Source organism: Comamonas sp. Z1 (assembly GCF_008121555.1).
Lineage (GTDB): Bacteria > Pseudomonadota > Gammaproteobacteria > Burkholderiales > Burkholderiaceae_C > Comamonas > Comamonas thiooxydans.
This window is the reverse complement of record NZ_VOQT01000018.1, coordinates 1-57,671: the sequence shown is the minus strand read 5'-3', so window position 1 is coordinate 57,671 and position 57,671 is coordinate 1. Positions and strand designations below refer to the sequence as shown.

47 protein-coding genes (1 of these 47 running past the window's edge) are annotated in these 57,671 nt (G+C 60.9%); 25 read left to right on the top strand and 22 right to left on the bottom strand.

Annotated elements, in window-relative coordinates:
- The 5 genes from FSY45_RS28370 to mnmE form a co-directional block, all read right to left on the bottom strand.
- Positions 1 to 705 carry the 5' portion of a hypothetical protein gene (locus FSY45_RS28370; protein ID WP_205869914.1) on the bottom strand. The gene continues 468 nt to the left of window position 1, outside the view, so the window shows 705 of its 1,173 coding nt (coding positions 1–705); it begins with the start codon at positions 703 to 705; its stop codon lies beyond the left edge, outside the window.
- A 4-nt stretch (positions 706 to 709) separates the two neighbouring features.
- A complete protein-coding gene (locus tag FSY45_RS22835) occupies positions 710 to 1,066 on the bottom strand; it encodes a DUF4150 domain-containing protein (RefSeq protein WP_148748386.1) in 357 nt (118 codons plus the stop codon).
- 1 nt (position 1,067) lies between these two features.
- Entirely contained in the window at positions 1,068 to 2,477 is a 1,410-nt protein-coding gene (locus FSY45_RS22830; RefSeq protein ID WP_222864879.1) for a DUF2169 domain-containing protein, read from the bottom strand.
- Between the two features lie 93 nt (positions 2,478 to 2,570).
- Positions 2,571 to 3,770: a tyrosine-type recombinase/integrase gene (locus FSY45_RS22825; protein ID WP_126868457.1), complete on the bottom strand. Its 1,200-nt coding sequence runs from the start codon at positions 3,768 to 3,770 to the stop codon at positions 2,571 to 2,573.
- Positions 3,771 to 3,954: 184 nt separating this feature from the next.
- The gene (mnmE, locus tag FSY45_RS22820; protein WP_046460384.1) at positions 3,955 to 5,382 is read right to left on the bottom strand and encodes a tRNA uridine-5-carboxymethylaminomethyl(34) synthesis GTPase MnmE; all 1,428 of its coding nucleotides are present in this window, start codon (positions 5,380 to 5,382) and stop codon (positions 3,955 to 3,957) included.
- Between the two features lie 141 nt (positions 5,383 to 5,523).
- Between mnmE and FSY45_RS22815 the strand changes: the two genes are divergently transcribed.
- Entirely contained in the window at positions 5,524 to 7,038 is a 1,515-nt protein-coding gene (locus tag FSY45_RS22815) for a sulfatase-like hydrolase/transferase (protein WP_223305609.1), read from the top strand.
- A 240-nt stretch (positions 7,039 to 7,278) separates the two neighbouring features.
- The gene (locus tag FSY45_RS22810; RefSeq protein WP_012840379.1) at positions 7,279 to 9,588 is read left to right on the top strand and encodes an NADP-dependent malic enzyme; all 2,310 of its coding nucleotides are present in this window, start codon (positions 7,279 to 7,281) and stop codon (positions 9,586 to 9,588) included.
- 68 nt (positions 9,589 to 9,656) lie between these two features.
- Here the strand turns inward: FSY45_RS22810 and FSY45_RS27910 are convergent, their stop codons facing one another.
- From FSY45_RS27910 to FSY45_RS22790, 5 genes are all read right to left on the bottom strand, one after another.
- The gene (locus FSY45_RS27910; RefSeq protein ID WP_003064780.1) at positions 9,657 to 9,806 is read right to left on the bottom strand and encodes a hypothetical protein; all 150 of its coding nucleotides are present in this window, start codon (positions 9,804 to 9,806) and stop codon (positions 9,657 to 9,659) included.
- Positions 9,807 to 9,943: 137 nt separating this feature from the next.
- Entirely contained in the window at positions 9,944 to 10,711 is a 768-nt protein-coding gene (locus FSY45_RS22805; RefSeq protein WP_003064777.1) for a tyrosine-protein phosphatase, read from the bottom strand.
- A 154-nt stretch (positions 10,712 to 10,865) separates the two neighbouring features.
- The gene (locus tag FSY45_RS22800; protein ID WP_080944376.1) at positions 10,866 to 12,407 is read right to left on the bottom strand and encodes a class I adenylate-forming enzyme family protein; all 1,542 of its coding nucleotides are present in this window, start codon (positions 12,405 to 12,407) and stop codon (positions 10,866 to 10,868) included.
- 14 nt (positions 12,408 to 12,421) lie between these two features.
- Positions 12,422 to 14,071, bottom strand: coding sequence for an acyl-CoA dehydrogenase family protein (locus FSY45_RS22795; RefSeq protein WP_046460386.1), 1,650 nt, complete (start codon positions 14,069 to 14,071; stop codon positions 12,422 to 12,424).
- A gap of 101 nt (positions 14,072 to 14,172) precedes the next feature.
- Positions 14,173 to 15,417, bottom strand: coding sequence for a branched-chain amino acid ABC transporter substrate-binding protein (locus tag FSY45_RS22790; protein ID WP_046460387.1), 1,245 nt, complete (start codon positions 15,415 to 15,417; stop codon positions 14,173 to 14,175).
- 168 nt (positions 15,418 to 15,585) lie between these two features.
- On the opposite strand from FSY45_RS22790, the gene FSY45_RS22785 reads away from it, so the two are divergent.
- A complete protein-coding gene (locus FSY45_RS22785) occupies positions 15,586 to 16,179 on the top strand; it encodes a TetR/AcrR family transcriptional regulator (RefSeq protein ID WP_012840373.1) in 594 nt (197 codons plus the stop codon).
- 65 nt (positions 16,180 to 16,244) lie between these two features.
- Here the strand turns inward: FSY45_RS22785 and FSY45_RS22780 are convergent, their stop codons facing one another.
- Entirely contained in the window at positions 16,245 to 19,181 is a 2,937-nt protein-coding gene (locus FSY45_RS22780; protein ID WP_046460388.1) for a DNA topoisomerase III, read from the bottom strand.
- A gap of 117 nt (positions 19,182 to 19,298) precedes the next feature.
- Here FSY45_RS22780 and FSY45_RS22775 point away from each other — a divergent pair, with 117 nt between their 5' ends.
- From FSY45_RS22775 to FSY45_RS22765, 3 genes are all read left to right on the top strand, one after another.
- Entirely contained in the window at positions 19,299 to 19,805 is a 507-nt protein-coding gene (locus FSY45_RS22775) for an SET domain-containing protein (RefSeq protein ID WP_003064766.1), read from the top strand.
- A 147-nt stretch (positions 19,806 to 19,952) separates the two neighbouring features.
- On the top strand, positions 19,953 to 20,783 hold the full coding sequence (locus tag FSY45_RS22770; protein ID WP_046460389.1) for a biotin--[acetyl-CoA-carboxylase] ligase: 831 nt from the start codon (positions 19,953 to 19,955) through the stop codon (positions 20,781 to 20,783).
- Positions 20,784 to 20,937: 154 nt separating this feature from the next.
- A complete protein-coding gene (locus FSY45_RS22765; protein ID WP_003064762.1) occupies positions 20,938 to 21,741 on the top strand; it encodes a hypothetical protein in 804 nt (267 codons plus the stop codon).
- Between the two features lie 90 nt (positions 21,742 to 21,831).
- Here FSY45_RS22765 and FSY45_RS22760 read toward each other — a convergent pair whose 3' ends face one another.
- The 4 genes from FSY45_RS22760 to FSY45_RS22745 all read right to left on the bottom strand — a co-directional run bounded on the left by FSY45_RS22760 (position 21,832) and on the right by FSY45_RS22745 (position 25,880).
- Positions 21,832 to 22,809: a tripartite tricarboxylate transporter substrate binding protein gene (locus FSY45_RS22760; RefSeq protein ID WP_003064761.1), complete on the bottom strand. Its 978-nt coding sequence runs from the start codon at positions 22,807 to 22,809 to the stop codon at positions 21,832 to 21,834.
- A gap of 220 nt (positions 22,810 to 23,029) precedes the next feature.
- Positions 23,030 to 24,472 (bottom strand): sensor histidine kinase, encoded by a 1,443-nt coding sequence (locus FSY45_RS22755; RefSeq protein WP_003064759.1) that lies wholly within the window; start codon positions 24,470 to 24,472, stop codon positions 23,030 to 23,032.
- Between the two features lie 112 nt (positions 24,473 to 24,584).
- A complete protein-coding gene (locus FSY45_RS22750; RefSeq protein ID WP_003064757.1) occupies positions 24,585 to 25,262 on the bottom strand; it encodes a response regulator transcription factor in 678 nt (225 codons plus the stop codon).
- Between the two features lie 126 nt (positions 25,263 to 25,388).
- Positions 25,389 to 25,880, bottom strand: a complete 492-nt coding sequence (locus tag FSY45_RS22745) for a MarR family winged helix-turn-helix transcriptional regulator (protein WP_046460390.1) — start codon at positions 25,878 to 25,880, stop codon at positions 25,389 to 25,391.
- A 138-nt stretch (positions 25,881 to 26,018) separates the two neighbouring features.
- Here FSY45_RS22745 and recA point away from each other — a divergent pair, with 138 nt between their 5' ends.
- The 3 genes from recA (at position 26,019) to FSY45_RS22730 (ending at position 28,578) form a co-directional block, all read left to right on the top strand.
- The gene (gene recA, locus FSY45_RS22740; RefSeq protein WP_003072158.1) at positions 26,019 to 27,128 is read left to right on the top strand and encodes a recombinase RecA; all 1,110 of its coding nucleotides are present in this window, start codon (positions 26,019 to 26,021) and stop codon (positions 27,126 to 27,128) included.
- 185 nt (positions 27,129 to 27,313) lie between these two features.
- On the top strand, positions 27,314 to 27,784 hold the full coding sequence (gene recX / locus FSY45_RS22735; RefSeq protein WP_046460391.1) for a recombination regulator RecX: 471 nt from the start codon (positions 27,314 to 27,316) through the stop codon (positions 27,782 to 27,784).
- Between the two features lie 59 nt (positions 27,785 to 27,843).
- The gene (locus tag FSY45_RS22730) at positions 27,844 to 28,578 is read left to right on the top strand and encodes a hypothetical protein (protein WP_046460392.1); all 735 of its coding nucleotides are present in this window, start codon (positions 27,844 to 27,846) and stop codon (positions 28,576 to 28,578) included.
- A gap of 24 nt (positions 28,579 to 28,602) precedes the next feature.
- Here FSY45_RS22730 and yddG read toward each other — a convergent pair whose 3' ends face one another.
- Positions 28,603 to 29,523 carry an aromatic amino acid DMT transporter YddG gene (gene yddG, locus FSY45_RS22725; RefSeq protein WP_046460393.1) on the bottom strand — a complete coding sequence of 307 codons (921 nt, stop codon included), beginning with the start codon at positions 29,521 to 29,523 and terminating at the stop codon, positions 28,603 to 28,605.
- 200 nt (positions 29,524 to 29,723) lie between these two features.
- Entirely contained in the window at positions 29,724 to 30,656 is a 933-nt protein-coding gene (argC, locus tag FSY45_RS22720) for an N-acetyl-gamma-glutamyl-phosphate reductase (RefSeq protein WP_046460491.1), read from the bottom strand.
- Between the two features lie 784 nt (positions 30,657 to 31,440).
- Here argC and sucC point away from each other — a divergent pair.
- From sucC to FSY45_RS22690, 6 genes are all read left to right on the top strand, one after another.
- Positions 31,441 to 32,601: an ADP-forming succinate--CoA ligase subunit beta gene (gene sucC / locus FSY45_RS22715; protein ID WP_003064741.1), complete on the top strand. Its 1,161-nt coding sequence runs from the start codon at positions 31,441 to 31,443 to the stop codon at positions 32,599 to 32,601.
- 20 nt (positions 32,602 to 32,621) lie between these two features.
- Positions 32,622 to 33,521 (top strand): succinate--CoA ligase subunit alpha, encoded by a 900-nt coding sequence (gene sucD, locus FSY45_RS22710; RefSeq protein WP_003064739.1) that lies wholly within the window; start codon positions 32,622 to 32,624, stop codon positions 33,519 to 33,521.
- A gap of 145 nt (positions 33,522 to 33,666) precedes the next feature.
- Positions 33,667 to 34,359 carry a TerC family protein gene (locus tag FSY45_RS22705; RefSeq protein ID WP_046460394.1) on the top strand — a complete coding sequence of 231 codons (693 nt, stop codon included), beginning with the start codon at positions 33,667 to 33,669 and terminating at the stop codon, positions 34,357 to 34,359.
- A 141-nt stretch (positions 34,360 to 34,500) separates the two neighbouring features.
- The gene (locus FSY45_RS22700; protein WP_046460395.1) at positions 34,501 to 34,938 is read left to right on the top strand and encodes a MerR family transcriptional regulator; all 438 of its coding nucleotides are present in this window, start codon (positions 34,501 to 34,503) and stop codon (positions 34,936 to 34,938) included.
- Positions 34,935 to 35,369 (top strand): PaaI family thioesterase, encoded by a 435-nt coding sequence (locus FSY45_RS22695; RefSeq protein ID WP_012840360.1) that lies wholly within the window; start codon positions 34,935 to 34,937, stop codon positions 35,367 to 35,369. The genes FSY45_RS22700 and FSY45_RS22695 overlap by 4 nt, the downstream gene beginning before the upstream one ends.
- Positions 35,370 to 35,485: 116 nt before the next feature.
- Positions 35,486 to 36,055 carry a dihydrofolate reductase family protein gene (locus FSY45_RS22690; protein ID WP_003064723.1) on the top strand — a complete coding sequence of 190 codons (570 nt, stop codon included), beginning with the start codon at positions 35,486 to 35,488 and terminating at the stop codon, positions 36,053 to 36,055.
- On the opposite strand, the gene FSY45_RS22685 is transcribed toward FSY45_RS22690, so the two are convergent.
- Positions 36,052 to 36,936 carry a DMT family transporter gene (locus FSY45_RS22685; RefSeq protein ID WP_003064721.1) on the bottom strand — a complete coding sequence of 295 codons (885 nt, stop codon included), beginning with the start codon at positions 36,934 to 36,936 and terminating at the stop codon, positions 36,052 to 36,054. The genes FSY45_RS22690 and FSY45_RS22685 overlap by 4 nt on opposite strands.
- 218 nt (positions 36,937 to 37,154) lie before the next feature.
- Between FSY45_RS22685 and pyrF the strand changes: the two genes are divergently transcribed.
- From pyrF to FSY45_RS22670, 3 genes are all read left to right on the top strand, one after another.
- Entirely contained in the window at positions 37,155 to 37,982 is an 828-nt protein-coding gene (gene pyrF, locus FSY45_RS22680; protein ID WP_003064718.1) for an orotidine-5'-phosphate decarboxylase, read from the top strand.
- Positions 37,983 to 38,001: 19 nt separating this feature from the next.
- Positions 38,002 to 38,910 carry a LysR family transcriptional regulator gene (locus FSY45_RS22675; protein ID WP_003064716.1) on the top strand — a complete coding sequence of 303 codons (909 nt, stop codon included), beginning with the start codon at positions 38,002 to 38,004 and terminating at the stop codon, positions 38,908 to 38,910.
- A gap of 205 nt (positions 38,911 to 39,115) precedes the next feature.
- A complete protein-coding gene (locus FSY45_RS22670) occupies positions 39,116 to 40,099 on the top strand; it encodes a tripartite tricarboxylate transporter substrate binding protein (protein ID WP_003064714.1) in 984 nt (327 codons plus the stop codon).
- Between the two features lie 200 nt (positions 40,100 to 40,299).
- Here the strand turns inward: FSY45_RS22670 and FSY45_RS22665 are convergent, their stop codons facing one another.
- On the bottom strand, positions 40,300 to 41,472 hold the full coding sequence (locus tag FSY45_RS22665) for an FAD-binding oxidoreductase (protein ID WP_046460396.1): 1,173 nt from the start codon (positions 41,470 to 41,472) through the stop codon (positions 40,300 to 40,302).
- A 54-nt stretch (positions 41,473 to 41,526) separates the two neighbouring features.
- Positions 41,527 to 44,595, bottom strand: coding sequence for an excinuclease ABC subunit UvrA (gene uvrA / locus FSY45_RS22660; RefSeq protein WP_046460397.1), 3,069 nt, complete (start codon positions 44,593 to 44,595; stop codon positions 41,527 to 41,529).
- Positions 44,596 to 44,821: 226 nt separating this feature from the next.
- Between uvrA and FSY45_RS22655 the strand changes: the two genes are divergently transcribed.
- From FSY45_RS22655 to FSY45_RS22630, 6 genes are all read left to right on the top strand, one after another.
- On the top strand, positions 44,822 to 45,994 hold the full coding sequence (locus FSY45_RS22655) for an MFS transporter (protein WP_046460492.1): 1,173 nt from the start codon (positions 44,822 to 44,824) through the stop codon (positions 45,992 to 45,994).
- Between the two features lie 272 nt (positions 45,995 to 46,266).
- Positions 46,267 to 46,815, top strand: a complete 549-nt coding sequence (gene ssb / locus FSY45_RS22650; RefSeq protein ID WP_003064700.1) for a single-stranded DNA-binding protein — start codon at positions 46,267 to 46,269, stop codon at positions 46,813 to 46,815.
- 127 nt (positions 46,816 to 46,942) lie between these two features.
- A complete protein-coding gene (locus FSY45_RS22645) occupies positions 46,943 to 48,244 on the top strand; it encodes a tyrosine-type recombinase/integrase (protein WP_003064696.1) in 1,302 nt (433 codons plus the stop codon).
- Positions 48,244 to 49,818, top strand: coding sequence for a site-specific integrase (locus FSY45_RS22640; RefSeq protein ID WP_003064693.1), 1,575 nt, complete (start codon positions 48,244 to 48,246; stop codon positions 49,816 to 49,818). Before FSY45_RS22645 ends, FSY45_RS22640 begins: the two co-directional genes overlap by 1 nt.
- On the top strand, positions 49,811 to 51,865 hold the full coding sequence (locus FSY45_RS22635) for an integrase (RefSeq protein WP_148748385.1): 2,055 nt from the start codon (positions 49,811 to 49,813) through the stop codon (positions 51,863 to 51,865). The genes FSY45_RS22640 and FSY45_RS22635 overlap by 8 nt, the downstream gene beginning before the upstream one ends.
- Positions 51,862 to 52,272, top strand: a complete 411-nt coding sequence (locus FSY45_RS22630) for a hypothetical protein (RefSeq protein ID WP_003064687.1) — start codon at positions 51,862 to 51,864, stop codon at positions 52,270 to 52,272. The genes FSY45_RS22635 and FSY45_RS22630 overlap by 4 nt, the downstream gene beginning before the upstream one ends.
- 59 nt (positions 52,273 to 52,331) lie before the next feature.
- Here FSY45_RS22630 and FSY45_RS22625 read toward each other — a convergent pair whose 3' ends face one another.
- Both FSY45_RS22625 and FSY45_RS22620 read right to left on the bottom strand, forming a co-directional pair.
- A complete protein-coding gene (locus FSY45_RS22625; protein WP_003064684.1) occupies positions 52,332 to 55,457 on the bottom strand; it encodes a DEAD/DEAH box helicase in 3,126 nt (1,041 codons plus the stop codon).
- 12 nt (positions 55,458 to 55,469) lie between these two features.
- Positions 55,470 to 56,252, bottom strand: a complete 783-nt coding sequence (locus tag FSY45_RS22620) for a hypothetical protein (protein WP_003064681.1) — start codon at positions 56,250 to 56,252, stop codon at positions 55,470 to 55,472.
- 519 nt (positions 56,253 to 56,771) lie between these two features.
- On the opposite strand from FSY45_RS22620, the gene FSY45_RS22615 reads away from it, so the two are divergent.
- Positions 56,772 to 57,554, top strand: coding sequence for a hypothetical protein (locus FSY45_RS22615; protein WP_187427594.1), 783 nt, complete (start codon positions 56,772 to 56,774; stop codon positions 57,552 to 57,554).
- Positions 57,555 to 57,671 lie beyond the last annotated feature (117 nt).

The following is a 57,671-nucleotide window of genomic DNA, read 5'->3' as shown; positions in this document are numbered from 1 at the left end:
TGCCTTTTCCCTTGCAGCCTTTTCAGCAGCTTCCTTCGCTGCCCGATCCGCGGCCTCTTTGGCGGCCTTTTCCGAAGCCTCGGTGGCAGCTTTTGCGCCTCGGCGGGCGGCCTTGCCCGCAGTACCCAGCCAGCCCGCGAATGGAACGGCCGAGACCACGGACAAGGCAGCGCCCGCATAGTCCCCGCGGGCCAAGCTGATGCCCGCATTGGCGAGGTCGGCGATTTCGCCCACCACAGGTATCAGACCCACGACATCCAGGCCCAACTGGAGGCCGTCCAGTAACTTATCGCCTGTGTCTTCTTCTGCGGGCGTTTCGCTCTCTACCTCGGCATTGGAACCGTCGGCAGATTTACCGGTGGCGGGTGCCTCGCCATTCACGCGGCCCTGCGTGTTGCCGTTCGGTGTGGTGCTGCCTCCGCCTCTGCCCTTTCCCGGTGGCGGATAGAGTTCGGCATAGGTGGGAATGTCCTCCAGGTCCGCCAGTTCCTTGCGGAACGCTTCCTGGCGCAGAGCCTCGTACTGCGCTTCGTTCAAGTCCAGGGCCTTGCCCCACTCGTCCTTGCCGACGGCGAAGTCGACCATGACGTTGCCGGTGCCGTCGGCCTGCACGAACATCCTGTCCGGGCCACCGGGCACCTTGCGTAGCTGCACTTCGCGGGATTGGACGACAATCGTGTCGAGTTGAATGGGTTCATCGCTCATGGCATCAACTCCCATTCATCCAGAACAGGTCGCCATGGCGGACCAGGTGACGCCCCTCGGCGCGCACGGTGTTGCTGTGTTCCAGCGGGTGGCACTTGCCTTCCACGGTGCCGCTCTTGATGCCCTTGGCCCTGCCGGCGGCGTCACCGATGGTCGTGGGCGTATAGCTGCGCTTGTAGACGACCACCGGGTGGCCGTTGACGCGCACGCTGGGAACCACGCCTGTACTGGTCTTGAGCTCGGCCGTGACCGGATAGGGCACGGGCGGGATGCTGCTGCCCATGGGGGTCTTGCAGACGTCGGGCGCGATGCTGATGACGGTCCACTTGCCCTGCTTGCGGGCCATTACGTTGTCGGCCATGTCAGGCGTGCTCCCCGTTGTGGCGCGGAGCGCGCTGGATGATGGGTGCGTCTGGGTCGGTCTCGAAGCGCGCTTCGAGCACGCGGATGTCGAGGGAGCCCGGCAAGCTGATGCGGTGAGTCATCGACAGGGTCATGGCGTCGGTGTCGATGAGCAGGGTGTCGGTGAGCATGGGCAGCGGTAGCATCACGCCGTTGGTCATGCGCATGAGCACGAAGGGACGATGGCCGGGCAGTTGGATGTCGCAGCGGCCGTCAGCACTGAGCAGCGGGTCGACCAGGTTGAACAGGGTGATGTGGGCGTCCGGCGTGGGGTATGCGACCTGCTGGTCGGGCGGAGCGCCGTTCCAGTAGGTGAAGTCGAAGTCCTCGGGCAGTCCTGGCCAGTGGTTGTCCTCCCAGTCCCGGTCGTAAGTGCCGGCCAGGGCCAGGCGCGGTGCCCAGGCGCGGCCGACGATGCCAAAACCGGCGGGCGTGTAGCCGTATTCGGCGGCGACTTCAGCCATGGCCGGGGCATCGAGCGGGCCTGCAGGATGACGCGGGCGCAGCAGGCGCTCGATGGGCTCGTCCAGCGCTTCTATCTGCGGCGCCGGCAGGCGTACGAGCATGTCGCCGGTCTGCTGGTAGTGCAGTTTCTCGTGGCGATGCTCCAGCCAGCCGCAGCCCAGCGGGTTGCTGAAGCAGACCTCATTGAGCAGGTACTCGGGCGCTTCGGGGTCGCCCTCGTGCCGCGGATTGGCAATCTGGCTGGCGCCGCCGAAGGCCTGCTCCCAGCGCAGGGGCACCCGCGTGGCGGGTTCGGGGTCGGTCAGGTGCCAGCCGACCAGTCCGTGGCGGAATTCGCGTGGGCCGGTGAAGCGCAGGGTCTTGTCCAGCAGCAAGAGAGGCATGCGTTGTTCGCCGGTGCGTCGGCGCGCTTCCTGGACCGCGGCCTGGTACTCGCGTAGTTCATCGGAGGTGAGGCGCACGCCGGGCGGCCGTTGGGGCGGCGGTGGGTCAGGAAATTCCTGCCTGGGTCGGGTGGAGGTGATGCGCAAGCCGGCTTCCCAGCTGCGCGCGGGCCGTCCCGCAGGCGCGTGCGCGTGGCCGACGACGATGACGTCGCAGTACGGTTTGAAGGGTGCCAAATCGCTTTCTTCGAGCACGGCGCTGATGCCGGGCTCGCCGTAGTAGGTATCGGCCATGCACAGTGGCAGCGGGTTGTCGTCGATGACGACGGCGCGGCACTGGCCAGGCTGGTCTTCCATCGGCTCGAGGCGATAGCCGACCTTCATGGCGATGACGGGATGCTCCTGACCGTCCGGAGCCAGCGCGCTGAAGCACAACGCGCCGAAGGGCGTGAGGTTGCGAAATTGCATGGCGGGCGCTCCCTGCGCAATCTTCGTCGGATGTCCACCGCCGTACGTAGCCAAGTTCCAACTGGCTATGAACCGCAGTGGACTAACATGGACTTCCGACGAAATCCTGCCTGCCTATTTGCGAGAGCTATATAAGAAAGTTCTGAATTACGGTCTCAAAACAACCATATTTGCCGAGGGCACGAGCAAATCAATGGTGTCGGCCCACACTTGCAACATGGCTTTACGCTGTTCTGAGTATTCCGCTCGGTTGTAGACGCCACGCACCCCGCCGATAGTGTGGTTGAGCGCCTTCTCCACCACATCCGATGCCCAACCCTTTTCATGAAGCAAGGTAGAGGCTGTTCGGCGCAAGTCATGGATGGTGAATGCCGGAATGCCCTGTCCCTGGAGCGAAACTTTCAGCGCTGTGTTGAGGGCGTTATGGGCGAATGGCTTGGTCAGTGAACCGCGTCCCGGCAAAACCCATTCACTAGTGCCGGCGAGTACAAAGAGTTCGCGGAACAGCATCACCGCTTGTTTCGACAAATAGACGATATGCGGCTTGCCTGTCTTCGAGTTCTCTTGGGGGATATGCCACTCGGCTTCTTCAAGGTGTACGTCCTTCTTCTTGGCCAGCAACAATTCCGACTTGCGGACCAGTGTCATCAAGATGAGATACATGCTGATTTTGAACTGGCGGCGGATGTTCGACTGCTGCACGGCTTGGAGGAACTGCTTGATTTCGTCGGCCGTCAAAGCCCGTTCCCGAGCGACAGCCTTATAGACATGACGCATTGGCAGTGCATTGACCGGATTGGATGAGATCAAGCCGCATGTCACGGCGTAATCGAGCATCCGCTTGAGCAGGCCGCGCACCTGGCCGGCGGCCGCGTCAAAGCCTTGCTCCTTCTTCTTCCAGATGACTGACCGCACATCCTCGGCGGTGAGGTCACGCACCGCCTTGCTGCCTAAGTGCGGGAGGATGTCCTTGTCCAGGTAGCGGCGCGGCATGGTGGTGTCCTTGCGGTCGCGCTGCTGAATTTCTTTGAAAAAGCGCTCGGCAAATTGCTTGAGAGTCGTGTCTTCTGGTCCTGCCACCTTGGCGCGTTGCTTTTTCTGGGCGGGAGACTCGCCGACAGCCGCCATCTGCGACGCGCCATCACGCATGAGCCTGGCGTTTTTGAGAGTGAGCGCCGGGTACTTACCCAGGGTCAGCTTTTCGTACTTGCCGTTCAGCCGGTAGCGGTAGCGCCAGACCATCCCTCCCGTTGGAAACACTTCCAGGTACAGGCCGCGGTCGTCGCTGACGGTGTAGGTCTTGTCCCTGGGCTTGAGTGCCTTCAGGGCGGTGTCGGTGAGTGCCATCTGTTTCCTCCGTATGTCCAAGTAGAGGATGGCTCCCGCCAAAATCTCTACTTGGACATAAACTTGGACATAAAATCAGATGGCTTTCAGTGTGCTTCAGCAGAGTTCAATGGGCAAGAAACCTAGTATTCATGCGGGTTTCAAGGGATTCAGTGGACCTTGATGGAGCCCGGTGGAAGTCAGGTTATTTGCCGATGCAGAAGCTGGAGAAGATCACCCCCAGAAGGTCGTCGGAGCTGAATTCACCGGTAATAGAGTTCAGCGACAGCTGGGCCAGGCGCAACTCCTCGGCCAGCAGGTCCAGATGGGCGGATTGAGCAGCCAGTTGCTCGTCGGCCATCTCCAGATGGGCATCCACGGCCTGCAGGGCTTCCACATGGCGGGCGCGGGCCAGGTACAGGCCTTCGGGGGCGGATTGCCAGCCCGCCACTTCCAGCAGGCGCTTGCGCAGCGCATCCAGGCCATCGCCGGTACGGGCAGACAAGGCGATCTGCTCGGCATTGAGCTGGGCGGTGTGGCGGGACTGCACGTCGGCAGTCGCCATATCGGTCTTGTTCCAGACATGGATGACCGGTACCTGCGCGGGCAGCTTGTCCTGCAGGGTGCGGGCGATATCGGCATCGGCTGCCGCATAGTCAGCCTGTTCCACGCGGGTCAGGTCGTGCAGGAAGAGCACGGCATCGGCCGCTGCAATCTCGTCCCAGGCACGCGCAATGCCGATGCGCTCCACTTCGTCATCGCTGTCACGCAGGCCTGCGGTGTCGATCACATGCAGGGGCACGCCCTCGATCTGAATCGTCTGCTGTACTTTGTCGCGCGTGGTTCCGGCAATGGGGGTGACAATGGCCAGCTCGGCCCCTGCCAGCGCGTTGAGCAGCGAGCTTTTGCCCGCATTGGGCTGGCCGGCAATCACCACCTTGATGCCTTCGCGCAGCAGCGCGCCCTGGTGGGCGCGTGCCAGCACGGCAGTGACTTGGTGGCGCAGGCGCTCCAGCTGGCCAAAGGCATCGGCCTTCTGCAGAAAGTCGATTTCCTCCTCGGGGAAGTCCAGTGTGGCCTCCACCAGCATGCGCAGATGCACCAGGGCATCGCGCAGCACATGGATTTCCTGCGAGAACGCGCCGGACAGCGAACGGCTGGCACTGCGCGCGGCGGCTTCGGTGCTGGCATCGATGAGGTCGGCAATCGCCTCGGCCTGGGCCAGGTCGATCTTGTCGTTGAGAAAAGCACGCTCGGTGAACTCGCCGGGCTGGGCCAGGCGCAGCCCAGTCAGCACCGGCTTGCCGTCTTCATTGGCGCTCTGTGCTGCTTCCAGACAGCGTGCCAGCAATAGCTGCAGCACCACGGGGCCGCCATGGGCCTGCAGCTCCAGCACATCTTCGCCCGTGTAGCTGTGCGGGCCGGGAAAGTAGATGGCCAGGCCATGGTCTATGGGCGAGCCGCCCGCGTCCCTGAAGGGCAGATAAGTCGCTTCGCGCGGTTTCAGCTCCTTGCCGCAAAGCGTCCGTACCAGCGCAGCAATGCCTTTGCCGGAGACCCGAACAATGCCCACGGCACCACGCCCCGGAGCGGTGGCAATGGCGGCAATCGGGTCGTTGTGGCGGGGAAGCATGGGCGGACTTTCGGTCGAGAAGAGAAACCGCGAATCATAGCCCTGCGGGTCAAGACCTAGGAAATCAGTGGTGAGCGCTGCTTGGGCGGCTATTTAACAAAAGAAGTATTTCATACAATCGTCACAAATCTGTCACGAAAAATGAATATATCTTCCTTTGCAATGAGACTGGGCTCTCTACTCGCCTGGATATTGCTTTTTTCACCTCCGTTTCTCATTCGCTCATATGGAAAAGAAGTGGGCTACACGCTGTTGGCTGCGCTGTTCTTCTATCCTTTGGCGCTGTCCCGAAAGTCTCTGGCGATCTGTATTCCACTTCTGATTTTTATCGGCGCTGCGAATATTTTTCATGCCCAGTTTTTGGGAAACATGATCGATGAGTTTTCCCTTGCCACGCTGCTGCGCACCGAGGCTCACGAGGCAGCCGAGTTCCTGAACTCTATCAATCGCCAGATGGTTCTTGTCGTGCTGTGCTGGCTGGTGGCAAGTTTCGGATGTGGCTACTTTCTCTTTAAAAACTGCAAGGCTGGAGCAGCTCCATTTCAGAAATGGGAGAAAAGAATACTACTGGGCATAGGATTGCTCTGGACCAGCTTTCTTGCCTTTGGCATGACTCAGCAGTTCTCCGTCAATGACTATGTGCATAAACTGCGTCATATCTACCCCATGCATATGGCCAAGGCTGCAGTGCGTTATGGCGATCTGGAAAAAGAGGTTTTCTATCAGCCGACACTGCCTGCCAGGCCAAGTGCATCTCAGGCGAACACCTTGGTGGTGATTATTGGTGAGAGTGCCAGCAGCCATCGCTGGTCACTATTGGGCTATCAGGAAGACGATACCAATCAGTCACTGAGGCAGGTTTCCGGTTTGCGTACCTACAAGGTCATGGCTCATGGCTTCAATACCGCGAAGGCGCTGCCCTATATTTTGACGGGGCAGTCTGCTTTCGACAGCCAGAAAAATGCCTCGCCTTCGTTCCTGGATTTGGCTCGGCATGCTGGCTATAAGACCTTTGTCTTTTCGAACTCCAGATTCAATGACAAGAGCGAGGATATGTACTCGCAGATATTGCGTCGCTCTGCGGATGTCTATGCCAAGGTGGGCAATGGGGCACATGACGAAGTGATGACGACTTGGCTGGAGAAGTCGCTGGCGGATGAAGCGTCACATAAGCTAGTGGTTCTTCATACCTATGGCAGTCATCCCGATATCTCCCAGCGCTACCCTCGTTCCCGCTATGAGGGCGCAGATGCATACGATAACTCGATTCGCTATACCTCGGACCTGCTGGCCGACTGGATTCGCATGGTCGATGAAGCGTCTGACGCGCCCAGCGCGCTGCTTTACGTGTCTGATCATGGCCTTGGAGTTCCTCCTTGTGTGGACAGCCCTCGCCAGGGCAATGATCAGTCAGTGCTGGAGGTGCCATTGGCATATTGGGCGAACGAGGCAATGAGGGGTCTGCAAGGGAGTGAAGAGGTGGCGATCTCTGAAAGTCCTATGGCACACAGCACGACTCTGGCGCCCGAGATATTGATTGCAGCTCAGGGATACGACGTCAGCACGGCGATGCCGCATTTGCAGGACAGCCGGAAGCTGCATTTCGATGGCGTGCCTTATGCCGAGCTCTATCGCGACGATGCCTGCACGCCCTGAGGTGCAAAATCTCCATGTGTTATGCATTGTTCGCATAATGTTATGATTTTGTTTGCATTGTTATTGAACAGTCATGGCTGTTTGACCTTAAACGCCGAGCTGCACCCCCTCTTTTTTTGATAGCACTCGGCCTACAATCCAAAATCCGATTTCATCGTCCGCAGGAGCGCAGGGGCCGGGCTGTGTGCCCATAGAGAGTCCTTACTGCGGATGACTTACTTTGCGAGCTGGAGACCGCTGATGTCCGACACCAAGCCCATTACCTCGATTGATAAACGTGCGTTGCTGCGTCAGGCGGCACTGGAGTATCACGAGTTCCCCAAGCCCGGCAAGGTGGCCATCACGGCAACCAAGCCCATGGCCAATCAGCATGATCTGGCCCTGGCCTACTCGCCCGGCGTGGCTGCGCCCTGCGAGGAAATCGTCAAGGACCCCGCTGCGGCTTTCAAATACACCAGCCGCGGCAATCTGGTGGGCGTGATCTCCAACGGCACGGCAGTGCTGGGCCTGGGCGACATCGGTGCGCTGGCCTCCAAGCCCGTGATGGAGGGCAAGGGCGTACTGTTCAAGAAGTTCGCCGGCGTCGATGTGTTCGATATCGAGATCGACGAGAAGGATCCGCAAAAGCTGGTCGACGTGATTGCTGCGCTGGAGCCCACCTTCGGCGCCATCAACCTCGAAGACATCAAGGCGCCCGAGTGCTTCTTCGTGGAGCGCGAGCTGCGCAAGCGCATGAACATTCCCGTCTTCCACGACGACCAGCACGGCACGGCCATCACCGTGGCAGCGGCCATGGTCAACGCGCTCAAGGTCGCGGGCAAGAAGATCGAAGAGGTCAAGCTGGTGGCTTCGGGCGCCGGCGCCGCGGCTCTGGCCTGCCTGAACCTGCTGCTGGAAGTGGGCCTGAAGCGTGAGAACGTGTTCGTGACCGACATCGCCGGCGTGGTCTACGAGGGCCGTACCGAGCTGATGGATCCGGACAAGGCGCTGTTTGCCCAGAAGACCGAGCTGCGCACGCTGGGTGAGGTGATTGAGGGCGCCGACGCCTTCCTGGGCCTGTCCGCCGGCAACGTGCTCAAGCAGGACATGGTCAAGAAGATGGCGGCCAGGCCCATCATCTTCGCGCTGGCCAACCCCAACCCGGAAATCATTCCTGAAGATGTGAAGGCGGTGCGCGACGACGCCATCATCGCCACGGGCCGCACGGACTACCCCAACCAGGTCAACAACGTCCTGTGCTTCCCCTACATCTTCCGTGGTGCGCTGGACTGCGGTGCGACCACCATCACCACCTCGATGGAGATCGCCTGCGTGCATGCGATTGCCGCGCTGGCCCAGGCCGAGCAGTCCGAAGAAGTGGCAGCGGCCTATGTGGGCGAGGTGCTGAGCTTCGGCCCCGAGTACCTGATTCCCAAGCCCTTCGATCCGCGCCTGATGCTGATCGTGGCGCCCGCCGTGGCCCAGGCTGCGGCCGAAGCCGGTGTGGCCAAGCGCCCCATCCAGGACATGGATGCCTATCGCGAGCACCTGAAGACCTTTGTCTACGCCTCCGGCACCATGATGAAGCCCATCGTGCATGCCGCCAAGAAGGCCACCAAGAAGCGCGTGGCCTATGCTGAGGGCGAGGAAGAGCGCATCCTGCGCGCGGCCCAGATCGTGGTGGACGAACGCATTGCCCGCCCGACACTGATCGGCCGTCCCGCCATCATTGCCCAGCGCATCGAGAAGTTCGGCCTGCGCATGAAGGAAGGCGCCGACTACGACGTGGTCAACGTCGAACATGACGAGCGCTACCGCGACTTCTGGCAGAGCTATCACCGCATGACGGAGCGCAAGGGCATCACCGCGCCCATCGCCAAGATCGAAATGCGCCGCCGCCTGACGCTGATCGGCTCCATGCTGCTGCACAAGGGCGAGGTTGACGGCCTGATCTGCGGCACCTGGAACAACACCAATGTGCACCTGAACTATATCGATCAGGTCATCGGCAAGCGCAGCGGCGTGGCCACCTATGCCTGCATGAACGGCCTGCTGCTGCCCGAGCGCCAGGTGTTCCTGGTCGACACCCACGTCAACTACGACCCCACGGCCGAGCAACTGGCCGAGATCACCATCATGGCCGCCGAGGAAATGATGCGCTTCGGCATCAAGCCCAAGGCTGCGCTGCTGAGCCACTCCAACTTCGGCTCCAGCAACCAGCCCAGCGCCGTCAAGATGCGCCAGACCCTGGAGCTGCTGCGCGAGCAGGCGCCCTGGCTGGAAGTGGATGGCGAAATGCACGGCGATGTGGCCCTGGACGGCAAGGCCCGCGCCAAGCTCATGCCCAACAGCACGCTGCTGGGTGATGCCAACCTGCTGGTGTCGCCCAACATCGACGCCGCCAACATCAGCTACAACCTGCTCAAGCAGGCTGCCGGCGGCGGCATTGCGGTGGGCCCGGTGCTTCTGGGTGCGGCCAAGCCCGTGCATGTGCTGACGCCCAGCACCACGGTACGCCGTATCGTGAACATGACGGCGCTGACCGTGGCCGACGCCAACGTCAGCCGTTAATTACGCGGTAAAAACAAAAGCCCGCCGTGCATGGAGCACGGCGGGCTTTTCTGTGCCTGCGGCGGGGCTTACCAGGTGCGGCTGACGCCTGTGTCCACCGTGCCAAAGATTTCCACGCTGTTGGAGCCGCTGGAGCTGGAGGAGGCCGGCATGGTGCCGGAGCAGGCCGTCAGCGCCAGCGTGGCGGCTGCTGCGGCCAGGGTGAGCCATTTGCGCATCTGCATTTCCTTGTCCGCATCCACTGCGGCTTATGGCCCATGGTAGCGGGCCGAAGATACCCTGCCGTAACAGCTTGTTATGCCTGAAATTGGTATGAAACCAATTCAGGATAAGCATTGGCAGCTATCAAATTTGATCAGGTCTCCAGATACAGCTCGGCCAGCCGCTCGCGTGCAGCACCGTCTATACCCAGAACCAGGGTCAGATAGCGGTCCACGCTGCCATGCTGGGCGCGCACCACATCGACCGAGGCCATCAGGTAGGACGGCTGTACGCGCCACAGCGCGTCCAGAGCCTCTTCGGACAGCTGGCCGTACATCTGGGCGGGGCGTCTGAAGTACTGATTGGTCAGCAGATAGTCTTCCATGATCTGCTCCTCGTCCACACCCAGCGCCGTCAGCAGCAGGGCTGCGGCCCAGCCCGTGCGGTCCTTGCCGGCCGTGCAGTGAAAGACCAGCGGCGCATCGCTGAGCTGCAGCAGCGCGAGGAACTGTGCAAAGCGATTGCCGTACACGTTCACAAAGCTGCGATAGGTGTCATGCATTAGCTCCTCGGTATCGCGGCTGCTGAGGTTGCGGCCCTGCTCCATCATGGACTGGGCGCGCTGCACTACCGTGGGCTCGACGACCAGGGCATGGCGTTCGATCCTGGGCCAGTCATAGGAGAGATGCGCGCTTTCGCCTTCTCCGCGAAAGTCCGCGCTGCGGTGGATGCCCAGCTTTTGCAGCTGTTCCAGGTCCTGCTGCGTCAGATGCGCCAGATGGGCGGAGCGGTACAGCTTGCCCCATTGCAGGCGGCGGCCGTCCAGGCCCCGATATCCGCCCAGATCACGGAAATTGGAGGCTCCCGAGAGGGAGACTTGGCGCGCCGGGCGCTCCGTCAGCAGGTCGTGGTTCAGTTGCATATCACTGCTTATAGCGGATTGCAAAGACCCATCCATGTCATCCGTGTTACCCAGGCGCGGCACATGCATCGTCGGCCTCGACGAAACGCGTCGCCTGCCCAGGACATGCGGCGCCGAACCTGTCCGAAGCGGTCTTGCGACAGTGCCTTCGTGCTCAATGGCTGGTCGTGCTGCCGCGCAGCATGTGCTTGAGCAGCTTGCCGGTCGCGGTGCGTGGCAGTGCGTCACGGACTTCAAAGATGCGCGGAATCTTGTAGCGAGCCAGCCTGCTCTCCATGAACTGGCGCAGATCCTCATGGTCCGGCGTCTTGCCGGGCTTGAGGGTCAGCACTGCCACCACGGTCTCGCCCCATTCGGAATGAGGGCGGCCGATGACGGCCACGTCCTGCACATCGGGGTGGGTCGAGAGCACGTCTTCCACTTCCTTGGAGTAGACGTTCTCGCCGCCTGTGACGATCATGTCCTTGAGTCTGTCCACGATGTAGAGATAGCCGTCCTCGTCCACGCGCGCCAGGTCGCCGCTGCGATACCAGCCCTGGTCGTCCAGCACGGCGGCCGTGGCCTCGCGGTTGTCCAGATAGCCTTGCATCATGGCCGCAGAGCGCAGGCAGATCTCACCCACTTCGCCGGGGCCGCACAGGCTGCCGTCCTGGAGGCGCACCTCCAGTTCAACGCCGGGTATGGCGCAGCGGCCGATGGAGCCTGCCTTGGCCACGGCTTCTTCGGGGTAGAGCACGGTGCCCAGCGGGCCTGATTCGGTCATGCCATAGACCTGCATGAAGCGGTCGCTGCGATAGACCTGAGCCAGCTTGCGTGCCATGTCCGCGCCCAGAGGGCCACCGCCGTAGGCCCACAATCGCATGGCGCTGAAGTCGTAGCTGGCCACATCGGGCACCACGGCCAGCGGAGCCAGAAAGGCAATCGGTGCGCCGAAGGTGAAGCTGATGCGCTCCTGCGCCAGCGTCTCCAGAAACTCCCTGGGCGCATATTCGCGCATCAGCACGGCGGTGCCGCCCATGAGCAAGGTGCCCAGGAACCAGTTGTTCAGTGGAGACGAGTGCCAGATGGGCATGGCGATCAGCGTGCGCTCCGTGGGCGACAGCGAGGTGGCCGCCGCTGCACACAGGGCGGCATGGAAGACATTGGCATGGCTGTGCAGGCAGCCCTTGGGCTGGCCCGTGGTGCCGGAGGTGTAGAGAATCTCGGCCAGAGCGTGTGGCGCAGGTCGGCCATGTTCGTCGCCGCAGGGCGCAGCCTGCGCCAGCAGCTCATCGAAGCAGTCCAGGCCTTCGGTGGCAGAAGCTGTGCTCAGCCACTGTATGTCGGCCAGTGGCTGTGGTTCGGCCTGGATGGCGGTGATCAGCGAAGCGCGCGCACCATCCACAAGGCATAGGCGGGCACCCGAGTGGCGCAGTATGTAGCTGACTTCCGGGGCTTGCAGCTTGTGGTTGATGGGCACGACGACCGCGCCCAGCCGCCAGGCGCCAAGCAGCGCAAACACAAAGCCCGGGGTGTTGAAGCACAGCAGGCCTAGCTTGTCGCCCTGGCGCACGCCTTGCTCATAAAGCACGGTGGCGGCTCGGCGGCCGGCCTGCGCCAGCGCGGCATAGCTCCAGTCCTGGCCGTCGGCGCGCAGCGCCAGTTTTTCGGGGCGCGTGCGTGCCTGCTGGTCGAGCAGGGAAATGAAATTCATCATTGCTGGCGTCCTCCTCAGCCTGTCCAGGCATTGCGCAGCAGGGCGGCCGGGTCGCTGCTGCCGCAGGCAACACCTGCCACCGGCCCCCAGTCCGGGTCGAAGCGGCTGCCGATGAAGGCCGAGGCACTGTCGCTGCCCGCATGCTGCAGCATCAGCGTGGCCTGCACCGTGAGGGCCAGGCGCTGGGTGAAGCGGCGCGCTTCGCGCTCCAGATCCTGAGGCTGCAGCATGATGGCCTCGCGCAGCTTGTCCACCTGTGCGCGCAGCACGGCTTCCTCCGAACCGACTTCACGCAGATGGTCCAGCAGCAGATGGGCGTCGTCCGGGTTGCGGGCAATGGCGCGCAGCACATCCAGACACATGACGTTGCCCGACCCCTCCCAGATGGAGTTGACGGGGGCCTCGCGGAACAAGCGCCCCATGGGGCCGGTCTCCACATAGCCGTTGCCGCCGAAGACTTCCATGGCTTCGCCCGTGTAGCCCACGGCACGCTTGCAGTTCCAGAACTTGGCGGCAGGCGTGACGATGCGGCGCCAGGCCTGATCCAGGGCGTCTTCGGAGCCAAAGCGTGCTGCGAGATCCATGGCCAGCCAGGTGGCAGCTTCGGATTCCAATGCCATATCGGCCAGCAGGCCGGTCATCACCGGCTGCTCGGCCAGCGGCAGGCCGAAGGCATGGCGGTTGCGCGTGTAGTGCAGGGCCTGGACCAGGGCCTGGCGCATGAAGCCGGCACTGGACAGCGCACAGTCAAGGCGGGTGTAGGTGGCCATTTCGATGATGGTGGAAATGCCCCGGCCTTCCTGGCCTATGAGCACGCCCCAGGCGTTGTCGAACTCCACTTCGCTGCTGCTGTTGGAGCGGTTGCCCACCTTGTCCTTGAGGCGCTGGATATGAATGGCGTTCTTGCTGCCGTCGGGCCGCCAGCGTGGCACGAAAAAGCAGGTGGGGCTGCGCTCCTCGGTCTTGGCCAGCACCAGATGCCCGTCGCACATGGGGGCCGAGAAGAACCACTTGTGGCCGGTGATCAGGTATTCCTCGCCCCAGGGGCCGCTGCTGCCCGATGGATTCAGGGCCACGGCACGCGTGGTGTTGCTGCGCACATCGCTGCCGCCCTGGCGCTCCGTCATGCCCATGCCCACGGTGATGGAACGCTTGCCCTCGGCGGGAATGTCGCGCGCGTCGTAATCGGTGGACTCCAGCAGCGGCCCCAGCACCGCATTGAGTTGCGGGTTGATGCGCACCAGCGGAATGCTGGCCTTGGTCATGGTCGTCGGGCAGGTCGAGCCGGACTCGATCTGGCTGTGCATGAACAGCGATGCGCCATAGGCCGCCCAGGCCGTCTGCCGCTTGTCGGTGAAGGGCAGGTTGGAGATGCCGTTGCGCCGTGCAATCGTCATCATCTGGTGCCATGCGGGGTGAAAGCGCACCTGGTCGATACGGTCGCCTGCGGGCGAATGCGTGTGCAACTCGGGCTCGAAGTGGTTGGCTTCTTCTGCGGCGCGCAGCGTGGCTTCGGCGCCGTATTCTGCGCCCTGGCGTTGCAGCTCCGGGTCGCGCCACTGTGCGCCGCCGCGTGTCACGGCACGCTGCAGCACCGGGTCGCTGGTGTAGACGTTGTAGTCCTTGAGCTCCGGAGCCTGGTTATGGGGATGAATGCTGGTCATGATGTCTCCTTCTTGCTATGTGGCCCTGCCCGCAGCAGGGCGCAGGGCTTTGTGATTTCTATGTCATGCGCAACTGGCGGGCGGAGGCCGCGAGGGCAGGTTCAGGATGGCCGTTTCATCTTGCAGCTGGTGTCCAGGCTGGCCGCCTGTGCGGAAACCGTGCTCACGGGCTTCCATCCCAGGCCCGTTCCTTCCTGGTCATGCACCACGGTCTTGCCGTCCACTTGTTCCCAGCTCAGCACATGGATGGGTTGCTGGGCCTGGTGATCGCTCTTGCGCATTTCCACGGGGCCGTTGACGCCTTCGAAGCGCATGCCCGACATCCTGGCCGCCACGGCGCCAGGTTCCACGGACTTCGCCTCGCGAATGGCCTGGGCCAGCATCAGCATGGCGTTGTGGCCCAGGCCGTTGATGAAGTCCTCGTTGAACTGGCGCTTGAAGCCCGGCAGCAGCGGGCTGCTCATCAGCGGCTCAGAGTTGGGGCTGAAGGCCGAGATCAGCTTGACCCGGCCCTGACCTGCCGCCCCCATGGCGCTGGGCACGCCGAAGTTGTTGCCGTTGAGGGTGTAGAAGTCCGTGCTCAAGCCAGCTTCGCGTGCGGCCCGCACGATCAGCGCCAGATCGGCACCGAAGTCCGCGGTGATGACGGCATCGGCCCCGGATTGCTTGATCTTGGCGATATAGGGGGAGTAATCCTTGACCTGGCCCAGCGGGTGGAAGTCATCGCCCACGATCTTCAGGTCGGGGCGCTTGGCCGCCAGCATGCTGCGTGCGGCGCGCGAGACTTCCTGGCCGTAGGCATAGTTGGGGTTGAGCAGAAAGACCTGCTTCACCTGCTTTTGCCCGGCCAGATAGGAGGTCAGCGCGGCCACCTTCATGTCCGAATTCGCATCGGTGCGAAAGTGCCAGTAGCTGCACCTGGCATTGGTCATCTGCGGCGCCTGGGCCGCATAGTTGAGGTAGATGATTTCCTTGCCGGGGTTGCGGCTGTTGTGCTTTTCGATGGCTTCCTGCAGTGCCAGGCCCACGGCCGAGGAGCTGGCACCCTGCACCACATAACGGATGTTCTGTCCGATGATGGAGTTGAGCTGGCTCAGCGCCTCCTGGGCGGAGAGGCGGTTGTCGAAGGGAACGACCTCGAACTTCACGGCACCGGCCCAGCTTTGCTCGTTGGCAAGCTTGGCGCTGTACTGGAAGCTCTTGAGCACATTCAGGCCCAGCCCCGCCATGGGGCCGCTCATGGCATCCAGCGAGGCAATCTTCACCACCGTGGCCGGCTGCGCATGAACGAGTGATGCGCAGGCCAGAGCCACTGCCGCCAGGGGAGTGGAAATACGAGGGTGCATGCTTGTCTCCGTCCTCTCATAAGAATTTTTTATTCATCAGGCCGCAATGCACAATGGCATCGAGGTACCTGTCAAAAATTCTAGGAAACCGTGCAAAAAAGGTGTTCGGATTTGGCCAGCATGAAACCACGCACTCCTTCCGCCGCGACAGCAGGGCGTCGCCGCCCTTTGCAGTCCCGCGCGCGGCAGACGTTTCAGGCCCTGCAGGACGCCTTTGTTCGGCTTTTGCTTGAGCGCAGTTACGCGGAAATCACCGTGCGCGAGATCGTCCTGGTGGCTGGCACCGGGTTGGGCAGCTTCTACGAGTACTTCTCGGGCAAGGAAGACCTGGCCAAGGTCTGCCTGCATCTGCGCTCCAAGTCGCTGCTGCTGGGCATTCGCGGCGTGACCGGCAGTCATTCGGGCCAGCCGCTGATGCAGATTGCCGAGGCGGTGATCGAGTCACAGCTGCAGGCGCACCGCGAGCGGGCAGATGAATGGGGTGCCCACTATCTGCTGGAGCGCCACTACTCCACTTCCGAGGCCTACCGCAAGATGTTCGAACGCTTTGTGGATGCCTGGGCCGCAGCCATAGAGCAGGCCGTCGATCTGCCCCCGGACTACCCGGTGCGCGATGCTGCACGGGTGAGCCAGTGCATTCTGTACGGCCTGTTCAACCACAGCTATCTGGCCGCCGATGCACCGCCGGATCTGGACTTGCTGCGCCAGCGCGCCAACACGGCCATATCTGGCTATCTGAACGCCTTGCGCTGCGCTGCCTGAAATGAAAAAGACCGCCAGCGGCAAGCCGTGGCGGTCTCTGTGTGTCAGCTTGGCAGGGCTTGCGATCAGCTCACATGCTTGCCCACAATGCCGGCCAGCTCGAACATGCTGATCTGCTCCTTGCCGAACACCGGCTTGAGCTTGGCGTCGGCGTTGATGGCACGCTTGTCCTTGGCATCCTGCAGGCCGTTGGCCTTGATGTAGTCCCAGAGCTTTTTGATCACGTCGGGGCGCGAGGTGGGCTCGCTGCCGATTACGGCAGCCAGGTCGGCGCTGGGCTTGAGCGTGGCGCTCACGGTGCGGGGCTTCTTCACCGCAGCGGTCTTGGTCGTCGCCTTGGTCGCTGTCTTGGCGGCGGTCTTCTTGGCTGCCGTGCCTGTCTTCTTGGCGGCAGCCGTCGTGGTCTTGGCCGCCGCTGCGCCGGCAGTCTTGCGCGCCGGGTATTTGCCTTCGCGCTGCTCGAACTCGAAGTTCACCTTGCCTGCAGCACCATCCCAGACCAGGAAGGCCTTGAAGTTGCGGCGCGTACGGTTGGAGACGAACTTCTCCAGCAGATCGGTCTTGCCGGTCTGCAGCAGTTTGCTCATCTGCTCGCGCTCTATGGGCTGCTGCAGGATGATCTGGCCGCTCTTGAAGTCGCAGCTGGGCGTGGTCTGCGCCAGCGTGGGCACGGCCTTGGAGCAGACATAGTTGGCGCCATGCTCGAAGACGGGCGAGCCGCACTTGGGACAGGGGCCCAGGCTTTGCTGGTGGGCAAAGTCCACGATCTCGCCCGTGTCCTCGGAGTCCTTGTCGTCGCCGAAGTCGAATTCCAGCTTGAAGTTGCTGTTTTCCTCGTCACGCACGATGGCGACCTCGGCCACGAACGGCCAGCCGGCCTTGGAGCGGAAGCCTTCCAGCGGGCCGATGCGGCGTTCGCGCAGCAGCTGCTCGGCCTCGGCCGTCTCGAAGGTGCGGCCGGCTGGCGACTTGGTGAACGAGAAGCCGCAGCCTTCGCTGGCGCCATTGGCGCCCGTGCAGGCATAGCGGCGGTAGTTCTCCTTGACCACGCCGCCGCAGTTGGGGCAGGGCGTGGAGAGCGTCGCGTAGTCACCGGGAATGGTGTCGCGGTCGTATTCCTTGGCCTTCTTGACCAGCTTCTCGGTCATGGCCTGGATCTGCTGCATGAAGGCTTCGCGCGAGAGCTGGCCTTTTTCCATCTGCGACAGCTTGAATTCCCATTCGCCGGTCAGGTCGGCGCGGCACAGCTCCTCGACTTCCAGGCCGCGCAGCAGCGTCATCAGCTGGAAGGCCTTGGCCGTGGGGATCAGCTCGCGGCCTTCGCGCAGCATGTACTTTTCCGTCAGCAGGCCTTCGATGATGGCCGCGCGCGTGGCTGGCGTGCCCAGGCCTTTTTCCTGCATGGCTTCACGCAGCTCGTCGTCGTCGATCTGCTTGCCGGCGCTTTCCATGGCTCCCAGCAGCGTGGCTTCGGAGTAGCGTGCCGGCGGCTTGGTCTTGAGGCCCTTGACATCGGCGTGGTGGGTGCGCGGCTGCTCGCCGGGCTGCACGGCCACCAGGGGCTGGCCCTTGTCGCCTTCCTTGGCGTCCTCCACCTCGTTGGCTGCTTCCTTGCCGTAGATGGCCAGCCAGCCCGGCTTGACCAGCACCTTGCCCTCGGTCTTGAAGCTGTGCTGCTCCACCTTGCTGATGCGGGTGGTGACCTGGTATTCGGCGCTGGGGAAGAACACGGCCATGAAGCGGCGCACGACCAGGTCGTACAGCTTCTGTTCGGCTTCCGACAGGCCGGAAGGGGCCTGCGTGGTCGGGATGATGGCAAAGTGATCCGACACCTTGCTGTTGTCGAAAACGCGCTTGGTGGGGCGGATGTAGTTGTCGTTGATGGCCTGCTGGGCAAACGGCGCCAGATGGCGCATGCCGCTGGTGGCCAGCATATCGAAGGTCTGCTTCGCGACGGGCAGATAGTCCTCGGGCAGGGCACGCGAGTCGGTACGCGGGTAGGTCAGGGCCTTGTGACGTTCGTACAGGCTTTGCGCCAGCGCCAGCGTGGTCTTGGCCGAGAAGCCGAACTTGCCGTTGGCCTCGCGCTGCAGGCTGGTCAGGTCGAACAGCAGGGGCGAAGCCTGTGTGGTGGGCTTGCTCTCTTCCGTCACCTGGGCAGGCTTGCCCTGCACGGCGGCGGCAATCGCTTCGGCATCGGCCTTGTTCCACAGGCGGTCGGCCTTGGCCTCGGCATCGTCCGATTTCTTCCACTGCGGGTTGAACCACTTGCCCAGGTACTGGCCGGCCTGGGCGTCGAAAGTGCCGTGCACTTCCCAGTAGTCGCGGCTGACGAATTTGCGGATCTTTTCCTCGCGCTCCACCACCAGGGACAGGGTGGGCGTCTGCACGCGGCCCACGGTGGTCAGGAAGAAGCCGCCGTCGCGCGAGTTGAAGGCCGTCATGGCGCGCGTGCCGTTGATGCCCACCAGCCAGTCGGCTTCGGAGCGGCTGCGTGCGGCGCTGGCCAGACCCTGCATCTGGGCATCGCTGCGCAGATTGTTGAAGCCGTCGCGAATCGCCTGCGGCGTCATGGACTGCAGCCACAGGCGCTTGACGGGTTTGCCCAGGCCGCCCTTGGCGCCGCCCGCGTATTGCTCGATCAGGCGGAAGATCAGCTCACCCTCGCGGCCCGCGTCACAGGCGTTGATGAGTTCGGTCACATCCTTGCGCTTGGCCTGCTTGACCACGGCGTTCAGGCGGGTCTTGGTCTTGTCCACGGGCTTGAGGTCGAAGCGCGGGGGGATGACCGGCAGATTGGCAAAACTCCATTTGCCGCGCTTGACATCGAATTCTTCGGGCGCCTGAATCTCCACCAGGTGGCCGACCGCACTGGTCACCACATAGCTGTCGGATTCGAAGTAGTCATCGTGTTTTTCGAACTTGCCTGCCACCGGGGTCAGCGCACGGACGATGTCCTGTGCGACAGAAGGCTTCTCTGCAATCACCAGGGTTTTAGTCATTGTGTGTTCTCGTCGTCATTAACCACCTGAACCCGAATCGAAACTCAGGCTCATACAATTCGCTTCTCACGCGCGCGCATGCGCACATGTGTGCATATTCAAAGTATCAGAGAAAACATGCCCCGCACATCACTGGCCTCTTCAACGGGCCGACGCATCCAGACCCGGCGCTCCGGCGTTCATGGCAAAGGCGTTTTCGCCGCGCAGGATATTGCGGAAGGCGAAACCATTATTGAGTACGTGGGTGAAGTGATTGACTGGCAGGAGGCGCAGGACCGTCATCCGCATGATCCCAGCCAGCCCAATCACACTTTTTACTTTCAGGTCGACGATGAGCGGGTGATAGATGCCACGCACAAGGGCAATTCCTCGCGCTGGATCAACCACAGCTGCGCGCCCAACTGCTACACCGACGAGATCGACGGTCGCGTCTATATCGTGGCGCTGCGCAATATTGCAGCGGGCGAGGAACTGAACTACGACTATGGCCTGATGGTGGAGGAGCGCTATACGGCCAAGCTCAAGGCTGAATATGCCTGCTACTGCGGCGCTGCGAACTGCCGCGGCACCATGCTGGCGCCGAAAAGGGGCTGGAAACCGCCGATGCCTGCAAGCATCCCCTGAGGCGCTGCACGCCTTCCCCTTCTCTCTACGCGCTTTGCGCTATGGGAAGGGGACGACGCCCTCGCTGCGGGGCGGTGGGGCCGCCTAGGCCCTTGCTTGGCGTCTCTGACTTGCGTTGCGCCAGTTTTTAGATTTGGATAGATAGAAATGACTCAGCCGATTCACTGGAATGCCGAAGCCTTGTGGGAAGCCATTGCACCGCAGTTGCCGGGCTTTACGGTCGAGGTGCTGCCGACCATCGACTCCTCAAATACCGAACTCATGCGCCGCGCGCGCGACGGGCTGACGGATCCGGTGCTGTTGATTGCCGAGCAGCAAACCCAGGGCCGAGGCCGCCTGGGCCGCAACTGGGTCAGCGGCGTCGGTGATTCGCTGATGTTCTCGCTGGGCCTGCCGCTGGCACCGCGCGACTGGTCGGGGCTGTCGCTGGCAGTGGGCGTGAGTGTGGCCGAGAGCTTGCAGCCCCAGCTTCCCGCAGCGGGGGCCGCGCCCAAGATCGGCATCAAATGGCCCAACGATCTGTGGCTGGAGGGCGACCGCAAGCTGGCCGGCATTCTGATCGAGACCGCCAGCTTTGTCGGCGGCCAACAGCACGATATGACGGCACCGCGCTATGTGGTGATCGGTATCGGCATCAATGTGCGTCCCCGTCCCGGTGACGGCATGCGCACGGCCCCGGCCTGCCTGCAGGAGCTCGATGCCGCACTGGATGCGCCCACGGCCCTGGCCTGCATATTGCCCAATCTGGTGGCCGAGGTGCAGAGCTTTGCCCGGCATGGCTTTGCCCCGCTGATGCAGCGCTTTGCCCAGCGAGACCTGCTGGCCGGACGCGAGGTGAATCTGAGCGACGGCACTAGCGGCCTGGCTCAGGGTGTGGCTGCCGATGGCGGCTTTCTGGTGCGTACAGCGACCGGGCTGCAAGCCGTGACCAGTTCTGAAATCAGCGTGCGTCCGGCTGGCAGCCCGCTGCAGGCTTGAAATGAAGCACCTCCTGAGGCGCTTTGCGCCTTCCTCCTCTCTCTACGCGCTGCGCGCTAGGGGAAGAGGACGCAGCCCTCGCTGCGGGGCCGCCCAGGCCCTTGCTCGGCTGCCCGCGAGCGGCTACAGCCCATGTAACTGATGTGAGAAACCTATGCTGAGAATCGTTTTCCTGCTCTTGCTGCTGGGCAACGCGGGTTACTACATGTGGAGCCACGGCTATCTGGCCGGCATGGGGCTGGCGCCGGAGTTGCAGTCCGAGCCGCAGCGCCTTCAGGAGCAGATCAGGCCGGATGCCCTGGTGCTGCAGCAGCCCGAAGCGGCGCAAGCTCCGGCTGTTGAACCGGCAAAGACTATGGAGCCCGAAGCGCCTGCGGTGGACGACAGCGCGCCGCCCGCAGCTCCCGAAAGCAAGTCGGATGGCAAGCCCGAAGCTGCAACCGTCGCGGCCAGGGAAACCAAGGACGCCAAGGACACAAAGGATGCCAAGACCGCCATTAAGGAGCCCGAGACCTGCTATCAGGCCAACGGCATCGAAGAGGCGCAGGCCGACAGCATCCGACGTGCGCTGGCGGGCAAGTCCAAGAGCGATTGGGAGCTGGTGGCCAGCCATCAGGGCGGGCGCTGGATGGTCTATATGGGCAAGTTCCCAGACGCCGAATTCATGGACCGCAAGCGCGGCGAGTTGCGTCTGATGAATATCGACTTCGACCGCGCCGGCGGCAGCTTCGAGCCCGGTCTGTCGCTGGGACGTTTTTCGACGGAAGAAGCCGCCCAGCGCCAGCTGGCCACTTTCGCGCGCCAGGGCGTGCGCACCGCGCGCGTGGTGCAGGAGCGTCCCGATGTGACGACCTATGCGCTGCGTCTGCCCAAGGCCACGCCGACATTGCGCAACGAAGTGGCGGCGCTGGCTGGCAAGAATCTGGTGCCCAAGGCCTTGCAGGCCTGTGCCAAGTAATTTTCGTAGCTGCTATCGCAAGAAAGGCCTGCATTTGCAGGCCTTTTGTATTGGAAAACCAGTTGAGATAAGCGCAACCAGCTCCTGTTTTTAGTCCAAATGAATATTGGCGACGGCGGCCAGCTTCTTCATCTTGGCCACTTCGCTGGCGATCTGCTTGGTGAAGTCGGCGCTCGATGTGCCCGAGGGGTACAGGCCTTGAGCAGCCATGCGCTGCTTGACGGCGGGGTCCTTGAGTGCGGCAATGATGGCTTTTTGCACACGTTCCACTTGTGCGGCGGGCGTGTTCTTGGGGGCCACCAGGCCGAACCAGGAAGGCTCGTTCAGGTCGGGGTGACCGGCCTGCGCATAGGTCTGCACATCGGGCAGCACGTCCAGACGTTCATGCCAGGACACGGCCAGGGCGCGCACCTTGCCCGACTTGATATGGGGCAGGGACGAGTTCACCTGATCGAAGTACACGGGAACCTGGTTGCCCAGCACGTCGTTGATGGCAGGAGCCGAGCCACGGTAGGGGATGTGGTGCATTTCGGTGCCCGTGCTCTTGAGGAACTGGGCGCCCCACATATGGCCGATGGTGCCGTTGCCGGGGGTGGCATAGGACACCTTGCCGGGGTTGGCCTTGAGGTAGGCCACAAACTCGGCAAAAGTCTTCACGGGAATCAGCTTGGGGTTGATCACCAGCACGCCGGGGGCCTTGACGATCTCGGTCACGCCCACGAAGTCGTTGATCGCGTCGTAAGGCAGCTTCTTGAACACGGCGGGGTTCACACCATGGGTGGACAGGGTGGCAATACCGAAAGTCACGCCATCGGTGGCGCGAGCCACTTCTGCCATGCCGATGGAGCCGCCGGCGCCGGCCTTGTTTTCAATCACCACGGCCTGGCCGCCCAGCAGCTTGATCAGCACGTCCTGCATATTGCGGGGCACCATGTCGGTGGGGCCGCCAGCGGGGAAGGGCACGACGATGCGCAGAGGACGCGATGTGTCCTGCGCCATGCTCATGCCGGAGAAAGAAGAAGCGGCTGCGGCAGCAGCGGCGGTGTAGATGAATTGACGTCGTTGCATCAAAAAGCTCCCAGGATTCAGTGATTCCAAATTGCTGTCTTGCAGAGCGCAAATAGCGACTCTTCAGACAACCCATGATCGAATTGATTCTAGGGTAAGCGAGAACTTGCCAAATACGCAGTTTCCGATATTCGCATCGGGGCAAACGGGCGCAAAGCCAAGCCTGGCGCGGCTTCTCAGTCTTGGGGGGCACCGAATTGGTGCATTTCTAGGTTGCGCTTCACTGCTGTCCGGGCATGGCCTTGAAGCGCACGGTAAACAGCGCCCCCGGCGGGGTATGACCGGGCCTGGCATCCTGCAGCAGCACTTGCGCGCCGTGCTGACGGGCGATTTCCATAACGATGGGCAGGCCCAGACCGGAGCCGTCGGCTTCGGAGCCCAGCGCCCGGTAAAAAGGCTGGAAGATCAGTTCGCGCTCGCCCAGCGGCACGCCGGGGCCTGAATCCTCGACCTGCAGCAGCAGAATCTGGCCGAAATGATCGGCCTGCACGCGCACCGTGACCACGCCTGGCTGTTCGCTGGTCGATGGCGTGTAGTTGATGGCGTTGTCCACCAGATTGCGCACCAGCTCGGCCAGCAGCGTGGCATTGCCGTTGAGCCAGACACCGGGCGTGCTGGCGCTGGCACCCTCGTAGCCCAGGTCTATGTGCTTGTCCATGGCGCGCGGCAGGCAGTCCTGCACCACGTCGGTGACGATGCGCACGAGGTTGCAGCCCTGCATGGCGGGCACGGCGCTCTCGGCCCGTGCCAGTGCCAGCAGCTGGTTGACAGTATGGGTGGCACGCATGCTTGAGCGGCCGATCTGCGCCAGCGAGCGCTTCAGGTCTTCGGTATTCGTGCCCTCGCGCTGGGCCAGGTCGGCCTGCATGCGCAGGCCCGCCAGCGGGGTCTTGAGCTGGTGGGCCGCGTCGGCCAGAAAACGTTTTTGCGTGGCGATGGAGTCATGCAGGCGCTGCAGCAGATCGTTGACCGAATCGACCAGCGGCACCACCTCCAGCGGCACATCCTTGTGATTGATGGGCGAGAGATCCTCGGGCTTGCGCGCGCGGATGCGCTCCTCCAGCCGGTGCAGCGGCTTGATGCCGCGTGCCAGTGCCAGCCAGACCAGCAGGGCGGCCAGCGGCAGGATGACGAACTGCGGCAGCATCACGCCCTTGATGATTTCCGTGGCCAGCACGCTGCGCTTTTCGCGTGTTTCCGCGACCTGCACCAGAGCGTTGGGCTCGCCGGGCAGCGGCATGCGCACCCAGATATAGGCCACGCGCAGGTCAATGCCCTTGTATTCCTCATCGCGCAGCAGCACCGAGCCGGTGGGCGTGTCCTCGTCGACGGAGGGCGGGCGCGGCAGGTCGCGCTCGCCGGCCAGATATTCGCCCCTGGTGCCGCTGACCTGGAAGAACACCGTGTCCGATTCATCGGCGCGCAGGATCTCGCTGGCCGACTGAGGCAGATTGAACTGCACCTTGCCGCGCTGCACGATGACCAGCTGAGCCAGGGCCTGGGCGTTGTACTCCAGCGCGCGATCGAAGGGCTTGTTGGCCAGGCCCTGGGCCACCAGCCAGGTCAGCGCCAGGCTCACGGGCCAGAGCAGCAGCAGCGGCGTGAGCATCCAGTCGAGGATCTCGCCGAAGAGGGATCGCTGCTCACGCTGAAAAATTTTCATGCTTGTAAAACTGGCGTATTCCAACTCAGGGATGACCAGCAAGGGCCGCCCCGCAGCAAAGGCCATCGTCCCCCTCGGGGGGAAGCGGCGGGGGCCGCTTAGGCAAAGCCGCTCAGGGGGGTGCTATCTTTTCCAGGCAGTAACCGAGGCCGCGCACGGTGGCGATGCGGATCGGGCCTTTCTCGATTTTCTTGCGCAGGCGGTGGATATAGACCTCGATGGCATTGTTGCTCACCTCCTCGCCCCATTCGCACAGGCGCTCCACCAACTGGTCCTTGCTGACCAGGCGGCCTGCGCGCTGCAGCAGCACCTCCAGCAGGCCCAGCTCGCGCGCCGACAGCTCCACCATCTTGCCGTCTATGGTAGCGACGCGGCCGGTCTGGTCATAGACCAGCGGGCCATGCTTGATGGTGGAACTGGCGCCGCCCATGCCGCGACGCGTGAGGGCGCGCACGCGCGCTTCCAGCTCGGACAGCGCAAACGGCTTGGCCATGTAGTCGTCGGCACCATAGTCCAGGCCCTGTACGCGCTCTTCGATCGAATCGGCGGCCGTGAGAATCAGCACCGGCAGCGCATCGCCACGCCCGCGCAGGCGCTTGAGCACTTCCAGGCCGTGCACCTTTGGCAGGCCCAGATCGAGAATCAGCAAATCGAATTCGCTGCTGGTCAGCAAGGCGGTATCGGCCTCGCTGCCATTGGCCACATGGCTGACGACGGCGCCCGAGCTGCGCAGCGTGCGCAGCAGGCCATCCGCCAGCACCTGGTCGTCTTCGGCAATCAGTATGCGCATGTGTGTCTCCTGCTTGTTATGTGTGCCTGTTTGCACTTTTGCTGCCATTGTAGGGATGGCTCATGGCCGTTCGGGGCAATTCTCGACAGCCGCTCATAGGCGTCAAGAAGGCGTCAATACAGAATCTCAGTAGCCTTCGGCATAGGCTTCCAGGCCCAGCGCGACCACGGTAGCCACATCCGCGCCCACGGCCTCGCGAAATTCGGCCTCGGCCTGGCTTACGGCGTCGTGAAAAGCCTGCAGCCAGGCCAGACCCGTATCGGTGAAGCGCACGCGCCTGGCGCGCGCATCATGCGGGTCGGCCTCGCGCGTGACCAGGCCCCAGGCTTCGCACTGCGCCACCAGATCGGCCATGGCCTGCTTGGTCATGCCGGCCTTGTCGGCCAGATCGGTGAGCCGGTCGCCAGCCAGCGACAGATGGCGCGTGATGTGGATATGGGCTGCCCCCACCTTGTCGCGCGCCGCCAGATTGGATAGCGTCAGCGGCACCTCCACTGCACGCGCCATGAGCTGCAGCACGCGCGCATCGAAGCGGCGCATGGCATGGCCCAGCAAACGACCCAGATGGGTCTGGCGCCAGGCATCGGCGGGCGGGGTGACGGGGGCGATTTCTGACATGGGTAAATAGTAAGGCAAACTGACTAAATATTTAAATAAATCTGCAGAATTAGCCTCTAAACTACTGTTCAAGCATCCAGCCTGAATGCAAAAACAGGACTGGCCACAGACAGTCATTCACCTACTTCGGAGCCTGATATGAACGCCATCGCCAAGACCAACGACGCCAACAGCGAAAAAGCCAAAGCCCTGGCTGCAGCCCTGGCCCAGATCGAAAAGCAGTTCGGCAAGGGCACCATCATGAAGCTCGGTGAAGGTGAGGCCATCGAAGACATTCAGGTCGTTTCCACCGGCTCCCTGGGTCTGGACATCGCGCTGGGCGTAGGTGGTCTGCCCCGTGGCCGCGTGATCGAAATCTACGGTCCCGAATCCTCGGGCAAGACCACGCTGACGCTGCAGGTCATTGCCGAGATGCAAAAGCAGGGCGGCACCTGCGCCTTTATCGACGCCGAACATGCGCTGGACACCAGCTATGCCCAGAAGCTGGGCGTGAACCTCAGCGACGTGCTGATCAGCCAGCCCGACACCGGTGAGCAGGCTCTGGAAATCTGCGACAGCCTGGTGCGCTCGGGTGCCGTGGACCTGATCGTCATCGACTCGGTGGCCGCATTGACGCCCAAGGCCGAAATCGAAGGCGAGATGGGCGACGCCCTGCCCGGCCTGCAGGCCCGTCTGATGAGCCAGGCCCTGCGCAAGCTGACGGCCACCATCAAGAAGACCAACTGCATGGTCATCTTCATCAACCAGATCCGCATGAAGATCGGCGTGATGTTCGGCTCGCCCGAGACCACCACCGGCGGCAATGCGCTGAAGTTCTATGCCTCCGTGCGTCTGGATATCCGCCGCACCGGCACCATCAAGAAGGGCGACGAGGCCATCGGCAACGAAACCAAGGTCAAGGTCGTGAAGAACAAGGTCTCGCCCCCCTTCAAGACGGCAGAGTTCGACATCCTGTTTGGCGAAGGCATCAGCCGCGAAGGCGAGATTCTGGACATGGGCGTGAACGCCAAGATTCTGGAAAAGAGCGGTGCCTGGTATGCCTACAACGGCGAAAAAATCGGCCAGGGCCGCGACAACTCGCGTGAATTCCTGCGCGAGAACCCCGCGCTGGCCATTGAGATCGAAAACAAGGTGCGCGAGAGCCTGGGCATCAAGCTGCTGCCCGTGGACGGTGCTGCGGCTGCCGAGGCCAAGCCTGCCAAGGGCGGCAAGGGCAAGGTGGACAAGGACGGCGTGATTGAAGGTTGATTCAGTCACCCTGAGGCGCCATGCGCCTTTCGCGAAAGGGGACGACATCCTCGCTGCGGGTGCGGCCCCTGCTTGATGTCCCTGGCTTGGTGAGCGCCGGTGTTTGGGTGCGGGCCTCATGGCTCAAAAGGTTTGCCATCTTTGCGCAGGTTCGTCCTGCGCCTTTTTGTTTCTGGAGATGCGTCGTGAGCTTTGCCAAACTTTCACTCAAGGGCCGCGCCCTCAAGCTGCTGGCGCAGCGCGAGCATTCGCGGCTGGAGCTGCAGCGCAAGCTGGCCGCCCATGTGGAGGAGGGCGACGATCTAAATGCCGTGCTCGACGAGCTGGAGCAGCGGGGCTTCATCAGCGTGGAGCGCGTGGTCGAGTCTGTCCTGCGCAGCAAGGCCGGCCGTTATGGCGCAGCGCGTCTGGTGCATGATCTGCGCAGCAAAGGGCTGGACGATGAAGTGGTGCGCAACGCGAGCGAGCAACTGCGCGATACCGAGCTGGAACGCGCCCGCGAGCTGTGGCGCAAGCGCTTTGGTACGCCGCCTGCCGATATCAAGGAAAAGGCTAAACAGCTGCGCTTCATGGCGTCGCGGGGCTTTTCGGCAGACGTGGCTTCACGCGTGTTGCGCGATGCCCCATACTGCGCAGCACCCGACAGCGAAGACTGAGCTGCAGCCAGCTCCCTCCTGCTGGACGAGGAACCGCTTCTTACACCGGAGGGACCCACGTGCTGACTGCTTCGCAACCCCCTGACGCCCCATCCGCCCTGCGCGTGGGCCTGAGTGCCGGCAAATCGCTGCTGGGCGGCCTGATGCTGGGTGCCTTGCTGGCCCTGGTGCTGGGCTGCGGCGCGGCCGTGTTCTATTTTTCCCGCCTGATGGCCGATCCTGGTCAGGGCATTCATGCCTCGGCCCATACCGGCATCTACGGCGCCGTGATCAGCCTGCTGATATCGCCGCCGCTGCTGGTGGCCGTGGTGCTGATCTTCATCATTCCCGCCTACCTCATGGTCGGTCTGCAGCTGGGCCGCGCCCGGGCGGCAGGCAAGCTGGTGGCGCGCTACGGCCAGGGCCTGGCCGAGCGCCTGGCGGCCATGCTGGCACAGCGCATTGAGGCCCTGCCCAGCGCTCACCAGGCCATGCACAAGGCGGCCGATCTGCTCACCGTGGGCGCGGCGATGGAGCATCTGCAGCCCTGGGTGGGCAACGGGCGTGCCGTGCAGTTCGTGGTGCGCAGCGTGCTCAATCGCCTGCCGCTGTCCGATCTGCTTGAGGAATGGGGGCGCACGCGTGCCCAGTGGGGCAGCGAAGGCGGCAAGGACGACCCGGCGCTGCGTGCCTTTCTGGGCGCTCGCATCGAGGAGATGCTGCAGGGCCTGACCGAGCCGCCCTGGACGCTGCTGTGGATCTTGCTGGCCGGACATGTCGCCGTGCTCGGCCTGGGCACCTGGCTGACCGCCTGAGCGCCCGGCCGACCTGGCGCCGGCTCAATGTCGGTGGCTGCGCGTAGCCCACCAGCAGACCAGCGAGCCCAGCGTTACCAATGCCACGCCCTGCCAGAAGCTCCAGCCCGGCAGCACCTGCAGCAGTGCGCTGGCCATCAGCGCCGAGAGCACGGGTGTGAAATAGGACGCCGCGGCCAGCAGGGCCAGCTTGCCATGCTGGATGCCGTGCTCCCAGCAGCTATAGCCCAGTGCCGTGAGCGCCCCGACCAGCAAGACCTGGCCGGCGGTGAGCCAGCTCCAGAGCATGGGCTGTGACTCGCCCAGCATCAGCCACTTGAGCCACAGCGCGATGGCAGTCCAGGTCACGAACAGACCCACGGCGTTGAAGCCTGAGCCATAGCGGCGCGCCAGCAGCGAGTAGGTCGGCCAGAGCAGGGCGGCCGCAAAACCCATGCCATAGGCCAGCGGGTTGCCCAGCACATGGCTCCACATGACCGGCAGGCTGAAGCTGTCGCCGCCCAGCACGCGCGCCAGACCCCACAGGCAGATCAGCACGCCTGGCCACAGCCACCAGCGAGCCGCCTGCTGGCCGCAGAGCACGGCCAGCACGATGGTGAGGCTGGGCCAGAGATAGTTGATGAGCCCGATTTCCATGGCCTGGCTGCGGTCGTGGGCCAGGCCCACGGCTACGGACAGGCAGATTTCATAGACCACGAACAGCAGGCCGCAGCCCCAGAGGTAGGCCGGGTGCATGCTGCGCCAGCGTGCCAGCTCGCGCCAGCCTTTGCGCCCGCGTGCTGCGGCAATGCAGATGGCGGCCATGGTGTAGAGGCAGGCCGCGCCGCCGACGGCGCCCAGCGGCTCGGCCACGGCGCGCATCAGACCCACGGTGCAGCTCCAGCAGAGTACGGCGATCAGGCCGATGAGCGTGGCACGCCGGGCGGCGGCTTCAGTGGGGTTCATGGAGATGCGCTTTTAAAACAGGAGCTTTGTGCGCAATTCTGGCAATGATTCGATGCATTTTCTGTATTGAATTCCTTGACTGAAGAGCGCTGCAAGCTATTGATCTTATGGTTTGTCCGGGGCGGGGCCAAGTGTTGATCACCGTCGCGAAGTCAATAAAAAACGGCCCTTAGGGCCGTTTCAGCAGATGCTGGGCGTGCTCAGAGACCCAGCATGATCTGCAGGTTCTGCACGGCAGCGCCGCTGGCACCCTTGCCCAGATTGTCCAGACGGGCAATCAGCACGGCCTGGCGGTATTGCTCGTTGGCAAATACGCGCAGCTCCAGCTTGTTGGTATTGGCCAGAGTGTCGGCGGCCAGCTTGTTGTCGTCCGTGGGCGGCAGCACGCTGACCCAGTTGGCGCTGGTGTTGGTCTGGGCGTAATGGCTGGCCAGGGCGTTGTGCAGGTCGGCGGCCTTGGGTGCGCCGGGCAGCAGATCCAGGTGCAGCGGCAGTTGCACCAGCATGCCCTGGGAAAAGTTGCTCACGGCGGGGATGAACACGGGGCGGCGGGTCATGCCGGTGTAGTGCAGGATTTCGGGAATGTGCTTGTGCGACAGGCCCAGCGCGTAGGCCTCGTAAGGGGCGGCATCGCCGCCTTCATAGGCTTCGATCATGGTGCGGCCGCCGCCGGTGTAGCCGGACACGGAGGGCAGGCTCACAGGGTAGTCGGCGGGAATCAGGCCGGCAGCCACCAGCGGTGCCAGCAGGGCAATGGCGCCCGTGGCGTAGCAGCCGGGGTTGGAGACGCGGGTGGCGCTCTTCACGGCGTCGAGCTGGCCGGCGCGCAGTTCGGGGAAGCCGTAGACCCAGCCTGCGGCCGTGCGGTGGGCGGTGGAGGCGTCGATGATCTTGATGGCGCGGCCTGTCTCTGCGGTGATGGAGTCCACCATGGCTGCGGTTTCACGGGCGGCATCGTCGTGCAGGCAGAGGATGACCAGATCCACACCGGCAATCAGAGCGCGTTTGGCGGCCGGGTCCTTGCGCAGTGCGGGGTCGATGCTGACCAACTCCACACCTGCAAAATCGACCAGACGATCACGGATCTGCAGACCCGTGGTTCCTGCTTCTCCGTCAATAAAGACTTTTGCCATTGCATTTTCTCCTGCACCGGCGCGCGCATTTCTTGGTTTATATGCCGCTGCCTGCGGCACCATTGCCGCTTTCCGAACGGTGATTGTCCTTGAATCTCGTCAGGGATGTGCACTGCCTGTCTTTGAGAACGTGGTTGAGATCTCCTCGCGCCGCGACAGAGGCTTTGCGGGATGGGATGCTAGGGGGCGGCCCCCCGCGCGCGATACCGCAGCAATAGCTGTGCTATTGCGAGGATTTGCGCGGCCGGCGAGGCAACGCCGCAGACTGCCCCTGACCGGGCGTCCGCAAAGCCCCTGTCCCGGAGGGTTGGAGCGAAATCGGGCGATTTCTGTGCGCTGTCACTTGCTTGCACCCCGGTGCAAGCGGCGAGCCATCGCTTCGAACTCATCCCGATTGCGCTCCAACGCGGCTGCGTAGAGATCGCAATCACGTTCTGAGCCAAGTCTCGCGCGAATGGCCCAGTAGACGCTGCAGCTATTCGCAGTTGTCAGCACATTGCCAGCCGCTGCCCCAATGTCCTTGACTCGTATATAAGACATAAGAAAGTTGCGGGAAGAAAAGATATCGTGTAGGAATAATTTCCCTAAGAAATTCAAGGCATTGCAGCTGTTTCCGGAACACGACAAAGTTGCGCGAAATTGTGGATTTTGCGCATGTTCAGGTGTCGTTTTGCGCGGTGCAGCATGGTACATTCCTGCTCGCCATGTCATATGAACCCGATGGCCAGGCTCCCCCGAGTCGGTGGCAAGCGGGTATTTCCCCTCAGTTCAGAGAGACAAAGTCATGAAGATTCATGAATACCAAGGCAAGGAAATCTTGCGCCAATTTGGTGTGCCCGTTCCCCGTGGCATTCCTGCGTTTACCGTGCAAGAGGCTGTTGAAGCAGCCCAGAAGCTGGGTGGACCCGTGTGGGTGGTGAAGGCCCAGATCCACGCTGGTGGCCGCGGCAAGGGCGGCGGCGTGAAGGTTGCCAAGTCCATCGAGGACGTGCAAAAGCTGTCCGAGCAGATTCTGGGCATGCAGCTGGTGACTCACCAGACCGGCCCCGAAGGTCAGAAGGTTCGCCGCCTGTACATCGAAGACGGCGCCGACATCAAGAACGAGCTGTATGTGTCGCTGGTGACCGACCGCGCCACACAGAAGGTTGCCCTGATCGCTTCCAGCGAAGGCGGCATGGACATCGAGGAAGTGGCTCACTCCACTCCCGAAAAGATCATCACCGAGATGATCGACCCCCTGACCGGCATCACCGAAGCGCAATCGCGCAAGGTGGCAGCTGCCATCGGTCTGGAAGGCAAGTCCGTGGATCAGGCCGTGGATCTGTTCGCCAAGATCTACAAGTGCTACATGGACACCGACGCGTCGCTGGTGGAAATCAACCCCCTGAACTGCGACTCCAAGGGCGACCTGATGGCCCTGGACGCCAAGTTCAACTTTGATCCCAACGCTCTGTTCCGTCACCCCGAAATCGTGGCTTTCCGCGATCTGGACGAAGAAGACGCTGCCGAAATCGAAGCATCCAAGTTCGATCTGGCCTACATCTCCCTGGACGGCAACATCGGCTGTCTGGTGAACGGCGCCGGTCTGGCCATGGCCACCATGGACACCATCAAGCTGTTCGGCGGCGAACCAGCCAACTTCCTGGACGTGGGCGGCGGCGCTACGGCCGAGAAGGTGACCGAAGCCTTCAAGATCATGCTCAAGAACCCCGAAGTCAAGGGCATTCTGGTCAATATCTTCGGCGGCATCATGAAGTGCGACACCATCGCCACCGGCGTGGTCACTGCCTGCAAGGCCGTGAACCTGTCCGTGCCTCTGGTCGTGCGCATGAAGGGCACCAACGAAGAACTGGGCAAGCAAATCCTCAAGGATTCCGGCCTGCCCATCATCGCTGCCGACACCATGGCTGAAGCAGCGACCAAGATCGTTGCTGCCGTTAAGTAATACGCCCCGGAGATAGAAACATGTCGATCTTTATCAACAAAGACACCAAGGTCATCACCCAGGGCATTACTGGCAAGACCGGCCAGTTCCACACTGAAAAGTGCCAGGAATACGCGAACGGCAAGAACTGCTTCGTGGCAGGCGTGAACCCCAAGAAGGCTGGCGAAAAGATTTTCGACATCCCAATCTTTGGTTCCGTCAAGGACGCTGCCAAGGAAACCGGCGCTACCGTGTCCGTGATCTACGTGCCTCCCGCAGGTGCTGCTGCTGCCATCTGGGAAGCTGTTGAAGCCGACCTGGACCTGGCCATCTGCATCACCGAAGGCATCCCCGTGCGCGACATGCTGGAAGTGCGCAACAAGATGAAGGCCAAGGAAGCTGCCGGCGGCAAGAAGACTCTGCTGCTGGGCCCCAACTGCCCCGGTCTGATCACGCCTGACGAAATCAAGATCGGCATCATGCCCGGTCACATCCACAAGAAGGGCCGCGTGGGCGTGGTCTCCCGTTCCGGCACGCTGACTTACGAAGCCGTGGCTCAGCTGACCGAACTGGGCATTGGCCAGTCCTCCGCCGTCGGTATCGGTGGCGACCCCATCAACGGTCTGAAGCACATCGACGTGATGCGCGCTTTCAACGACGATCCCGACACCGATGCCGTGATCATGATCGGTGAAATCGGCGGTCCCGACGAAGCCGAAGCTGCCCAGTGGTGCAAGGCCAACATGAAGAAGCCTATCGTGGGCTTCATCGCCGGCGTGACTGCGCCTCCCGGCAAGCGCATGGGCCACGCAGGTGCCCTGATCTCCGGCGGTGCCGACACGGCTGACGCCAAGCTGGCCATCATGGAAGAGTGCGGCTTCACCATCACCCGCAACCCTTCCGAAATGGGTCGCCTGCTGCAAGGCCTGCTGAAGAAGTAAGCCCGTGCAAAAGTTCGTGATACAGCGTTGAATTTACGCAGTATTACGAACTGGCAAGATGGGCTTAGCGCCCTACACTGCCTCCACTCTTAAAAGAAAGCGCCGCGCAATGCGGCGCTTTCATATTCAAAACAGTGGAGTCAACATGGAAATGCTCAATAGCGCCGATTTCTGGATCGGCCTGGTGAAGATCATCTGGATCAACATCATTCTCTCCGGCGACAACGCCGTGGTCATCGCACTGGCCGCGCGCTCTCTTCCCCCTGAACAGCAAAAGAAGGCCATCATGTTCGGCTCCGGCGCCGCCGTGGTGCTGCGTATCGTGCTGACCGTGGTGGCTGCCAAGCTGCTGGAACTCTCCTTCCTGCAGGTTGTGGGCGGTTGCCTGCTGCTGTGGATCGGCTATCAACTGCTGACCGGCGACGAAGACGGCGAGGGCGAATCCAAGGGCCATGGCTCCATGATGACTGCCATCCGCACCATCCTGATTGCCGACCTGGTGATGAGCCTGGACAACGTGATTGCCGTGGCCGCGACCGCCCAGGGCAATATGGTGCTGCTGATCCTGGGCCTTGCCATTTCCATTCCCCTGGTGATTTTCGGCTCCACGCTGATGATCAAGCTCATGGAACGCTTCCCCGTCATCGTCACGCTGGGCGCGGCGCTGATCGGCTGGGTGGGCGGCGAGACCATCGTCAACGACAATCTGCTGCATGGCTACACCATGGCTCACCCCTGGCTGCACTATGTCGCTGCTGCATCGGGTGCCGTGCTGGTGGTCGGACTGGGCAAGTTCATGCAGGCACGCTCTGCAAAGAAGGAAGTCGCTGTGGCCTGATCGCCCCGGAAGTCTTTCCCCAAAAAACGCACTGTGGATTCACAGTGCGTTTTTTTATGGCCGCAGTGCGGATGACAAACTGTGTGAACATCTGGTGGACACCAACCTTCGTGTAACCCCAGGCTTGTTAGCCTTGTCGCCATGCAGATATCGGAACTTGCCAGCCTGTCGGGTGTGTCCGTACACGCCATTCGCCACTATGAGAGTCTGGGCCTGATTGCCGCCAGTCGGCGTCCTTCCGGCTATCGCGAGTTCGATGACAGCGTGATCCGCGAGCTGCGATTCATCGCCATGTCGCGGCAATGTGGCTTCTCTCTTGCGCAGATTGCCGAGGTATTGCCGGCCTACCGCTGCAAGTCCCTGACGGCCAGCCAGATCGTCTGCAGGCTTGAGGAGCGCATTGCCGAGATCGATGCCGAAATCGCCAAGCGCAACGCTCTGCGTCAGCACCTGGTTTCCCATGTGGAATGGTTTCGTCTGCGCGAGCAGCGGCCAGCCTCGAAACCGGGATTTCCTCGCGTCTCTGCGCGAGGCGGCAATGATGCCGGTCCATCCGGCAGGAGGGGGAGCAAGTCATGACACCGCAGAACGAACACTTTGCCCGAGACATCAGGGCGCTGGTGCTGTCCATGCCAGTGGCGCAGATGCTGCAACTGCGCTTTGAGCGCATAGAGCCCGGCGAGGTCGATCTCTGCCTGCCCTATCAGGACAGTCTGAGTTTCAGGCCCGGCCAGTTGCAGGCAACGCCGGTCTTTGCCATCGCAGACTTTGCTGCCGTATCGGCGGCAGGGACGCTGCTGCCGCCGGGCTGGATCAATGCCACCGTGGACTGCAGCATCAAATACCTGGCTCCTGCCGATGGCGAGACATTGCTGGCACGTGGCCGCGTCATCCAGGCCAGCAAGCTGCTGACGGTTGCCAGGGCGGATGTGTTTTCTCGCAAGGCGGACCGGGAGCTGCTGTGCGCCACCATGCTGGCCACGGCGCGGAACCTGGCGCCTGCGCAGTAGGAGGCCTTTTGGGGTGCTGTGGCGCCTGAACGCTGGATGCTATCGAGGTTGATTTTTCTCGATAGCGGGCCTGTAACCGGCCGAGTCAGCGCCTTCAAGGCAAACTACAGCCCATCATGAAGACCCAGTACTACACTGCTTCCAGCCTGGACGGCTTTCTTGCCACCGAAGACGACTCTCTGGACTGGCTGTTTCCGTTGGGCAGCCTGACGCAGTCCAGCTATCCGGGCTTTATTGCCCAGGTCGGTGCGCTGGCCATGGGCTCGTCCACCTATGAGTGGATGGTCCGCAACGCCGATGCGGTGAAGAAGGAGAGCGGCGCGGCCTGGCCTTATGCACAGCCTGCCTGGGTTTTCTCCAGCCGTCAGCTGCCGTTGATAGAGGGAGCCGATGTACGCTTTGTCAGCGGCGATGTGCGGCCCGTGCTGGCAAGCATGAGGGCTGCAGCCGGCGACAAGAACATCTGGATCGTGGGTGGCGGAGATCTGGCGGGACAGTTCCATGACGCGGGCCTGCTCGATGAAGTCATCGTGCAGATTGGCTCGGCCACTCTGGGCCGTGGCAAGCCTTTGTTGCCGCGCCGCTTGCTGAGTCCCGTGCTGCAGCTGCAGTCCGTGCAGCAGATGGGCCCGGGAATGGCCGAGCTGCGCTACACCGTGTGCAAGACGCAGCCGCCCGCGAATTAACGGCTGCTTCTGGCAGGCCAGAGCACCGAAGCAATCGCCACCACCATCAGGCAGACAGCAGTCCAGTCCTGCCAGTGCAAGACCTCGCCCAGCCACCAGGCGCCCACGAACACGCCCAGCACCGGAATCATCATCACGCTCAGCGTGGAGGCCACGGGCGGCAGGCTGCGGGCCAGATAGAACCACACGGCCTGGGCGAAGCCCAGCACCAGCACACCATTGAAAGCGATGGCAGCCAGAGCGCTCTGGTCGGGCATATGCCATTGCTGGCGCTCGAAAACAAAGGCCAGCACGGTCAGCACCACGGTGGTGATGGCCACCATCCACAGCGACAGCGTCATCAGCGGCACCGGCGCCTCGGTGCGGCGCAGCAGCTGCGTGCCCCAGGCCCAGCCGGCGGCGGCGATCAGCATCAGCATCACGCCCAGGGGCTTGCTACCCAGAGCGCCAACCTCATGCCACAGCAGCAGCAGCACGCCGGCAAAGGCCGCTCCCACGCCGGCCCAGGCGCGGGCGCCCAGCCGGTCCTTGAAGAACAGGCTGCCGAACACGGCCGAGAAGATGGGCATGGTGTAACCCAGAATCGCCGCGCGCCCGCTGGACAGCGTGGGGATGGCAATGATGATCAGGCAGTGCCAGAGCACCATATTGAACAGCGTGAGCTTGGCCAGCTGGCCCCAGTAGCTGCGCGGTATGGTCAGCGGCAAGCGCTGGCTGGTCACAAACAGGGCCAGAATCGGCAGGCCTATCCACATGCTGACCATGCGAAAACTCAGAGGCGGGAAATGCTGTACGCCGAGCTTCATTACCGGCCAGTTCAGGCCCCAGACGATGGTGAGCAGGACGAGAAGAATGAGCTGTTTGGGCGTAAACGAAGGCATGGGTGTGGATTATCTCCCCCCGGGATGACTTTCTCCCCCTGTGGCGCTTCGCGCCTTCCCCCTCTCTCTACGCGCTGCGCGCTATGGGAGGGGGACGACAGCCTCGCTGCGGGGCGGCCCTTGCTCGCTGTCTCTCCACTGGTGTGTGCCAAGTTTGACGTCTTGCTGCAAAACCTGTGGCAAGGCTTGGAAGGGGTGAACAATTAAAATCCCCCTTTATGACTTTTATCGACATGCTGCGCGACGCGTCCACGCGCAATGACTCCATGCTGTGCGTGGGTCTGGACCCCGAACCCAGCCGCTTTCCCGGTGCCATGAAGGGCGATGCGTCCAAGATCTACGACTTCTGTGCAGCCATCGTCGATGCCACCCATGATCTGGTCAACAGCTTCAAGCCCCAGATCGCCTACTTTGCCGCCCACCGTGCCGAAGACCAGCTCGAAAAGCTGATGGAGCACATGCGCCGAGTGGCACCCCATGTGCCCGTGATTCTGGATGCCAAGCGCGGCGATATCGGCTCCACCGCCGAGCAATACGCCAAGGAAGCCTTCGAGCGCTATGGCGCCGATGCCGTGACGCTCTCTCCCTTCATGGGTTTCGACTCCATCACGCCCTATCTCAAGTACGAAGGCAAAGGGGCTTTTTTGCTGTGCCGCACCTCCAACCCCGGCGGTGACGATCTGCAGGCCCAGGTCCTGGCCGATGTGCCTGGCAACCCCCATATGTTCGAGCATGTGGCCAAGCTGGCCCAAGGCCCCTGGAACACCAACGGCCAACTGGGCCTGGTGGTGGGTGCAACCCGTCCCAACGAGATCGAGCGCGTGCGTGCCGTGGCTCCCACCTTGCCGCTGCTGATTCCCGGCGTGGGCGCACAGGGTGGCGATGCCGTTGCAACCGTCAAGGCGGCTCGCATCGGCGGCGGACCCATCATCATCAACTCCTCGCGCGCCATTCTGTACGCAGGGCAGGGCGATGACTTTGCCAAGGCTGCACGCGAAGCCGCCATCGCCACGCGCGCCACGCTGCAGGCTGCAGCCCAGAGCTGAGGCAGGGTAGGCTCTGGCCATGCAAAGCAAATGGCTGGAAGACTTTCTGCTTCTGGCTCAGGAGCGCAGCTTCACCCGTGCGGCAGAGCTGCGCCATGTCACCCATCCTGCGTTTGGCCGGCGCATTCGTGCGCTGGAGGCATGGGCTGGAACGCCGCTGATCGAAGCGGGCGGCGGGCCGGTTCGCCTCACCCCGGCCGGTGAAGCCTTTCGCGACACCGCCGAGCAGATGGTGCGCACCCTGGCCCAGTCGCATGACGAGCTGCAGGCCGTGGCCGGTCGGCAGGCCCATGTGATCACGCTGGCCACGGGGCGTACCCTGGCGCGTACCATCGTGGCTGACTGGCTGGCGCGCTACGGCAGCGTGCTGCAGACGGCGGAGATGCGCATCGTTACCCGCACACTCGACGAAACCGTGCACATGCTGCAGCGCGGCGAAGTCAGCTTTGCCCTGCTCTATCACCATGCGGCCATTGCCGTGCGACTGGATGGCCGTCAGTTCAACTATCTGACGGTGATGAGCGACAAGCTGGTGCCCGTTGCGCGGGCCGATGCCGAAGGCAAGCCCTTGTTTGCACTGGCGCAGGCCCTGTTGCCCGGTGCCAGCCCCGTGCCCTATCTGGCCTTCTCGCACAGCATGGCTCTGGGGCGGCTGGCCGAAGATCATCTGGCCAGCCATCCGCTGTGGCCACGTCTGCGCCGCTGCATCGAATGCGATTCTGCGGATGCCAATTACGAGTACGTGCTAAAGGGTCTGGGCGTGGCCTGGATGCCCTGGTCCATGGTGCAGCGCGACTGCCAGGACGGTCGTCTGGCGCTGGCCGGGGACGGCAGCCTGGACGTGCATTTCGATGTGCGGCTTTATCGGCCCAAACGCCGCTTGAGCACCGCTGCGGAGCAGTTCTGGACCGATATCACTGGCCAGTAAATAAGCAGTCACTCCTTTTTTGCCTGCGGCCAGACCTGAAGCTGGAAAAACAACAGCGGGTATCGGGCTCCTTGCAGCATTGCTCCCTCTCTATTTGCTCAAAAACGCGTTGATGTGCTGAAATGGCACGAAAATGTGCCAGATCGGCACTGAAAGGTTTTCTCCGTATTCGGACAATTGCCTCATACAGATTCGGAATAGTTTCATGCAGAACACAAACATCCTCCGCCGTACCGCCATCGCTGCGGGCCTGCTGCTGGGCGCTGCCGTGGCAGTGCCTGCCATCGCCGCCGACAACTATCCCAGCAAGGCCATCACCATGGTCGTGGGCTATCCGGCCGGTGGCAGCACCGACCTGGTCGGTCGTCTGGTGGCCGATGGCCTGGCCAAGCAGCTGGGCCAGCCCGTGGTGGTGGAAAACCTGGGCGGTGCCGGTGGCGCCATCGGTGCGCAGAAGGTGGCCAAGGCCCCAGCCGACGGTTACACCATCATGGTGGGCGCCAACAATGAGCTGGCCATCGCCAGGCTCATCAACAAGGCCGTGAAGTACAACATTGGCGACTTCACTCCCATCGGTCTGGTGGGTTCCCAACCCATGGTGCTGGTCGCATCGCACAAGGCCGGCGTGAAGAACGCGGCCGAGTTCGTGAGCCTGGTGTCCAAGAACCCCGACAAGTTCAGCTACGGCAGCTCCGGCGTGGGCACGGCGCTGCACCTGGCCGGCGAGCTGGTCAAGGAGCAGGGCAAGCTGCAGATGACCCATGTGCCTTACAAGGGCGTGGCACCGCTGACCACAGACCTGGTGGGCAACAACATCGAGTTCGGCGTGTTCGTGCTGTCCTCGGGCCTGCCCCATATCAAGGCCGGCAAGGTCGTGGCCCTGGGTACGACCGAAGCCAAGCGCTCGGCTATCACCCCCGATATTCCTGCCCTGTCCGAGCTGCCCCAGTTCAAGAACGTGGACATCAACAGCTGGTTTGCGCTGATGGCTCCCAAGGGCCTGCCCGCTCCCATCGCCGCCAAGCTGAAGAAGGCGCTGGAAGAAACCATGGCTTCGCCCGAGTTCCGCAAGAAGATGGAAGAGACCGGCAATGTGGTGGCCGATCCCAAGGTGGATGCCGGCAAGTACATCAACACCGAGATTGCCAAGTACTCGAAGATTGTTCAGTTCGCCAAGATTGAGAACTGATAGTGGCACCGCCTGGGTGGTCTGAGACTGCCTGAGGTTCTGAACGGCTTGTGTCTTTTGGGGCGCAAGCCGTTTTTGTTTCTTGGCTGATTTGAGGGCAGAGGGCGGGCCGAGCCCCGCCCTCTGAGTGCCAATCAAGCAAGCCGTAATAATCGAATCAAATCGGCATCAAGCGCAGACCCACAAAGCGCAACCAGCTCTCAATTCTGAGTCGCCAGCTGACAACGCGCAGGCGACACTGCCCCCACATTCACCTTCTGCGCGGCCAGCGCCGCATCCAGCGTTTCCCCGAGCAGCAGATTGCGCGCCAGCAGGCTGTAGCCGGCGGCGCTCTGGATGCCGTAGCCGCCCTGGGCGGCAACCCAGAAAAAGCCCGGCACAGGCGTGGGCGAGGCATCCCAGCCTATTACCAGCTCGCCATCGGCGACAAAGCTGCGCAGGCCGGCCCAGGTATGCGAGGGGCGGCGGATTTGCAGCGTGGTGGCTTCCTCGATGTGATAGATGCCGGTCGCAATGTCCAGCTCTTCGGGCACGACATCGTGCGGTGCCACGGGGTCTGCATTGGCGGGTGAGCCCAGCAGCTGGCCGGCGTCGGGCTTGATGTACCAGTTTTCATCGGCGCTGATGATGGCGGGCCAGTGCGTGGCATCCATGCCTTCGGGGGCCGGGAAGGTGAAGGCGCTGCGGCGCTTGGGCGTGATGCCGATGGGCGCCGCGCCCACCATGGCGGCCACGACATCCACCCAGGCCCCGGCGGCGTTGACGATGACCTTGGCACGAAGGCTGCGGCCCTGGGGCAGGGCAATGTGCCAGAAGTCGTTGACCCGGGTGATGGCCTGGACCTCGGCGTTACACCACAGATCGCCGCCGCGCTGGCGCAGGCCGCGGATATAGCCCTGGTGCAGGCCGTGCACATCGATATCGCGTGCGCCGGTGTCCAGAAAGCCGTCCACCAAGACCTCGGTGTCGAGCGCGGGAACCAGGGCCTTGAGCTGTGCGGCGCTCAGGCGCCGGGCCTCGGGGGAGTGGATGGTGGCTTCGGCGTAGGCGGCGTCGACCAGATCCTTTTGCTCGGCCGTGCCCACATAGAGCACGCCGCGCGGCGTGAGGATGGGAGCTTCGGCAAAACCGGCCGGTGGCGCATCGTAGAAGGCGCGGCTGGCGCGGGTCAGGGCCTGCACCTGGGCCGGCCCGTAATGCTCTTCAAACAGTGCGGCCGAGCGGCCGGTGGTGTGATAGCCGGGCTGGGATTCGCGCTCCAGCACTAGCACGGAAGGCGGAGTATCGCCACCCGACTGCGCCAACTGCCAGGCGGCAGATGCACCGGCCATGCCCGCGCCCACGATGACGAAATCCCAGACATCTTTCTGCATTGCTTCTCTCCTCGGTGTCGCCGGCCATGGTCCTGCATGGCCGGCTGTGCTTGGTCAATCCTGGCTTGTGGCCGACTTGGCTCTGGATTTGGCAGGAGCCTTGTCCAGATAGGGCTTGAGGTAGCGGCCCGTCACGCTGGCCGGGTTGGCCGCGACTTCCTCTGGCGTGCCCTGAGCCACGACCTGGCCGCCGCCCGAGCCACCCTCGGGGCCCATGTCGATCAGCCAGTCTGCGGTCTTGATGACGTCGAGGTTGTGCTCGATCACGACGATGGTGTTGCCCGCATCGCGCAGCTGGTGCAGCACCTTCAGAAGCAGGGCGATGTCGGCAAAGTGCAGGCCCGTGGTGGGCTCGTCGAGGATGTAGAGCGTGCGGCCGGTGTCGCGCTTGGACAACTCCTGTGCGAGCTTGACGCGCTGGGCCTCGCCACCCGACAGCGTGGTCGCGCTCTGGCCCAGGCGGATATAGGACAGACCCACGTCCAGCAGGGTCTGCAGCTTGCGCGCAATGCTGGGCACGTCCTTGAAGAAGGCATGAGCGTCTTCGACCGTCATCTCCAGAATCTGCGAGATGTTCCGGCCCTTCCACTGCACTTCCAGTGTTTCGCGGTTGTAGCGCTGGCCGTGGCAGATGTCGCAGGGCACGTAGACATCGGGCAGAAAATGCATTTCCACCTTGACCACGCCGTCGCCCTGGCAGGCTTCGCAACGGCCGCCCGAGACATTGAACGAGAAGCGCCCGGGGCCGTAGCCGCGCTCCTTGGCGGTATTGGTTTCGGCCATCAGCTCGCGGATTGGCGTGAACAGGCCGGTATAGGTTGCGGGGTTGCTGCGTGGCGTGCGGCCTATGGGTGACTGGTCGACGTTGATGACCTTGTCGAAATAGTCGATGCCGGCGATGTCGTCATGCGCAGCCGGCTCGGTGCCTGCACGGTGTACCTGGCGTGCCACTTCGGCATACAGCGTGTCGTTGACCAGGGTGGATTTGCCCGAGCCCGAGACGCCGGTCACGCAGGTGAACAGGCCGACGGGGAAGTCCACCGTCACGTTCCTGAGGTTGTTGCCGCGCGCGCCTTGCACGGTCAGCGCCTGAAGGTCGGTGCGCGCCTTGCTCGCAGATTCCCGCTTTTTGGCGGCCGTGACCGGAAAGCGCGATGTGCTTTGGCTGGTTTCGGCTTCACTGTCCTTGCGCAGCACGGGCAGCCAGGCGGTGCGCTGCCTGGGCACGGGAATGCTTTGTACGCCGCTCAGATAGCGGCCCGTGGGCGAATCGGGGCTGGCCTTGATGTCTTCATAGCTGCCCTGGGCCATGATGCGGCCGCCATGCACGCCGGCGCCCGGGCCCATGTCGATGATCTGGTCGGCCGCCCGCATCATGTCTTCGTCATGCTCGACCACGATCACACTGTTGCCGATATCGCGCAGATGCTCCAGCGTGGCAATCAGCTTGTCGTTGTCGCGCTGGTGCAGGCCGATGGAGGGCTCGTCCAGCACATACATGACGCCCGTCAGGCCCGAGCCGATCTGGGACGCCAGGCGAATGCGCTGGGCCTCGCCGCCCGAGAGCGTGTCGGCGCTGCGGTCCAGGCTCAGGTAGGACAGGCCCACATCGTTGAGGAAGAGCAGGCGCGAGGCGATCTCACGCACGATCTTGTCCGCAATCTCGGCCTTGGCCCCGGCCATGCTCAGTTGCTTGAACCAGCCCAGCGCATCGGCCAGCGTGGCATGGCTGACCTCATAGATGGAGCGGGCCTGCTCGCCATCGCCCACGCGCACAAAGCGCGCTTCGCGGCGCAGGCGCGTGCCTTCGCATTCAGGGCATTTGCGAACGCTGCGCAGCTTGGCCAGGTCGTCGCGAACCACCTGGGATTCGGTCTCGCGAAAGCGGCGCTGAATATTGGGGATGATGCCTTCGAACGGGTGCGACTTGATAAAGGCTTCGCCCTTGCGTTCGCCGCTCTCGAAAACATAGTTGAACTCCATGGACTCGTCGCCCGAGCCAAAGAGAATCACGTCGCGCACCTTCTCGGGCAGCTCCTCGAACGCCGTCTCGGTGCTCACGCCATAGTGCTTGGCCACGCTCTCCAGCATGGAGAAGTAGTAGTTGTTGCGCTTGTCCCAGCCCTTGATGGCGCCGCTGGCCAGACTCAGCGACGGGAAGGGCACGACGCGGTCGGGGTCGAAGGCTTCGCTGTTGCCCAGGCCGTCACATGCCTGGCAGGCTCCCATGGGGGAGTTGAAGGAAAACAGGCGCGGCTCCAGCTCGGGCAGGGAGTAGTCGCAGAGCGGGCAGGCGAACTTAGCGCTGAACAGATGCTCCTTGCCGCCGTCCATCTCCAGCGCGATGACGCGGCCGCCGGCATCGGCACCGCCGGCGCGCAAGGCAGCCTCAAAGCTCTCGGCCAGGCGCTGCTTGATGTCTTCGCGCACCTTGACGCGGTCTATCACCACATCGATGTTGTGGCGCTCGTTCTTCTCCAGCTTGGGCAGGGACTGGGCATCGTAGATCTGCCCGTCGACACGAAAGCGCACGTAGCCCTGGGCCTGGAGCTGCACGAAAAGCTCGGCGAACTCGCCCTTTTTCTCGCGCGCCAGGGGCCCGAGGATCATCAGCTTGGTGTCCTCGGGAAGCTGCAGCACGCTGTCCACCATCTGGCTGATGGTCTGGGCCTGCAGCGGTAGATTGTGGTCGGGGCAGAACGGTGTACCGGCGCGGGCGTAGAGCAGGCGCAGATAGTCGTTGATCTCGGTCACCGTGCCCACGGTGGAGCGCGGGTTGTGGCTGGTGGCCTTTTGCTCGATGGAAATGGCGGGGGACAGGCCCTCGATCAGATCGACATCGGGTTTGTCCAGGCGGCCCAGAAACTGGCGTGCATAGGCCGAGAGACTCTCCACGTAACGGCGCTGGCCTTCGGCGTACAAGGTATCGAAGGCCAGGCTGGACTTGCCCGAGCCCGACAGGCCGGTGATCACCACCAGCTGGTTGCGGGGAATGTCCAGGTCGATGTTCTTGAGGTTGTGCGTGCGTGCGCCGCGAATGGCGATACGTGTCTGCGCCAGAGAACGGCCCAGATAGAGGCTGTCATCATGGACTTCAGAGGGCGAATCAGGCTTCAGGGACACGGGCGCTCCAGACGGGGAAAACTCTCCATGATAGTCAGACGGGCTTGCGCGTGACTAGATGATTCAGGTTCACGGACAATCTACGGTTTTATTTCCTCTCTTTTGCCCGGTAGTGGTTTAGTTAACCTGGGCATAAGACTTTGACTCTTGGCAAAATCTGAGCGTGAAAAAAATCAATACCTCCCCCAGCGCGGGCACGCAGGGCACGGACAAATCCCCTTCCACCATGACCTCCCAGGAACGCCGCTCCAGCGGCGCCCTGGCGCTGATCTTTGCGCTGCGCATGCTGGGCCTGTTCCTGGTGCTGCCCGTCTTCATGCTGGAGGCACGCAAATACCCTGGCGGTGACGACCCTGCCATGATCGGCTTGGCCATGGGCCTGTATGGCCTGACCCAGGCCCTGTTCCAGTTACCCATCGGCCTGGCCTCTGACCGTATCGGCCGCAAGCGTGTCATCGTCGCCGGCCTGTTGGTGTTTGCGGCGGGCAGCCTGATTGCGGCCATGGCCGACTCGCTGACCGGCCTGATGGCGGGGCGTGCCATTCAGGGCGCAGGTGCCGTGTCTGCCGCCGTCACGGCCCTGCTGGCCGATTTGACGCGCGATGGCGTGCGTACCAAGGCCATGGCCATGGTCGGCGGCAGCATCGGCCTGATGTTTGCACTGGCGCTGGTGCTGGCGCCGCTGCTCAATGCCTGGATAGGCCTGTCCGGCATCTTCGGCCTGACCTGCGCGCTGGCGCTGGCCGGCATTGCCGTGGTGCTGTGGATGGTGCCGCCAGAGCCCAGGCAGCATGCCGATGCGCCCAAGGGCAGGTTCAGCGAGCTGCTGGGCCAGTCCGATCTGCTGCGCCTGAATTTTGGCGTCTTCATTCTGCATACCGTGCAGATGTCCATGTGGGTGGCCGTGCCGGCCATGCTGGTGCAGGCCGGTCTGGCCAAGGAGCAGCACTGGCATATCTATCTGCCGGCCGTGCTGCTGTCCTTTCTGGCCATGGGCCTGCTGTTTTCTATGGAGCGCAAGGGCAAGCTGCGCAAGGCCTTGCTGGGAGCCATTGGTCTGGTACTGGTTGTGCAGATCGGTCTGGGCATGCTGGCCGCCAGCGGCAGCATTCCGACGGTCTGGTGCATGGCGCTGCTGATGTTTCTGTTTTTCTGCGGCTTCAATGCTCTTGAAGCCACCCAGCCAAGCCTGGTCTCGCGCATGGCTCCGGCGCCGCTGCGGGGTGCGGCATTGGGTGCCTATAACACGCTGCAGTCGCTGGGCCTGTTTGCCGGTGGCGCTGTCGGTGGTGCAGTCGCCAAATTTGCGGGCGTGCCGGGCTTGTTCATCATGACGGCTGTGCTCGTTGCCCTGTGGCTGCTCGTGACCTGGCCGCTGCGACCGGTGGGGCGTCACTGACTTACAGCAACACCCCCTGAGGCGCTGTGCGCCTAGGCGGCCCCGCCTTCCCCCTCTCTGCTACGCGGAGGGGGACGCAGCCATCGCAGCGGGGCTGCCCTTGCTCGGCTGCTCGCGCGCAGTGGCCCCTTTCCTGCTGGGGCCCCATGTATCGCCGTGATGGGATATAGGGCAATCCCGTGCTCGTCATGGCTGGCTTGGGGCAAAATGCGAGGTTCATTGGTTCGGGACCTTTCGTAATTGCCCGGGCCACTTTTTGAAAAGGTATCTCTATGGCATCCGTCAACAAAGTCATCATCGTCGGCAATCTGGGTCGTGACCCCGAAATGCGCACCTTCCCCAGCGGCGATCAGGTGGCCAATGTGACCATCGCCACCACAGACCGCTGGCGCGACAAGAACACCGGCGAAAACCGCGAAGCCACCGAATGGCACCGTGTGGTCTTCAACGGCAAACTGGCTGAGATCGTGGGCCAGTACCTGCGCAAAGGCAGCCAGGTCTATGTGGAAGGCAGCCTGCGCACCCGCAAGTGGACCGACCAGGCCTCCGGCCAGGAACGCTACGCCACCGAAATCCGTGCCGACGCCATGCAGATGCTGGGCAGCCGCCAGGGTGGTGGTCAGCAGCAAGGCGGCTACGGCAGCGATGATGGCTATGGCGAAAGCAGCTACGAAGCACCCCGCCGTCAGGCTCCCGCTCCCATGCAGCAGCGCCCCGCACCGGCACCCATGCAGCAGCGTCCTGCTCCTGCACCCATGGCTCCTCCTCCCCAGCGCGCAGCTTCGGGGTTTGACGACATGGATGACGACATCCCGTTCTAGAGCCTACCTTTCCTGATTTGTAAACAAGAGGCCCGAGATGACGAATCTACGGGCCTTTTTCTTTGTTAACATTTTTTTCGAAGGCCGATAGTGTGTACTTATCGACTACCTTTGAGGAAATGTAAACATGTCAGTAGGCTATCAAGTCAGAACGATACGTTTGGAGTCTGGTGAGCGGCTTCCGCTGCTACTAAGCGAAGAAACTGGAGTGCCAGTCTGGGATGTGACGCTGTTCATCCTGACGGCGCTGCGCTCTACCAGTTTGGCGACCAACACGATTGCGCATGCGGCTAGAGCCGTGATGGTCGGCCTGCAGGTTTTTCGTTACTTGGGTATCGACCTGAATCAGCGCCTAGAGCAAGGAAAGCTTCTCTCGTTGAGTGAAGTAGATGAGCTTGTGAATTTGGCAGGGCTGAAGCAAGAAGAGCTTGACGCACTCCTAGGAAACAAAAAAAAGTCGCAGGCAGCGTCTCGTGTTGTTTCGCTTGAAAGAGCGCGTATGCGCACCTCAGCTAGAGCTTCAAAGCGAGTCGAGTCTGAAACGAAGGCCACTCGACTCATATATATCCGCAAGTACATTGAATGGCTAAGCGCAGGCAGACGCTTGAAGCTTGATGTTGGTCACGAGCACTTCCGTGCTTTGAATGTAGCGACTGAGACTGTGGTAGGCCAACTGAATGCACGCATCCCTGGTCGCGACCATGACGCCGGTGGCCGACAAGGTGTCAGTGCTGAGGTGCGCGCCCGAATACTAGAGGTCATAAACCCTGATAGCCCAGAAAACCCTTGGAAGGGCAGGCATGTTCGCCTTAGGAATCAGCTCATTTTCATGTGGCTGCTTCTGCTTGGTATTCGGAATGGTGAACTTCTGGGGGTCTATGTCGATGACGTCAATCTCCGCAAAGGAGAAGTTGTCATCACCCGCCGACCAGATAACCCGGAGGATGAGCGCGGGAACGCTCCACTGGTTAAGACAAGAAGCAGGCTCTTAGCCCTTAGTCCTGGGTTAATGGACCTTACGCGTGATTACATCATTGGGAAGAGCAAGGATAAAAAGGGTTCGCGTTCGAGCATCAAGGGCGCGCGACGCCATCCTTACCTTTTTGTGGCCAACGGTACAGGTGCAGCACTGTCAAAGCCGGCCCTCAACAAGCTTTTCAGAGAGCTACGGACGAAGGTGCCTGGACTAACTAATGACCTTTCGCCTCATGTGCTGCGTCACACCTGGAACGACGATTTCTCCGAGCTAATGGACACAAAGGGTGTGTCATCAGAGGATGAGGAAAGGATGCGGCGCCAGGCGATGGGTTGGTCCCCTCAATCGAGGATGGCCGGTCACTATACGAAGAGGCATATCGAACGAAAGAGCAATGAAGCCTCACTAGCGCTGCAAGCCAAATCGTTCAAGCCCACAGATAAGAAAAACTGATGAAAAAAGACTTGCCTACCACTGAGAATCTCCCCGCCCGTCCTTTGAGTACGCTAGGGCCGGTGCGCACCAAGTCTGGTATTGAGTTTGACGCCAGTGCTGATATCTGGGCATTTCGTGATGACGTGACAGACGTGAGTCTGAACTTTAGTCAGCTGACGAACATTTCAGATGAGTTACGTGAGAGTGCGAAAAGAGTGCTGTCTTGGTACGCCGAGAACAATTCATCCGCTCATATGAGGAATCTTTTTCAGCGATTCCAGCACTTCATTCGTATGACGCCGAGTCAGCTCTCAAGTATCAGTGATGTGAGCCTACTCAATTACCGTGCGGGCCTTGACGAGTCGACAGGTTGGTATCTCGGAACTCTCGCCGGATTTCTGAGGAAATGGATTCAGCTGGGTTATCCCGGTGTTGATGAGGGCGTGGATTTACTGCTGAAGCAGCTGCGACTTAAGGGAAATCGAAAAGGTATAGCTGTGCTGACCTGGGACCCCATAGATGGTCCATTCACAACCAACGAGATGGAGGGCCTTCACGCCGCGTTGAACCAAGCCTATGCCTGCGGGTCAGTGTCTGAAGAAGACTACGTCTTGGCTTGGTTGTACATTTTGCTGGGTCAGCGAAATCAGCAATACGCAGCCCTAAAGGTCTGCGATGTACGGGTTAAGAGAAATGCTGAGGGGGTACTTAAGTACTCGATACACATGCCTCGCGCCAAGAAACGCACTAAGAACGCCCGTGCAGAACTGAAAGAGCGCTCTCTCCTTGAGCAGTTTGGCGAAATTCTTGTAGCTTATGCTGAAGGTGTATGCAAGCAATTTGAGGGCCGTTTGGTGGACCCAATGCAGGCTCCTTTGTTTCCGACAAAGCGCTCGGCGGGTGGTACTAACGGATTCGAATTTCACCGGACTGCGCTGGATATTGGAAAGACTATCACCACCGTGCTTGAGGGGCTGTCGGTCGTCTCAGAGCGTACGGGAGAGGTGATGAGCATTACTCCAACACGCTTCCGAAGAACGACAGGGACGCGGGCGGCAGAGGAAGGCTACAGCGAGCTCGAAATCGCAGCCCTCCTTGACCACAGTGATACCCAGAATGTTCAGGTGTATACAGCCAGCTCTCCAGCAATCATCGACCGAATCGACCGAGTAATTGCAATGGGAATTGCGCCTTTGGCCCAGGCGTTTGCTGGGAAATTGGTGGATGGGTTGGGCGTTGACACCTCAAATCGCATTATCGACTTGCGTGTCGACCGCAGCGGTGCACCTATGGGGGACTGTGGGAAACACGGTTTCTGTGGTTTCAATGCTCCCATTGCTTGCTACACGTGCTCAAGCTTCGAAGCATGGGTTGATGGGCCACACGAAGGCGTCTTGGCACACCTTCTTGAAAACCGTGACAGGCAGCTTCAAACCACCGACAAGCGAATTGCGTCTATCAATGACCGCACTATCTTTGCCGTTGCCGCAGTGATTCGGCTTTGCGAGGAGAAAAAAAATCCCGCTGTTAAAGCAAGTGAGGAGACAAAGCTGCTCCCTCTAGAAGCCAGCGAGGAGACCAAGGATGTCTAACTTGGTTCTATTCAAGCCACGTCGCGAACTCAGTGCTGAGAAAAATCTGGCGGCGTTCGTTGCCATGTGTCGTGACGAATTGACAGCTTTAGGGGCTGACCTCCCGTTCGACGAGATGAAGTGGGATGTGACGAACCACATAAAGCTCAAAGGCAAAAATGGGGCGCTGCGTGCAGTCTTCAGCACGTGGGAGTCTGCCGATGACAGCGAGCCGGCACCTATGGCTGAGCCCTATGCCGCTTTCGCAAAGTCATACTTCCGCTATCAACATGCCTTTTGTCCAACAAAATCCATAGGTTCTCGGCTTGCTGCAACCCGGGCCTTAGGTGCGGCATTGGCTGAATATGGTTCGCATGACATCACTCTCGTTCATGGCCAGGTGCTCAATCGCGCAGCTCAGCTCATAGCTGTTCATTACGGTAAGGACACTGCTTATCGGACTGGACAGCAGCTAGAAATGTTGGCGTCATTTATAGACAACAACCGGTTGGCTTCTGTCCCATTGCGTTGGGTAAACCCAATTGAGCGCCCAGTGCAGACGGCTGGGCGAGTTGGTGAAGAGTTTGAAGCTCGCCGGCAGGAAATGCTCCCTTCCTCCTTCGCTCTTGACGCGCTGGCTCGAGCATTCCGTGCCGCATCTGAAACCCCGGACGTTGTTGTGGCATCTGTGGCCGCAATCATGTGCTCGGCCCCGGACCGCGTGAATGAAGTGCTGAGGCTCCAGACAGGATGTGAGGTGCATAGCTCCCGGCAGGAAGCGCCTGAAGCGTATGGGCTACGTTTCTGGCCTTCGAAAGGTGCAGACCCGATGGTCAAATGGGTTGTGCCATCAATGAGTTCAGTGGTTCAGGAGGCGATTAGAAGGTTGCAGGGCACTTCCTCCGAAGCCCGGCAGGTGGCTCGTTGGTACGAGGATAATCCGAGCGCGATGTACCTGCCTTCGCATCTAGAGCACCTGCGAGGGAAAGACTTGTTCATGGATGAACTAGGAGAAGTCCTTTTCGCCGAGCCTGTTAGTCGGACGTCACCAGGGCAGTGGTGCACCGGGAACAAAGTTCCGACCTTCTCTGTCGGAAAGAAGAAAGCCGTCAAGTTCTCTGATGTTGAAGCGGCCATCCTTGGGGAATTACCTCGTGGGTTTCCTTGGCTTGATGCTGATATCGGCCTGCGTTACAGCGAGGCGCTATGCCTCGTTCGGCGCAATGAGTTGCACAAAAGCAGAACGACGTTTCGAGGCATCGTCGAGGCTGTCGACCAGAATTTCATCGCCACTGGTCTGGGCAATCGCTCTGAACACGGTTTCAAATCTATTTTCGATAACTTGGGGCTGTTCGAAGCCGATGGTTCACCTATTGCTATTCGGACGCACCAGTTCCGGCACTACTTGAACACACTCGCTCAAGCTGGAGGCTTGAGTGAGTTGGACATTGCGAAGTGGTCCGGCCGTAAAGACATTCGCCAAAACGAGGCATACAACCATGTCTCCGACCGTGACGTCCAGGCCCGTATTGCTGAGCTTAAGAGAGAAGTTGAGGAGAGCTCATCGACCGATTTGGTCCCTCAGGTTCGCATCAGCCTCGTGCCGAGGTCAGAGTTCAAGAAGCTAGGAATTCAGGCGGCTCACACAACGGATTTCGGTATGTGTGTTCACGACTTCGTCATGTCCCCGTGTCCACTCCATCAGGATTGCAACAACTGCAACGAGCAGGTGTGCATCAAGGGGGACAAGGTCGGCGAAGCCAACGCAAGGGCAGCGCATGAGGAAACAGCGAGTCTGCTGGAAGCTGCGAAAGAAGCTGATGCCGACGGGGAGTATGGTGCGTCGCGCTGGGTTCAGCACCAGACGTTGACCCACTCTCGCCTGTCAGAGCTTATCGCCATCTTGGACAACCCGCGGGTTCCGGAGGGTGCCCTTATTCGCCTCACGCACGTTGAGCAAGCATCTCGACTTCAGCATGCAGTGAAAGCCCGCGCAGCCCTTGAAAAAAAGTCCGACGAGCCGCGCTTGCTGAAATGGATTGTTGTTGAAGAAGGAGCTACTGAATGAGCCGAGCAAAGAATCTTGATGATGAGGACATCGCAAGGATTGTCGGCATATTGGACGGTTGGTCAGGCAGCTTGACATGGGATGCCCTCATCGATTCGATTGAGAAGCATCTCTTCGTGCGTTACACGCGCCAGGCGTTGCACAAACACGTTCGTATTCGGGATGCCTTCACTTTGCGTAAAAAGGCACTTTCATCAGAAAAGCCTCGAAGTCCAAAGGTGGCCTCCAGCCCTGAGTTGGAGCTCGCATGGCAGAGAATTGACAGACTAGAGGCTGAAAATAAGCGGCTGGAGCTTGAGAACACGAGGCTGCTTGAACAGTTCGTCCGGTGGGCATACAACGCGAATACGCGTGGGTTGGATGCTCACTTCCTCAATCAGCCATTGCCTCCAATTAGCAGGAAGTAGCTCTTAGAGGCAGCAGTGACTTGGTAAGAAGTGGGCAACCTGGGGCGGTGCCTCACTTCTTAATTTTCAAGCATGTGCCACACACGGAAGTAATCAGCACCGGCATCCCCCATCGCCTTCTTCCAAACAGCCTCGCCTTTTTCCTTCAGAGCCTTCCGAGTAGCGTAAGGCGTTGCTGGTGCGCCCAGATGGGGAGCAAGTGCGATTGCTGCGTTGCGTGGAACGCCTGCTGACCTCAGCGCGATTTGTTCAGTGGTCCTGACTCCGTAGAGCACCATCGATGGAATGTTGGTTACCTCTGTCTGCTGGCTGAGCGGTAAATCCTCGATACCTTTCCCAAGCTTCATCGCAAGCACAGAAGACAGGCCCCAGGAGGCTGTCATTGCGAGACGCTTAAAGCCTCTGACGCAGTTAGCCAGAGCATCTTCTTCGTTTGCTGCGTCGGAGAAGTAGGTCGTGGCCAGGGTGTCAAAAGATGCACCGTTCACCCAATCTGCGAGCATATCCGCAAGCTTTCGGCCATCTCCGCGGCCCGCTTCCGTTAGCTCATCTCTGATTTCGGGAATGGTGAGCAAGACACCCATCACATCGCGAAGTGTTCCGCTTTTTCCTGAAAATAACTCACTAGGACTTTCTAAGTCAGACAAGTCTTCCACAGCACTCAAGCGACCCAGTGCACCCTTCACACTTTCGAAGCTGAAGCCAGTTGAGTCCACTAGCGTTACTGCTCCCATGTCCTGGGCAATTCGAGCTGCATATTGACGTGAAGCTCGCAGCAGCTTGCTTGCAAGCTGAGGCTTTTCTTCTCGCAGTACTTGATAGCCGAAGGTGCCACGCAGAACCAGCTCAATTTGGTCAGCGAATTTTGCCTGACCGACCTGTCGCAGGGTGTGAGCGATGAACTGGCTGAAGTTGGACCATTCCTTCTTGTAGACCAATTGCGAAAGTTCATGTTCACCTGCCAACAGGTCAAGGTCATTAACCATTGCGATTAGGCGTGAGGCGAGGTCAACCATCGACCTTTGAACAAAAACTCTACATTCGCTTTTCTTCTCCTCACTCGTCGCCGCAAGCGCAACAACGCCAATTGCATCTTGGTCCACTCTACCCACTCGCCCGGCGATGTTCCAAAACTCGGCGTAGCCCATCTTCTCCCCATAACCCATTGGCTTCTGTAGAGAGGAAATGACAAGATTGGAGATTGGAAAGTTGACACCCTGCGCCAAAGTGGTCGTGGCACACAGAGCACGTAAGCGCTTGTTCTCGAATAGCCACTCCATCGCCTGAGCTAATTCCTCAGGAAGGCCTGCGTTGTGAACGCCGACCCCTTGCTTAAGCAGCTTGGCAAGACTACATGCAGGCCCCAGCTCGTGGCTTGCAAAACGACCAACAGCAGCCCGGTCTTCAGCACCCTCCAACTCAGCCTCTGGAACCTTTGCTAGATATTCTGCAGACCTCCAGGTAGCTGCAACGGTCTGGCAAAGGATGACGGTAGGCCCACGTGATGAAAGTAGCTGTGCTGTCGCTGCAGACAACTTACTTGCATTCTGGTGAAGCACTGCTGGAGTGAAGCCCAATTCAGGAGCAACACCATCAAGCTTCAACTGTTCATCCAGATGAAGTGTGTTCTTGCGCGTCGCTATTGGTTCAAACAGGATATGGTCTGCCTTCGCACCCTTTTTTCCTTTGGGTGGAGGGCATACGACTCCAACGATGCGGTCATTGGGAACCCATTGAGCTTCGACTGAATAGTCTTTATAGCTCTCCCGGTCGAGCCATTGAGCTACGCGTTTTGCATTGCTGATGAATGGCGTTAAGAGTAAGAAACGCGCATTGATATGCTCTCGATTCACAATCGAGAGCAAAAGCTCCAACTTAACGGCTCTGTCATCGCCGGCACCGATGCCGTGAGCCTCATCTACAACCACCATGGACAGGCGGCCTAGTTTTGAGCACAGCTCTTCCCGCCTAATGAGCAAGTCGAGTTTTTCAGGTGTGCACACCAGAACATCAACCCTTGGCCCATCGACTTCAGGGTTTTTGGCCGTTAGCGCACTAACTTCTAAAGTGTCGAATTCGAGCGCTGGAGAGAGCTTTTCCACTCGTTTATTAAGCGGGGAAAACTCTCGCCGAAGGCGATTTGTTACTTGATTTACGAGAGCTCTCGTGGGTGCCACATAGGCAACCCAGCCTGGTTCAGTACCCAGGTCATTGAGACTCTGCAAAATACCAAATTGCGCTAGTAAGGTCTTGCCGCTGGACGTCGGAAAATTGACAACCACGGACCGGTGCACATTGGTGGCGAGCCCTTGGTGACGTAACGCTTCACGCTGTGGCGGAAGCAGCTGCAAAATAGGACGTGATGCGCGGTTCGTCAGGCTCTCTGCAAATTGTCTTGCCAGTTGATTTGCACCGCGGGTCGCAGCACGAATAGAGCTACTTTCAAGGCAGTGAGCTGTAGGCCGCAACAAGAAAACGATGTCTAGATTTTGAACTCCTCGAGCGCGGTCCAATGCGGACATGACGCGGTCGAAGTACATATCTATCTGTGCTTTTATATCTCCAGCACCGTCCGCGCTGCCTGTTAAGAGAAAGTCGGCGAGACGCTCACTAATAGTCGCAAGGAAGTAGAGCCCGATGAGCTCAAGTGCTGCGCCGTGGGCGCCGCCACTGAGTTTTTGAAGATAAGCTTTCTCATAGGCCTTCTGCGTTGAGCGCAGCAGGTTCGCCCCCTCTTTGGCCAACATGAGGTCGTTCTGGGACCCATGCCGCAGAATACCCAGCCAGCCGGACCAGACGGTCTCTCGGGCGAATTCAAGCCAGTCACCTTCGGGAGTTGCGTTGACCTTGATTGGAGCCTGCTCTAAAAGCTTTCGACCCTCTTGTGGAAGGTCAGCCAAGACAGCCAAACAAGCGGCACGCAGGTGCCAAGACATAAATTCAGAAGAATCTGTGTCGTTGGGGCGTTGCTCTCGCAGGAGGGAAAATGCGTGCTTGGCAGCGCTTTGCTGCTCTTTGCTCAGTTCAGGGTTGCCGTCGAGAGCATCCCATGTCAGCAATTCAGCTACCAAGCTAACGTAGGCATCCTGCGGCTCCTGGTCGATGTTGGAGCCCACAGCAGCATGCACGCGGCGACGCATTGCCTGCTGGTAAGCGGTCTCAACTGAAGTCAGGGTGGGAGTCATAGGAACTGTTAACTAGGCAACCTGACAGTGTTGTAACCAGTCCGAAGTTGGTAGACAAGTATGCAGCACATAGAGATGGCAGAGTTGCTGTGTGGGAAGTTGGGCACGCATCTTGGCCATGGGAGCCCTGACGTCTAGAACGTCCGGCTTGGTATCTCGTAAAAGCACACCTACCAGCTGGAATTTGCCAGCTGCCAAATTTTCAAGCGCCGATTGGTAAAGGGGGCGATTCGCAGCGTCTTGCGACCTTTCCCTCAAGTAAAACATCAAGGTTCGCTGATACCCACGAGAATCGCTAACTCGTTGCAGTTGGACCGCCATTCCTGAGTGAATGTGAGTCATCACGGAAGGCGGAGACTTTTTCTCGCTCGAGGTCTTTACTTCGCCAAATAGAAAGCAGTAGGTTCCATCAGCTTGCAAAACGTAGCCGGCGATGTCAGCACCGGCTTGGCTCGCATTTGGATTTTTAAGGTCACGCCTTCGATTGCTTGGCAAAACTGAGTTGTGACGCTCAGCTAGGAACAAATCTGCAATGCCTTCGCCAATATCTGCGGAGGTTGTTGAGTACGGTTCACTGTGAATCTCTACCAGTGCGGAGACATCAAAGCCTTCTGCCGATAGTGCAGCGATATCGCTTTCAAAAGCATCAATAGTGGGCTTGTCAAAGACCCGAGCCGCAACGTCGTCACTTAGCCAGGCAACATAGGAACTGTGATTACTGGCATCAAATGCTTGGCAAGAAATATGCCCATCTAGATGGTCGTAAATCTTTACCAAATCAAAGGGTACGGGCATCGTTCGGTATCACCTTGCTAGCTTGCAATTTACTGCGTGGCACTGATATGACATAGCCCCGGTGTTTGGATGAGGCTTCGTTTTACTTTAGTTTCCAAAAGTAACAAGCGTGATTCTATGGCCAATGAGCTCAAGAAATATTTCACAGGCCGGAGATGAGTCGAGTTTGGGACAAACATTGATGCTCAAATGATTCCTGCGCCCTCAAACATCGGTGAATTTTTGCTCCATTTGTCGACAAGAAGTTGTAGTCGAAGGTAGTCGTTTACGAGCAAGCTCTGCATCTGGACAGCAACTACGGCACGACAGCATCCGCGAGAACCTAGAAAACCTCGCAGATGGCTGGCATGGGCTGGATGGCTTGTAATGTTCGTTGAGCACCTATACATTTGAGGTAGGCGTCTGGGCCCAACCTATTTCCGGGTTAAAGCAGACAATTTCTCTTATGAACCCAGCGGACTCCATCCGAGTCGACGCGTAATCGGAAATCGTCGACTGAATACGTGATGAGGGTGCCGAATGGCTTCTATTCTTTTTTGCGAAAAGTCGCTTCAGTCTTTGAAGCGCTACCTGCGCGACGACTTCTTTGAGGTCAAGTCTTCACATCTAACAGAAGCAATTGCAGTAAGCCTTGGATACGGCAAACACGCAGCTTTACTGAGTGACTTGAAGCTCGTCGGTGATAAGGTCGTTTACCGGCTTCTGAGCACCACGAGATTCATGCAGCGGCTCTGCGAGCTTGGTTATCCAGCTGACCCTGAGTTCGATTTCGAATGGATGGTTGGAGCAACGGATGTACCAGACTGCTTGATTTCGACTGTGCCATCCAGCGCCTACGACATTGAGTACAAGGGAAAGCGAGCGACGGCTTGGCGCAATCTAATGGTTGCAGCGGTCAATGAAGGGTTGCGCATACAGTTGTTCTCTTTGAAGCCAGATGACAATCGATGGCACGTTGATAGGTTCGGAGGCGGCAGTGCCTTCTATGACTTTGAGCTGCCAGGTGGACTGGGGGCGAGAGGTTGTGTATCCGACGCAGGATTTGGTGAGCTGAATGTTCACGTCGCCGTCAACCCTAAAGGAAACGCCTTGGCTGCATTCAATGCGGACTTCTTTGCTGGTGACGCTGTCGCTTTGGGATGGCTGGAAAGGAGAGATGGTGCTTGGCTGCAGTCTTCAAAAGAGCGCTTCTCATGCAGGACCGTTCTGCTCGATTCGCTGTCAGCGATGACTTCCGTGAGGGTGTGCAGAATTTTGTGTAAACGGACAATCAACCGCCGGCGCAAGCCGGACTGTCCGTAAGCACAATGAGCACCAAGAAACACGACGTACCCGAAGAACTGCTGTCTGGCCTGCTGGCCAACTACAAGAAGCCCGAAGACCTCATCGGCGAGAACGGCCTGCTCAAGCAGTTGACCA

Coding starts and splice junctions, on each gene's coding strand:
- FSY45_RS22835 (WP_148748386.1), bottom strand. CDS start 1,066: ATGGCCGACAACGTAATGGCCCGCAAGCAGGGCAAGTGGACCGTCATC.
- FSY45_RS22825 (WP_126868457.1), bottom strand. CDS start 3,770: ATGGCACTCACCGACACCGCCCTGAAGGCACTCAAGCCCAGGGACAAG.
- mnmE (WP_046460384.1), bottom strand. CDS start 5,382: ATGCTTCCCCGCCACAACGACCCGATTGCCGCCATTGCCACCGCTCCG.
- FSY45_RS22815 (WP_223305609.1), top strand. CDS start 5,524: ATGAATATATCTTCCTTTGCAATGAGACTGGGCTCTCTACTCGCCTGG.
- FSY45_RS22810 (WP_012840379.1), top strand. CDS start 7,279: ATGTCCGACACCAAGCCCATTACCTCGATTGATAAACGTGCGTTGCTG.
- FSY45_RS27910 (WP_003064780.1), bottom strand. CDS start 9,806: ATGCGCAAATGGCTCACCCTGGCCGCAGCAGCCGCCACGCTGGCGCTG.
- FSY45_RS22805 (WP_003064777.1), bottom strand. CDS start 10,711: ATGCAACTGAACCACGACCTGCTGACGGAGCGCCCGGCGCGCCAAGTC.
- FSY45_RS22800 (WP_080944376.1), bottom strand. CDS start 12,407: ATGATGAATTTCATTTCCCTGCTCGACCAGCAGGCACGCACGCGCCCC.
- FSY45_RS22795 (WP_046460386.1), bottom strand. CDS start 14,071: ATGACCAGCATTCATCCCCATAACCAGGCTCCGGAGCTCAAGGACTAC.
- FSY45_RS22790 (WP_046460387.1), bottom strand. CDS start 15,417: ATGCACCCTCGTATTTCCACTCCCCTGGCGGCAGTGGCTCTGGCCTGC.
- FSY45_RS22780 (WP_046460388.1), bottom strand. CDS start 19,181: ATGACTAAAACCCTGGTGATTGCAGAGAAGCCTTCTGTCGCACAGGAC.
- FSY45_RS22775 (WP_003064766.1), top strand. CDS start 19,299: ATGCCCCGCACATCACTGGCCTCTTCAACGGGCCGACGCATCCAGACC.
- FSY45_RS22770 (WP_046460389.1), top strand. CDS start 19,953: ATGACTCAGCCGATTCACTGGAATGCCGAAGCCTTGTGGGAAGCCATT.
- FSY45_RS22765 (WP_003064762.1), top strand. CDS start 20,938: ATGCTGAGAATCGTTTTCCTGCTCTTGCTGCTGGGCAACGCGGGTTAC.
- FSY45_RS22760 (WP_003064761.1), bottom strand. CDS start 22,809: ATGCAACGACGTCAATTCATCTACACCGCCGCTGCTGCCGCAGCCGCT.
- FSY45_RS22755 (WP_003064759.1), bottom strand. CDS start 24,472: ATGAAAATTTTTCAGCGTGAGCAGCGATCCCTCTTCGGCGAGATCCTC.
- FSY45_RS22750 (WP_003064757.1), bottom strand. CDS start 25,262: ATGCGCATACTGATTGCCGAAGACGACCAGGTGCTGGCGGATGGCCTG.
- FSY45_RS22745 (WP_046460390.1), bottom strand. CDS start 25,880: ATGTCAGAAATCGCCCCCGTCACCCCGCCCGCCGATGCCTGGCGCCAG.
- recA (WP_003072158.1), top strand. CDS start 26,019: ATGAACGCCATCGCCAAGACCAACGACGCCAACAGCGAAAAAGCCAAA.
- yddG (WP_046460393.1), bottom strand. CDS start 29,523: ATGAACCCCACTGAAGCCGCCGCCCGGCGTGCCACGCTCATCGGCCTG.
- argC (WP_046460491.1), bottom strand. CDS start 30,656: ATGGCAAAAGTCTTTATTGACGGAGAAGCAGGAACCACGGGTCTGCAG.
- sucC (WP_003064741.1), top strand. CDS start 31,441: ATGAAGATTCATGAATACCAAGGCAAGGAAATCTTGCGCCAATTTGGT.
- sucD (WP_003064739.1), top strand. CDS start 32,622: ATGTCGATCTTTATCAACAAAGACACCAAGGTCATCACCCAGGGCATT.
- FSY45_RS22705 (WP_046460394.1), top strand. CDS start 33,667: ATGGAAATGCTCAATAGCGCCGATTTCTGGATCGGCCTGGTGAAGATC.
- FSY45_RS22700 (WP_046460395.1), top strand. CDS start 34,501: ATGCAGATATCGGAACTTGCCAGCCTGTCGGGTGTGTCCGTACACGCC.
- FSY45_RS22695 (WP_012840360.1), top strand. CDS start 34,935: ATGACACCGCAGAACGAACACTTTGCCCGAGACATCAGGGCGCTGGTG.
- FSY45_RS22690 (WP_003064723.1), top strand. CDS start 35,486: ATGAAGACCCAGTACTACACTGCTTCCAGCCTGGACGGCTTTCTTGCC.
- FSY45_RS22685 (WP_003064721.1), bottom strand. CDS start 36,936: ATGCCTTCGTTTACGCCCAAACAGCTCATTCTTCTCGTCCTGCTCACC.
- pyrF (WP_003064718.1), top strand. CDS start 37,155: ATGACTTTTATCGACATGCTGCGCGACGCGTCCACGCGCAATGACTCC.
- FSY45_RS22675 (WP_003064716.1), top strand. CDS start 38,002: ATGCAAAGCAAATGGCTGGAAGACTTTCTGCTTCTGGCTCAGGAGCGC.
- FSY45_RS22670 (WP_003064714.1), top strand. CDS start 39,116: ATGCAGAACACAAACATCCTCCGCCGTACCGCCATCGCTGCGGGCCTG.
- FSY45_RS22665 (WP_046460396.1), bottom strand. CDS start 41,472: ATGCAGAAAGATGTCTGGGATTTCGTCATCGTGGGCGCGGGCATGGCC.
- FSY45_RS22655 (WP_046460492.1), top strand. CDS start 44,822: ATGACCTCCCAGGAACGCCGCTCCAGCGGCGCCCTGGCGCTGATCTTT.
- ssb (WP_003064700.1), top strand. CDS start 46,267: ATGGCATCCGTCAACAAAGTCATCATCGTCGGCAATCTGGGTCGTGAC.
- FSY45_RS22645 (WP_003064696.1), top strand. CDS start 46,943: ATGTCAGTAGGCTATCAAGTCAGAACGATACGTTTGGAGTCTGGTGAG.
- FSY45_RS22640 (WP_003064693.1), top strand. CDS start 48,244: ATGAAAAAAGACTTGCCTACCACTGAGAATCTCCCCGCCCGTCCTTTG.
- FSY45_RS22635 (WP_148748385.1), top strand. CDS start 49,811: ATGTCTAACTTGGTTCTATTCAAGCCACGTCGCGAACTCAGTGCTGAG.
- FSY45_RS22630 (WP_003064687.1), top strand. CDS start 51,862: ATGAGCCGAGCAAAGAATCTTGATGATGAGGACATCGCAAGGATTGTC.
- FSY45_RS22625 (WP_003064684.1), bottom strand. CDS start 55,457: ATGACTCCCACCCTGACTTCAGTTGAGACCGCTTACCAGCAGGCAATG.
- FSY45_RS22620 (WP_003064681.1), bottom strand. CDS start 56,252: ATGCCCGTACCCTTTGATTTGGTAAAGATTTACGACCATCTAGATGGG.
- FSY45_RS22615 (WP_187427594.1), top strand. CDS start 56,772: ATGGCTTCTATTCTTTTTTGCGAAAAGTCGCTTCAGTCTTTGAAGCGC.